The sequence below is a fragment of the Acidovorax sp. K2F genome (assembly GCF_025246485.1).
GTDB classification, from domain to species: Bacteria; Pseudomonadota; Gammaproteobacteria; order Burkholderiales; family Burkholderiaceae_C; genus Acidovorax; species Acidovorax delafieldii.
The window spans coordinates 55,046-110,137 of record NZ_JAOBSQ010000059.1; the positions used below are offsets into that span (position 1 = coordinate 55,046).

The window sequence follows — 55,092 nt, forward strand, 5'->3', positions numbered from 1 at the left end:
TGTGATCCAGCGCGCCAGCGAATCGCCGCCGTGGATGTGGTCGTCGGTGTTGACTTGTACTTGCATGGAGAGGGTCCTTCCTGATGAAGTTGCGAAGTCCCCATCATGGCACCTGCATCCATATCCCCGGTGAATACATGTCAAAGGATGTAGAGAGCCTGGTGACGATGTCGCGGGGGATGGTCCACAGGCTCTTACAGTTTGTCGAGCGCCACGGCGGCCTGCCAGGGCGCATCGGCAGGCAACCCCCGCGCTTCATTCACACGCGCCAGCAGGCGGGTAGCGGCCGGGTCTCCGGGCAGCCGCTCCAGCACCGTTGCCAGCTGTGCCTCGGCGCCGGCCCAGTCGCGTGCATGGAAGGCGTTCAACGCGGCCAGGCTGGCATCGCGCACCGCAGCATCCTCGCATGGCGTGAATACGCGCACGGGCTCGGTCTTGCCCTTGACGATCACATCGTCCAGCGCGCGCAACGCCACCGTGGGCGGCAGCTGCGCTGCGGTGGCGGCCGACAGCAGGATGCCGGTGCCAAACGCCTTGTTGGCGCCCTCCAGCCGCGCGGCCAGGTTCACCGCGTCGCCAATGGCCGTGTACGAAAAGCGCTGGTCCGAGCCCACATTGCCCACCACCACACGCCCCGTGTGCAGCCCGATCCGCATGTGGATGGGCGGCAGTCCGCGCGCGCGCAGATCGGCCACCAGCGCCTGCATGGCCTGCTGCATGGCGATGGCGGCGGCCACGGCGTGTTCGGCATGCCGCGGGTCGTCCAGCGGCGCGCCCCAGAAGGCCATCACCGCGTCGCCAATGAACTTGTCCACGGTGCCGCCCGTGGCGTGCACGATCGGCGTCATGGCGTTGAAGTAGCCGGTGAGCACCTCCACCGTTTGCTCGGCACTGAGCTGCTCGGACAGCGTGGTGAAGTTGGCCAGGTCGGTGAACATGAGCGTGACCTCGCGTGCCTCGCCACCCAGGCGCATCAGCTCGGGCTGCGCAATGAGGCGCGAGACCACGGCAGGCGGCACGTACTGCGCAAACATCGCCCGCGTCTGGCGCGCGCGCTGGCGCACCACGGCATAGCCCACCAGCGCAGCCGCCCCATAAATGGCGACTGCCGCCGCCGCAGGCAACAGCGGCGGCCACCACAGGCGCGGGCCGGCAAACAGCCCCCACGACACGGCTCCCATGGCCACCACCAGCGCCGCCGTCAGCGCCGCCGCGCCCGCCGGGTGCAGCCGCCGGCTCGCCCCCAAAAGCACCGGCAGCAGCAGCACGGTGATCACCAGGGTCCACGCGTCCGACACGCTGCGCAGCCCACCGCCGGTGAGATAGTTGTCCAGCAGCGTGGCCTGCAGCTCCACCCCCGGGAAAAGCCGCTCACCGCCCGCCGTGCCAAACGGCGAGTTGAACAGGTCGGCCTGCGAGTGCGCCAGCTCGGTGGCGGTGCGCGCCGAGCGCCCCACCAGCACGATCTTGCCCTTGAAGAAACCTGCAGGCAGCAAACCCGGCTCCAGCGCCTGGTAGTACGAGCGCGTGTCAAACGTGCCGCGCGGGCCCCGGTAGCCGATCCAGTCGAAATGGTGCAGCGCCGGGGTCTGGCCGCGCGCCTCGGTCACGCGCTGGGCCAGCCGCAGCGCAAAGCCTTCGCGCGCGACGGGGGCGCGGCGCACCACGAAGTCGTCGTCCGGCTCGACCCCGGCATCGCCCGCATCAGCGCCAGCGTCCAGAAACCGCTGCAGCGGCTGGATGTCCATCCACAGCGCGGCATTGGCGCTGTCGATCTTCTCGCGGGTGGAGGCCAGCACCACGGGCAAGCCCTGCCCCACCTGGGCCATCGTGCGGTCCAGAGCGGCGTCTTCGGCCTCGGTGGTGGGGTCGGCAAAAACAATGTCCAGCCCCACGGCCAGGGCGCCGTCTGCGCGCAGCCGCTCCAGCAGGGCCGCATGCACGCTGCGCGGAAATGGCCAGGTCTGTTGCAGCTCCTGAAACGTCGGCTCGTCGATCGCAAGAATCACCACCGGCACGGTCGTGCGGTGGGGGGCCGCCAGCGCTGTCAGCACGTCAAAGGTCTTGAACTCCAGCGCATGCCAGGTGCGGCTGAGCGTGGCGGCCCCCACCAGCAGCAGCGCCAGCACACCCGCCGCAAGCGAGAGCCACCGCTGGCGCTGCCGGGCGTGCGGCACCGCCGCCCGATCAGAAGCGATAGCGCGCATCCAGGACATAGCGGGTCTTTTGCCGGTCGGACTTGGGCGCCCACAGGTTCATGGCCGCAACGCCCACCACCCAGCGTTTGTCCTGCGTTTCCCAGAAGCCCATCAGGTCCACGCCCCAGCCCGGCGCGCGGCGCGTGAGGTTCTCCTTGTCCTCAAACCGCTCCGAGCGGTACACCGCGCGCGCGCTCAGGTACAGGCGCTGCGCGCTGGCCCAGGTGGCGCCCAGCGCCACGGTATGGCGCGGAATGTAGGGAATGCGCCCCACCACCTCGGCACCACCATCGAGCATGCGGCTTTCGCTGTGCTGGTACAGGTACTTGGCGTAGCCCGACCAGCGGCGGCTGAACATGTGGTTGACCGTGCCACCCAAGGTCTGCAGCGTGCCGCGCTCAAAACTCGGCGTGTCCTCCAGCAGATCACTGGTGGACAGGTTGACCAGCTGCGCGTTGCGCATCTCTTCGAGGAACGGCAGGCTGGGCGTGCGCAGGTCCACGCCAATCGTGCCAGGGTTGTTCACCCGCAGATGGTCGGCCCGCAGGCCCACGAAGGTGTTGGCACCCACCTCCATGCCCAGCTGTGCCACTGTGCGTTTCTGGCGCCCTCCAGCCTCCACCAGGCGGTCCTCGACAGGGATGCCTGCGGTCTCCACGCTGGCAAGGGTGGAGACGCTGAGAGGCCGCAGCCAGTCCTGATAGGCCACGCGCAGCGTGGTGCCCGCAGCAGGCTGCCACACCGCGCCCAGGCGCGGCGTGACCACGCGCTCGGTGTCCGCGCGGCGGGCCTGGTCTTCGCTCAGGGCATCCAGCCCCACCAGGTAGCTCTGCGTGAGGCCGTCCACGCGGTGGCGGATTTGCTGCAGCCCCAGGGCTGCGTCCAGGCTCAGCGCCGGGTCCAGGCGTTGCGTGGTGGCCAGGGTCAGGCCGGTGTAACGACGGTCAATGCGGTTGTAGCCTGCCAGGACGAGGTAGTCGCGGTACAGGCCCACGTTTGGAATGTCAGCCACCACGGCAGCCTCGCCCGCCAGCAGGTTGTTCTGGCGCTCGCGCACATGCTCCAGCGTCACGCTCCAGCGGCTGCCGGGGGTGGTGTCCACGGTGTGGCGCAGCTGAATGTCGCTGAAGTCCTTGCGCGGGGCACTGCTCACGCCCATGACGGTCAGGAACGGTGGCTCGATGTAGGCCGTGGGGTAGCGCAGCAATTGCAGGTTGTCCACGCTGCGGCCCAGCTTGATCCAGGTTTGCTCCGTCGGTCCCCACCGGTAGGCCATGCCCAGGGCGCCCTGGGTGACGGTGTCGTCCAGCGAAGTCTCCTGCGCGTTCTGGCCGCGCAGGCGCATGCTGAACTGGTTGGCGTAGGCAAACAGGTTGATGCGCTCGGTGGGCTGCATGCCCACCCCAGCGGTGATGGCATGGGCACGCAGGTCTCCCTCGCCCGCACGCATGGCAGGAAGGCGGTTGACCTGCAGGTCGAACGGATAGGCACTCACATCCGCCGTCTGCGCCTTGAAGAACCAGGACACCGGCACATGGCTGTTGTCCAGGCCATTGAGCGTGACCGCTGGCGCACGCATCCGGTAGAACTCGCGGTCCAGCGTCACACCCACCGATCCGTGGCTGCCGGGCTGCTGCAGCAGCGGCGAATAACGCTGGCTGCCCCCAAACGCCATGGGGTCGGTCAGAAAGCCCTGGAACAGCGCCGAGTTCTTGTTGAATTCGCCCGCATAGCGGTCTGCCATGAACAGGTGGCTGCCGCCCCAGTAGGGGTAGAAGCTCTGCTGCGCCATCTCCAGCGCCCAGTCTTCCATGCCAAAGAACGCCAGCGATGACCCCAGGTTCGCACTGCCCTTCTGGTCGTTGGCCACCTGGTTGAGCGACTTGAGATATGGCATGCGCACTACGGCGGCGCGCGCAGCCTCCACCGCTTCGCCGGGCTGGAACAGATCGGTGTGGATCTGTGCCAGCAGCATGTAGGGCACAGGGTCCTTGTCGTCCAGTACGGTCGCCTGTTGCAAGGTGGTCAGCGCATCCTGATGGCGACCCAGCTGGTAGTAGGCCACGGCGGTCCAGGTCTTGGCGCGGGCATAGCGGGGCTCCATCACGCCTGCCCGCAAGAACGCATCCAGCGCGGCATCCGGCTGCCCTTGTTTGAGGTGCAGCAAGCCCTGGCCGGTGAGCGCAACGTAGTCCGCAGGGTTGTCGCCCAGCGCGGTGGCAAAGGCCTGACCCGCCTCGGTGAACTGGTTCACAAAGGTTTCCAGCGTGCCCAGCTCGCCCCAGGCGCCGGGCGATTGCGGCGACAGCTGCAGCGCACGCCGCAGGTTTTCGCGGGCGGGGCGCGGGTCCTCGCGCTCGGCGTGTGCACTGCCCAGGCCTTGCCAGGCACGTGCATCGCCGGGTGCCAGCGTCTGCGCCTCGGCATAGGCCGCCAGCGTGCCGGGCGCATCGCCCCGGCGCCGGGCCAGCTCGGCGCCCACCAGCGCCAGGTCGGCGTGGGCTGTGCCTTGCGCGAGGGCCAGGGTGGCAGCCGCTTCGTCCACCCTGTCGCTCAGGATCTGCACCCGCGCCAGTTGCGCCACGAGCGCCGGATGGGCGGGCCAGCGCTGGAGCGCCGTGCGCAGCGTCCCGGCCGCTGCTGCCCCTTCCCCCTCCATCAGTTGCACGTCGGACTGCATGAGCCACGCGGGCAGCGGCGCGGCGTCCACCGCAGACACCTGCCGCGCCAGCGACCCGCGTGCGGCCAGCAGGTCGCCCGCCTGCAGGGCCACGGCCGCATCAAACACATCCACCCATGCAGGCGCTGCGGTAGTGCGCGCCTGCGCCAGCGCGGCACGGGCTGCCGCGAGGTCGCGCGCCGCCAGGGCATCCCGCACGGGCGCCAGCGCTGCAGGCACGGGCTCTGCCGACAGGTGGGGCACCGGGTCGGCCCGCAGCGCGTTGACCCACTGGATGCGGTCTCGCGGCTGGCTCAGCACCAGCTTGACCGGGGCCTTGCCCACTTCGGCCAGCGCCGCTTCGTTGGCGCCCACCGACACCGAGCCCTGCGCGTTGGAAAACTCCACCGTGCCCGACAGCACGGTGATCAACGTACGGCCATCGTCCTCCACACTGATGTCCCAGTCGGTGCCACGGATCGCAGCGGTCGCGGCCGGTGTCTCCAGGTTCAGGCGGCTGCCGTCGGCACGTTTGGTCTGCGTCCACGCACGGCCGGCGTTGAGCAGCAAGGTGGTCACGGGCTGTGCCGGGGTGGCCACGCCCTTGACCTGCAGCACCGTGTTCTGGTGCAGGCGCAGCTGGGTGTCGTCCGCGAACAGCAGCGCCATCTTGGCGGCCTGGCGCGTGCGCACAAAGTCGCCCTGGGCCAGGGCCTGGGCCAGTCGGGCAGGGCCCCAGTCGGCTGCGGAGGCGGCACGCTGGTCACCTGTGCCTTGCAGGCTGATGATCTCGGCTGCGGCACCGGCGGGCACGGTGGCCTGTGCCACCAGCGGGCAGGCGGCAGCTGTCGCGGCCACCAGCGCAGCCAGGGCGGACAAACGGAATTTTGGATGGGACATTTTTCTGCTTTCGGGGAAGGCGTGCATCGCGCCACCGGGCGCCCCTCCCTGGCACCGGGTGAGCCGAAATTATGGCGATCAGCCCCCCAGATTTCGCCCGCGTCCCGTCGACATGCGGACACATTTCATGAAGAAAGCCACATTTCGTTGCAGGTTGTGGCGCTTTGCGCGCCCCACCAACCCATGGAGGCGACGCGCCGCTCCGCACGGCCCTTTCCTACAGACGCCACAGGGGGTGCGGTGCTACAACTGCAGGAATCACGCGCACAAGCGCTGCCCGGAGCTTTCCCCCATGCCTGCTGCCCCCCGCCTCAAGATTGGCCTGTCCGCCTGCTTTCAACACGCCGACCCCGCCCGCCCGCTGTTCACAGGCAAGACGCTGCAATACGTCGAGCAGTCCATCGCCCACTGGCTGATGTCGGCCGGTGCCATGGTGGTGATGGTGCCCTGCCCCACGGGCGAGACCGCGCGTGGTGACGTGACGCTGGACCACTACGCCGAATGGCTGGACGGCATCGTGATGCACGGCGGCGCCGACGTGTGGCCGGGCAACTATGGCGAGGAGCCCTTGCGCGAGGAGTGGGTGGGTGACCGCGTGCGCGACCTGTACGACCTGGCCGTGGTCAAAGCCTTTGCCCAGGTCGGCAAGCCCATCTTTGGCGTGTGCAGGGGCCTGCAGCTCATCAACGTGGCCTTTGGCGGCGCGCTGTACCAGGACATCGAGACCCAGCACCCTGGCGCGCAGCAGCACCGTAACGCCACCACCTACGACCAGCACTTCCACGACATCCAGATCCTGCCGGACTCGCACCTGGCCAAGCTGTACCCCAACATGCCACGCGCCCGGGTCAACAGCATCCACCACCAGGGCATCAAGCGGGTGGCTCCGGAATTTGTGGTCGAGGCACTGAGCGAACCCGATGGCGTGCCCGAAGCGATTCGCCTCAAACCCGCGCCAGGGCGTGGTTACATCGCGGCCACTCAATGGCACCCGGAGTTCCACAAGCAGGGTTCAGACACGCTGGATGACACGGCCATCCTGAATGACTTTCTGGCGGCGTGCGAACAGGCCAAGGCCCACCCACGGCCGGTACTGCGCCCCGCGCCTTCGTTGCGGGAACGGGCGGCGCGGCGGCTGCGAAAGGCGCTGTCACGGCAGCGCGACTGACCCTGCGGGTCAGGCTCCTTCCACAGGCAACACAGCGGCCAAGACCTCTTGCAGCTGCGCCCGCAGCCAGCGGTGTGCCGCGTCTTGCTGGTAGCGCACATGCCAGATCAGGTACATGGGCAGACTGGGGCAGGCCACGGGCACCGGCACGCCCGCCAGCGCGGCCAACGCGGTGCGCCCCATCAGCGACGGCGCTGTAGTGAGCAGCGAGGTGCCCCGCACAAACGCGGGCAGCGCGGCAAAGCCCGGCACGCGCACCACCAGGCGGCGGCGCACGCCACGTGCTTCCAGTTGCCGGTCCAGTTCCAGCCCCCGGTGCGCCTCATAAGCCACCGTGGCGTGGTCCGCCGCCAGGTACTCCGCCTCTGAGGCCGGAGCGCTGCGCGCGGCCGGGTCATAGAACACGCGGTATTGGTCTTCAAACAGACGCTTCTGCACGATGTCGGTGCCCTCGGGCGGGCGGGGGCTGATGACCAGTTGGCACGCGTCAGACCGCAGCAGTTCGGCGCTGGGCGCGCCGCTGGGCACGATGCGCAGCGTAACGCCCGGTGCAGCGCTGCGCAGGCGCGCGGCCAGCGCGGGCAGCAGCAAATCGCGCTGGAAGTCATTGGCGGCGATGGTCAGCTCGGTCTGCCAAGCGCGCGGGTCAAAGTAGGCCCCTTGGGCAAACAACTGCATCTGGTGCAGCATGTCGCGCGCGGGCTGGGCCAGGGCCTCGGCGCGTGCGGTGGGCACGATGCCACGCCCGCGCTTCACAAACAGCGGGTCGCCGGTAATGGCGCGCAGCTTGTCGAGCAGGTGGCTCACGGCCGACTGGGTGACGCCCAGGCGATTAGCCGCCGCCGTGATGCTGCCCGTCTCCAGCACGGCCAGCAGCAGCTTCAGCAGGTGTCCGTCCAGCGCTGATCCATCGAAATTGCTCATACATTCGATGATGTTTTGAGGCTTCATCTTTGGCAATGGCGTCGCGACACTGCGGGCTGACTTACATCAAGCCCCGGAGACTTCCATGCCTTCCAAACTGCCCCCGATCCCCGGCACCACGCCGTTCGATGGCGACCAGGCCCGCAAGGGCTATGCGCTGAACAAGATGTGCTTCTCGTTCAACAACGAGGTCAACCGCAAGGCCTTTCTGGCCGACGAAGAGGCGTACATGAAGAAGTACGGCCTGAACGAACAGCAGGCCGCCGCCATCCGCGCCAAGAACGTGCTGCAGCTGATTGCCGCGGGCGGCAACGCCTATTACCTGGCCAAGTTCGCGGGCATCTTCAAGCTGGACATGCAGGACATCGGCGCGCAGCAGACGGGCATGACCAAAGACGAATTCAAGGCCATGCTGGTCGCAGCGGGCAAATAAGGAGACATCACATGGCACAACTCATCGGCGGCCTCGGCACCTCGCACATCCCGGCCATTGGCAACGCCATCCACAAGGGCCTGCAGAACGATCCGTACTGGAAGCCCTTCTTCGACGGCTTTCCACCCATCCGCCAGTGGCTGGGCGAGAAGCAGCCCGACGTGGTGGTGATGTTCTACAACGACCACGGCCTGAACTTCTTTCTCGACAAGATGCCCACCTTTGCCGTGGGCGCAGCGGCCCAGTACAACAATGCCGACGAGGGCTGGGGCATCCCCACGCAGCCGCCCTTCCCGGGCGAGGTGGACCTGTCGTGGCACCTCATCAACACGCTGGTCGACCAGGAATTTGACGTGACCACCTGCCAGGAGATGCTGGTGGACCACGCCTGCACGCTGCCGCTCAAGCTCTTCTGGCCCGAAGGCGATTGCCCGGTGACGGTGGTGCCGGTGTGCATCAACACCGTGCAGTTTCCGCTGCCATCGGCCAAGCGCTGCTACGCGTTGGGCAAGGCCGTGGGGCAGGCGATCCAGAGCTGGGACAACAACAAGAAGGTGGCAGTAATTGCGTCAGGAGGCCTCAGCCACCAGCTCGATGGCGAGCGCGCGGGCTTCATCAACAAGGCGTTTGACCTGCAGTTCATCGAGAGCCTGACCACCAACCCCGAATGGGCCACGCAGTTCAGCGTGCACGAGCTGGTGGAAAAGACCGGCACCCAGGGCGTGGAACTGCTGATGTGGCTGGCCATGCGCGGGGCGCTGTCCACCGCCAGCGCGGGGGTGCGGCGGGTGCACAGCAACTATCACATCCCCATTTCGAACACGGCCACGGCGGTGATGGCCCTCGAAACGGTGTAATCCAGCAATTTTCAGGTGATTTTGGCTGCAAGCGCATGATTTTCAAGCGCTTGCAGCTATTAAATCAGGAGCATATTACCGCTATCGCTTGACCCCAGGCTGGCGTCAGACAATCAAAATACTGTAAATTCATACAGTGAATTTACAGTCCAAACTCGCCATCCTGGCCGACGCCGCCAAGTACGACGCCTCGTGTGCATCGAGCGGCGCTGCGCCGCGCAACTCCGTGGGCGGGCACGGCATGGGGTCCACCGAGGGCATGGGCATCTGCCACAGCTATGCGCCGGACGGGCGCTGCATCTCGCTGCTCAAGATTCTGCTCACCAACTTCTGCCAGTACGACTGCCTGTACTGCGTGAACCGTGTCACCAGCAACGTGCCCCGGGCGCGCTTCACGGTCGATGAGGTGGTGCGGCTCACGCTGGACTTTTATCGTCGCAATTGCATCGAGGGACTGTTCCTGTCCAGCGGCATCATCCAGAGCCCCGACTACACCATGGAACAGGTGGTGGAGGTGGCGCGCGTGCTGCGCGAAGAGCACGACTTTCGCGGCTACATCCACTTGAAAACCATTCCCGACGCATCGCCCGAGCTGATGCAGCGCGCAGGCCGCTATGCGGACCGCCTGTCCATCAACATCGAGCTGCCCACGGCCGAAGGCCTCACGGCCCTGGCGCCAGAAAAAGACAGCGCCGCCATCGATCGCTCCATGGCCCGCATGGCGGTGCACATTGGAGAATCCCGCGCCGCGCGCAAGGAGCAGGCTGCACTGCCCATCGTGTCCATGCCGCAGTCGCGCACCACACGCCGCGCCAGCGTGCCGCACTTTGCGCCCGGCGGGCAGAGCACGCAGATGATCGTGGGGGCGGATACGACCAACGACCGCACCATCCTCGCCACCAGCGCGCGGCTGTACGGTGTGCACCGGCTGCGGCGCGTGTACTACTCGGCCTTCAGCCCCATCCCCGACGCCGCCCGCGCCCTGCCGCTGGCCGCGCCACCCACGGTGCGTGAGCATCGGCTGTACCAGGCCGACTGGCTGATGCGCTTTTATGGCTTCACCCACGACGAGATCGTGCCGACATCTCAGCAGGGCATGCTGGCGCTGGACATGGACCCCAAGCTGGCCTGGGCCCTGGCGCACCGCGAGCGCTTTCCGGTCAACCTCAACACTGCCCCGCGCGAACTGCTGCTGCGCGTGCCCGGGTTTGGTGTGCAGACGGTGGATCGCCTGCTGGCCGCGCGCCGCGTGCGCCGCCTGCGGCATGCGGACCTGGCGCGGCTGCATGTGCCGCTCAGGAAAGTGCTGCCCTTTGTGGAGGCGGCCGACTACCGCCCCGGCCGTGCGCTGGACGCTGCCGACCTCGCCGCGCAGTTGACGCCGCCGCCGGTGCAGCGCAGCCTGTTCTGAGCTGGAGAGGCCCGCATGCAGCGCCACACCATCACGCTGGACCACGCCACCGACTGGCCCGGTTTTCGCCAAGCGGCACGCGCCCTGGTGCAAGCCAACGTGCCTCCGCAGGCTGTGGACTGGCGCTGCCTGGCGGATGCCGCTGAAGACCTGTTCGCGCCCGAGCCTGCTGCCAGCCACACCTTGCCCAGCCCTGCCCCCGATGCGCCGCCGCTGCGCGTACCGCCCGACTTTGTGCACCTGTGCGAGCAGCTCATCCTGCACCGCGACCCGGGCCGCTTAGCGCTGATGTACCGCCTGCTGTGGCGCATGGCGCAGGGCGGCCATGAAGCCGACAGCGCGCGGCACGACCCGCTGGACGCCGACCGCATGTTGGCCCACCACATGGTCCGCAGCGTGCGGCGGGACATCCACAAGATGCACGCCTTTGTGCGCTTCCGGCCTGTGGTGGAACCCGATGGCCAGACCCTGCACATGGCCTGGTTCGAGCCCGACCACTACATCACCGTGGCCAACGCGGGCTTCTTCATCCGCCGCTTCACGCAGATGCGCTGGGCCATCCTCACGCCCGACGCCAGCGTGCGCTGGGACGGCGAGCAGCTGCACACCGGCCCCGGCGCGCAGCGCAGCGACGCGCCGCCGCCCGATGCGGGCGAGGCGCTTTGGCTCACCTACTACCGCCACATCTTCAACCCCGCGCGGCTCAAGCTCAACATGATGAAAAAGGAGATGCCTACGCGCTACTGGCACAACCTGCCCGAGGCCGCGCTCATCACCGAGCTGGCGCAGACAGCACACGAGCGCAGCGCCAAGATGGTGGAGGCCGAGGCCACCGTGCCGCGTAGGCGCATCGCGGGGACAACAACACCCCGTGCGCGGCCCGCTGGTGGTGCCCCACTCAGTCCAGCGCCGCCTCACGCATCACCCGGAACTGAGGGGCTGACACCGGCGACGTCCAGCGCCATGGCAGCACCTGCGGCCGCCACAGGGCGCGCAACACCGTGAGGCGCAGCACACGCTGTGCGCCGGGCCAGGCAGCACGCGCTGCGCGGTCCCACAGCACCTCGGCCTGTGCGGCAATGTGCAGCAAACCGCCCTCTTCATAGTCCACCACCAGCAAGCCTGCCAGCGGGTGCAGCGCAAGGTTGCCCAGGGTGTTGAAGAACTGGTTGCCAGGGTAGTCCGGCAGGCTCAGCACCACGCCGGCCTCCGTGTGCGCCACCTGCACAAAGCCCGGCTCGCCGCCCCGGTGCGATACATCCACGCCTTCGCTGTGCCCGGCACCAGGGCGTGGCGCCGAGGCACTGGCAATGAACAGGGTGTCGGCACGCTGCACACGCGCGATGGCGTCGGCGTCCAATCCGGCCCCCAGCCACTGCACCGGGCCCGGAGCGACCAGCGCAGCACGCAGGCCAGGCTGCCGCGCCTGGATGTATTTGGGGCAGTTGCCAAAGCTCTGCACCACCTGCACGCCCAGGCCGGTATCGCCAAACGCTGCTACCCGCCCGTTCATGCGGTTGCGCCGCCGCGTGTGCGGCTCCAGCCCCAGCACGCCCACGGCCGCGCCTGGCGCCAGGTGTGCGAGCACCGGGTCCTTGGAATCCGGCGCGGTCGCGATCTGCATGCGCTGCGCATCGGGGGTGTGCACAAACCCGGGCGGTCCGGCAAGCATCGTGGCCCACGGCTGGCCTTGCTCATCCAACGTCCCCAGCAGCAAGGTGGGCAGCTTTTCAAACAGCTCGCGGTGCTGGTCGGGCATGTGGTCGCGCAACACCATGGCACCCACGGCCGCCATGCGCTCGCGCACGCCCACGCGCGCCTGCAAGGCCTGCTCACCGGGGTGGAATGCCTCGGGCGGCACCGGCACCCCAACCGATGCAGCGGGCACGGTGGCTGTCATGCCGCCACCTGCTCGGCAGCGGGCAGTTGGTCGGCCAGCACCGGATAGCCCGGCAAGGCCTGCATGCGCGCCACCCAGGCCGCAATGCGCGGGTAGGCATCCAGCGGCAGCCCTGCCAGGTGGGCCTGCGAGGTGTAGCTGACCATGGCCACATCGGCCAGGCTGGGCGCTGAGCCCCCGAGCAACCAGGCCCGCCCCTGCAGTTCGTCCTCCATGAAGGCGAGCAGGCGCTTGCCGGTGGCCTGCGCCACCTCGTTCACGGCACGGCCCGTCAACGTCGCAAAGCGCGGCCCCCCAATGCCCGGCGCCAGAAAGCCCGCCGCCAGGCTGAACCAGCGCTGCAGCTGCGCCTGCCCCACGGCGTCTTGTGGCAGCCAGGCACTGCCGGGGGCGTAGCGCTGCACCAGATACACCAGGATGCCATTGCTGTCGCTCAGCACCTGGCCCGCGTCCACCAGCACGGGCACCTGGCCCAGCGGGTTGAGTGCCAGAAACTCCGCGCGCTGGTGTTCGCCGCGCAGCAGATTTACATCAATCAGTTCATAGGGCAAGCCGAGCAGGGACAGCATCAGCTCCACGCGATGGCAATGGCCCGAGATGGGCATGCGGTACAGCTGGAGCGGGGTGGAGGGGAACATGGTGAAGCCTCGTCGGGTGTGAGTGAAAAGATGGCTCGACGATATCTATTGCAAGCTGCGATGTGAATAACCAATCACCGCTTTTCATAATTGCGATATCCGCAATAATGGGTTGCATGGACTATCTCGACACCCTGCGCTGTTTTGTGGCCGTAGCGGACGCTGGCGGCTTTGCCGTGGCGGGCCGGCGGCTGGGCTGCTCCGCCACGGCTGTCACGCGCGCCATTGCGGCGCTGGAGGCGCGGCTGGGTGTGCTGCTGTTCCAGCGCAGCACGCGCATGGTGCGCTTGACCGAGGCGGGCGAGCGCTTCTTGCACGACTGCCGTCCCCTCCTGAACGACCTGCACGAGGCCGAGCAGGCCGCCAGCGGTGCACAGGCCGAGGCCCAGGGGCTGCTGTCCATCACGGCACCGCAGATGTTCGGCATCCAGCATGTGGCGCCCATCGTGCAGGGCTTTTTGCAGGCCCAGCCGCGCGTGCAGGTGCGCACGCTGTTCGTCAACCGCCTGGTGCACTTGCTCGATGAAGGCATGGACGTGGCCATCCGCATCGCGCACCTGCCTGACTCCGGCCTCACTGCCGTGCAGGTGGGTGCGCTGCGCCGCCTGGTGGTGGCGTCTCCCGCCTACCTGGCGCAACACGGCAAGCCACGCCACCCGGCCGACCTGAGCAGCCACCGGGCCATCGGCTTCGCCTTTGATGCACGCACGCCAGCGCCCTGGAAGTTTCGCGATGGCGCCACCGGCCAGCCGCAATTCACATGGATCAGCAACAGCAACGAGGTGGACATTGCCGCCGCAGAGGCAGGCATCGGCCTGACCCGCTGCCTCGCCTACCAGGCCGCAGCCAGCCTGCGCGCAGGGCGCTTGCGCATCGTGCTGGCCGACCACGAACTGCCACCCGTGCCCGTGCACATCGTGTACCCCGCAGGCCGACGGGCCCCGGCGAAAGTGCGCGCCTTTGTGGAATGGGCACGCGAGCGCTTGACCAAGGAGCCGGTGCTGAACGGGCGCGGTCTGGGGCGCGGTAACGCCTTGTTGCCAATGACTTCGTAACCTGTCATCGCAACGCCTCCGAGCGCCGTTGCATAGCTAAGTCCGACGCTGTGTCGGGCGGTTATCCGATCTGAAAGGATTTCTCATGAACAAGCTCCTCGCTGCCCTGCTCGCCGGTTTCTTTGTGACCGCATCGTTTGCCCAAGCCCCTGCGGCCCCCGCAACGCCAGCAACCCCCGCGAAGGCCGCGGCGCCTGCGACCCCTGCCACATCGGCCATGCCTGCCACCCCAGCGACTCCAGCCACGCCCGCCACACCAGCGGTCAAAGCCGAAGCCAAGCCCGCAGTAACGCCGACCGCCACCGCGTCGGCCCCTGCAGAAAAGAAGGCAGACAAGAAGGCGAAGGCCAAGAAGACCAAGGCAACGGCAGAGAAAAAAGCCGACGCTGCCAAGCCTGAAGCGGCCAAGTAATTCACAACGCTTCACCCAACAAAAAAGCCCGCAATGCGGGCTTTTTTGTGCCTGGATATCCGCTACCGGACGCCAGCGCAGATGGCTGGTTCACCAAGGTCTGAGGGCGTCACCAGCCCCAGGCTGGCGAGCAACCATCAATGGTGGTGGCCGTGCGCACCATGCACATGGCGGTGCGCAACTTCTTCGGGGCTGGCAGCGCGCACTTCAGTGACCTTGCAGCTGAAGGTCAACGCCTGCCCTGCCAGCGGGTGGTTGCCGTCCAGGTGCACTTCGGGGCCCTTGATCTTGACCACGTTGAACACGGCGGGCTGGCCGTCGTTGCCCACGCCTTGCAGCTGGCCGCCGACCTTCACGCCGGGTGGGAACTCGCTTTTGGGAATGGTGCGCACCAGGCTTTCATCGCGCGCGCCGAAGGCGTCTTCCACCGCCAGCTGCAGCGTGGTGCTGAAGCCCACGGCCTGGCCATCGAGTGCGGCCTCGACCTTGGGGAAGATGTTTTCGTAGCCACCGTGCAGGTACGACAGGTGCCCCGCATCCAGCGGCTTGCCCTGGGGGGTGGTGACCTTGTAGGTGATGGTGACGGCGGAGTCTTTGGTGATGGTGGTAGCCATGGTGGTGCTTGCGCTTTCAGGCGGTGAAGAGTCGGCGCGGGGCTGGCAGGGGTATGCCACCAGCCGCCGCACAGGTCAGAACGAAACCCCGGATTGTCCACGAGGCGCCGGACGGCTGCCGCAGCGCCCCGTGAAAGCTTGTCAGGGCCTGGTGAACAAACCTATGCGCCCGCCGGGGCCTCGGCCGGGCGCTCTTCCTCCGTCTGGCCCGGGTAGCGCGCAAAACGCCGCGCTTCGGTGCCGTGCACCGGGTCCTGGTCGGGCCAGGGCCAGCCGCCGAACTGGGTACGGCGGTAGTCGTTCATGGCCTGCATGATCTCGGCCTGTGTGTTCATCACAAACGGGCCGTACTGCGCCACGGGCTCGGCGATGGGCTGGCCTTGCAGCAGCAGGCATTCCAGCGGCGTGGCGCCGGTGTTGGTCAGCTGCCAGTCCTGCCCGGCCACCAGCTCCAGCGCGGCGTGCTGGCCCACGTCCTGCGGGCCCACGCGCAGGCTGTCGCCCACAAAAAAGTACAGCATGCGGCGCGTGCCCTGACCGCGCGCGGCGGGCAGCGTCCACTGCGCGCCGGGGTCCATGCGCAGCGTCCAGATCGCCACATCGCCCTCGGGCTGCGAAGCCCAGGACTCGGGTGGCGGCGCCAGCGGCGCGGGCGCGCCGGGCAGGGCGCCCGCCACCACCGTCACCGTGGTGGCGCGACCTGCATCGTCGTGGTGGACCAGGCGCGGAATGCGCTCGTTCCACAGCATGGTGAAGTGCGGCTCCACCATCTTGTTCTTCGCGGGCAGGTTCAGCCAGATCTGGAACAGCTCCAGCGGGTTGGGCTCGGTGGCGTTGAGCAAGGGGAACATCTCCGAATGCACGATGCCCTTGCCCGCCGTGACCCACTGCACATCGCCCCCGCCAAAGCGCGCGGCGGCGCCCAGCGAGTCGGAATGGTCGATGAGGCCCTTGCGCACGAGGGTGACGGTTTCAAAGCCCCGGTGCGGGTGGCCCGGAAAGCCGGGCACGGTGTCGCCGTGGTACATGCTCCAGCCATCCTTGCGGCTGAAGTCGCTGCCGATCTGGCGGCCCTCCAGCGACACGGCCGGCGCAAACGCGCCGTTGCCTGCGGGGTAGGCGTCGTCATGATGGGCGCAGAACAGGAACGGGTCCATCGTGGGCCACAGCGGACCCAGCGCCTGGGCCTGCACGACGGGCAGGCTGGCGGCAGACGAAGACACGGTGGGGGAGGACGACATCAAGGACTCCTTGGGTTTGCGCCACCGGCTATCGGGCAGCACGCCTGCCAAAGATAAGGCCAGCGGCCGCTTTCAGAAGTGCGCTGGGTGGAACAGTGCGGTGCGGCATACAGGACAGTGCCGCACAGCGTGCGCACACAGCTTCGCCACCATTTCAAGCCAAAATGACGGCATGCGCTAGTGGAATATGCCTGAACCGCTATTAATTAGATAGCACTCTATCTCCTCACACGGCACCCGCGTGGGAAGGCGCGGCGGCGGACGGAGGCGGTGCCGGGCGCAACACGAACCCCCCCAGCACGGCGGCCACCAGCGAGCACAAGGCCGACACCCAGAACGCCAGCTGGTAGCCCGCATTGAGCGCCTGCTGCACGCTGGCCCCGGCCTGGCGCAGGTGGTCGGTGCGCGCATCGGCCAGGCTGGCCAGGATGGCGAGGCCCAGCGCGCCGCCCATCATGAACGCGGTGTTCACCACCCCCGAGGCCAGCCCCGAGTCTTCGGGCTTCACATCGCCCATGGCGGCCAGCAGCAGCGGGTTGAGCGCAATGCCGGCGCCCACGCCCAGCAGCAGCATGCCGGGCAGCACGTGGACCACAAACCGCCCCTCGGTGGGCGCCAGCGCAAACAGGGCCAGACCCACCGCCGCCAGCAGCAGCCCCCAGCCCAGCGTGCGGCAAATGCCAAAACGCATCACCACCCAGGCCGACAGCCCCAGCGAGCAGCCCGCCATGATGAGGTTGGACGGCAGGAACGCCAGGCCCACCTGCATGGCGTCGTAGCCCAGCACCAGCTGCATGTACAGCGCCGACAGAAAGAACCACGCAAACATCGACGCCGCCCACAGCACGCCCACCACGTTGGAGATGGCCAGGTTGCGCAGCCGCAGCAGCGGCAGGGGCACCAGCGGCGCAGCCACATGCGACTCGATGAACAAAAACGCCGCCAGCAGCGCCGCCGCAGCCCCCATCAGCCCCAGCGACTGCAGCGAGGTCCACCCCGCCGCGTTGCCGTTGACGATGGCGTACACCGCCAGCATCAGCGACGCGGTGATGGTGAAGGCGCCCGCCACGTCCAGCCGCTGCCCGTGGGCCTGCCCCTTGCCGCCCGGCAGCAGCGCCAGGCAGGCCAGATAGATGGCCACGCCCACGGGGATGTTGACCAGAAAGATCCAGTGCCAGCTCAACGCGCTGGTGAGCACCCCGCCCAACAGCACCCCAATGCTGCCGCCCCCGGCACACACAAAGCCGTAGACGCCCATGGCGCGCGCACGCTCGCCGGGCTCGGTGAACAGATTCATGATGAGCGACAAAGCCACGGCCGACACCACCGCGCCGCCCACGCCCTGCACCGCGCGCGCCGCCACCAGCAGCCCCTGCGTATTGGCCAGCCCGCAGGCCAGCGATGCGATGGTGAACAGCGTGATGCCCGCAAGGAACAGCCGCCGGTGGCCGTACAGATCGCCCAGGCGCCCACCCAGCAGCAGGCAGCCGCCAAAGGTGAGCATGTAGGCGTTGACCACCCACACCAGCGAGGTTTCGGTAAAGCCCAGGTCGGCCTTGATGCTGGGCAGCGCGACATTCACGATGGTGGTGTCGAGCACGATCATCAGCTCGCCCAGGCACAGCAGGATGAGTGCGGGCCAGCGTGCGCGGCCTTCGATGCGGAGGGTCATGGGACAGCGGAAATCAGAAGAGATGGACAGCGCAGTGTGTCACGCGCGTTGCGCTTGCGACTGGCGGAGTGCGATGCCAGTGCGCCTGTGGAGCTGGCTCCGCCAGTCCAACGGGTGCGTCCCCCTCCAGGGGGAAGCCGCGCAGCGGCTCAGGGGGTTCTCGTGTACTTGGCTTGCATGAACTGCTTCCAGCTGCCGTCCGGCTGCTGGCCGAATGAGGTGAGCGTGCGCTCGTTGGTGGTGACCATGGTGATCACGTCCCGGTAGCGCATGGTGGCGCCATCGTTCTTGAAGCTGGGGCCTTCGGTCTCCAGCGTCAGCACCTTCTGGTCCGCATCGAGCGTGCCACGGTACACCCACAGGTGGGTCATCATCGAGCCCACCCAGGTGCCGACGAACGCCTGCTGGTCCGGGTCGTAGCCCAGCGTCATCAGCATGCGGGCGTCGCCGCCCCCGCCGGGCATGGAGCCCGCCCCTTCGCACAGCACCCACAGGCTGCCCAGCGCGCGCACTTGCTCGGTGCCCCGGCTTTGCGCGGGGGGCTGGTCCGGGCCCATGTCGGCCAGGGATTCGCAGGTCCAGTCGCCCAGCAGCTGCTGCAGCCAGCGGTGCATGGCTTGGGGTTCGGGATTCATCATCGGAGTCTCCTGATGCCGTGGTGCGGGCGCTGCTCAGTCGCGGTCGGGCGCACCGAGCGGAAAGTAATGGCGGTAGGGGCGCCCGCCTTCCACCGCGCGTGCAAACGAGGGGCGTGCCAGCAGCCCGGCACGGTAGGCGCGCAGCTGCGGGTAGGTGGCCGCGATGGGGTGCGTCCAGTCGGCATAGAACAGCGAGGGCGCCGCAGCGCAGTCGGCCAGCGAGAATGGCTCGCCCGCCGCCCAGGTGCGCCCTGCCCACATGCCCTCCAGCCAGGCGTAGGCTTTCTCCAGCTTCTCCGCAGCCCAGGCCACGCCTTCTGCCTTGCGCTCGGCGTTGCCGGTCAGCGCGGCATTCACCGCGTGCTGCACCGGGGCCATCACGTGCAGGTCAAAGAAGCGGTCCATGAACCGCACGTCCAGTGCCGCCCGGGGGTCGGCGGGAATCAGCGGCACAGGCCCCGGGTGCGCGAGCTGCAGGTGCTCGATCACGATGCTGCTTTCCACCACCGTGTGGTCACCGTCCACCAGCACCGGAAACTTCGCCAGCGGCCAGTGGCGCAACCAGTCGGCGGAATGGCTAACGGGCTCTGCGGGGTCAAGATTGAGCAGTTCGAACGGTGTCCCGTTCTCGTACAGCGCGATGAGCACCTTCTGGGTGTAGGACGAAAAATGGTGGCCATAGAGAGCGAGCATGCGGGTTCCTGTGGGGGAGTCGGTGGGGGTGATGCTGGTTGCACTCATTCGGGGGCCACCACCATCCAGGGCACGCCAAAGCGGTCGGCCACCATGCCAAAAGCCTGCGAGAAAAAGGTCTTGGTGAGCGGCATCTGCACCTTGCCGCCATCGGCCAGCGCGTCGAAATAACGTTTGGCATCGGCCGCATTGGCGGGGCTCAGCGCCAGCGAGATGCCCTGGAAGCTGGCGTGGCCCGAGCCCATGCCGTCCGACGCCATGATCTGCGTGTCGCCCACGGTGAACGAGGCGTGCATGACCATCTCGGGCGTGGGGCCCGGGCCGCTGCCATCGGCGCAGCCCTCGCCGGCGGCGGGCTCGGGGTTGTCCTTGTAGCGCATGAGCATGGTGACTTGGGCGCCCAAAGCGTGGCGGTAAAACTCCAGCGCTTCATCGCAGCGGCCTTCGAACATCAGGTAGGGCTCGACTTTCATGGGGGTCTCCTGGGGAACATGGACGGGGCAGAAAGGGTTTCGGCGCGCAATTGTGAACACCGTCCACAAACAATAACAAAGATAATGGACAGTGTCCACATCCCAACGATCCATGACCGTAAGCACCCGCAACAAAGCGGCCCCCTCCAGCGCACCCGCCGCACGCGCCACCTACCGCCACGGGGATCTGCACCGTGCGCTGCTGGACGCGGGCATCGAACTGGCGCGCCAGGGCGGGCCGGATGCGGTGGTGCTGCGCGAGGCCACACGCCGCGCGGGTGTGGCGCCCAATGCGGCCTACCGCCATTTCGCGAACCGCGACGACCTGCTGGGCGCCGTGCGCGCCGCTGCCGTGGCCGCCGCCGCGCGGTCCATGGAGGCCGAGCTGGCCCTTGTGCCCACCACCGGCACGCCCACCGAGCAGGCCCACGCCAAGGTGCGCGCCGTGGGCGCCGGCTACCTGCGGTTTGCGCACACCGAGACGGGGCTCTTTCGCACCGCCTTCGGTGGCCGCTTCACGGTGCAACAAACCCCCGACCCCGCCATGGGCGGTGCCACGGGACTCAACCCCTTCCAGCACCTGAGCGCCGCACTGGACGACCTGGTGGCCGCGGGCGCCCTGCCGCCCGGGCGCCGCCCCGGCGCCGAATACCTAGCCTGGTCCACCGTGCATGGCATGGCGCTGCTGGCCATCGACGGGCCGCTGCGCGGCACGCCCCAACAGATGCTGGACCTGCTGGGCCAGCGGTTGCTGGACATGGTGGAACGGGGGCTTTGAGCGCGCGGCCTCACCCGGCCACGCGCGCGCCCTGCATTGCCCTGGCTGGCGGGCCGGAGTGACCCGCCTTTCGTGCCATAGCACGGATTCACATTCGCTGATTTGTAACAAGAACGAATTCCCTGTGGCGGCGCAGGTTGTCGAACTTGGCCTACACGGCCGTGGCGCTTTGTGACCGACAATTCACAAATTGATACGCACGGTTACAAACCACTGCGCGCATAACCCATCCTTTGGCTGGCGCCCGTTTGCCAGCCGGTCAGACGGCACCTCGGCCGTGAATGACACCCACCCGGACTTTCCATGGCTTTTCACCAAAGAACCGTCACCCAAAAGCTGGCGTTTGCCTTTTCTGTATTGATCGCGATATTGATCGCCGTTGCCCTCCTGTCGCTGCGCAGCCTGGGCGACGCGCGCGAAGACTTCCAGCGCTTTGTGGGCAATGAATTCCACCGGGGCGGCCTGGCGCGCGACATTCAGGCGGCGGCCAATGCACGGGCCATTGCGGCCCGCAACCTGATCCTGCTGACCAGCGCCGCAGACCTGCAGGCAGAGACCGTTGCCGTGACGGCCGCGCACGAGCGCGTGCAGACCAAGATGGCAGAACTGCGCCAGGCCGTGGCCAACGCCGCACAGGTGCCCGCAAGGGAACGCGAGCTGTTCGAGCAACTGCAGACCATCGAGCGCAGCTACGGGCCCGTGGCGCTGGCCATCGTGGGCCTGGCGCGGGACGGCAAGAAGGACGAGGCGATCACCAAGATGAACGCCGAATGCCAGCCACTGCTCAAGCAGCTGATCAGCACCACGTCCGTATACACGCAGGCCGTGGCGGCCTCCGCAGACCAGGAAATCAGCCACGCGGCCGAAAAGTTCGGCAACAAGCGCCTCCTGCTCATCCTGGCCACCGTGGTGTCGATCCTGGCGGCCACGGCGCTGGCTGCGCTCATCAACCGCAGCCTCATGCGGTCTCTGGGCGCTGACCCGGTGCACCTCAGCGCGGCAGCAAGGCGCGTTGCGTCGGGCGACCTGGGCACCGTGTCCGGCAGCGCCACGGCGCCCGCCGACAGTGTGCTCGCGTCGCTGGGGGACATGCAGGCCGCGCTGGCCAGTATCGTGGGGCGCGTGCGCGCATCGGCCACGACCATTGAGGCGGGCTCCCAGGAGATTGCGACGGGCAATGCAGACCTGTCGCACCGCACCGAGCAGCAGTCCGGCAACCTGCAGCAAAGCGCAGCCTCCATGGAAGAAATGACCGCCACGGTGCAACAGAACGCCGACACCGCGCAACAAGCGGCCCAGCTTGCATCGGCCGCGCGCGAGGCCGCAGAGCACGGCGGCGCGGTGGTGGCGCGGGTGGTCAGCACCATGGATGACATTACCACCAGCTCACGCCGCATTGGCGACATCATCGGCGTGATCGACAGCATTGCGTTCCAGACCAACATCCTGGCGCTGAATGCGGCCGTGGAGGCCGCCCGGGCCGGAGAGCAAGGCAGGGGCTTTGCCGTGGTGGCGAGCGAAGTGCGCACGCTGGCCCAGCGCAGCGCGCAAGCGGCCAAGGAAATCAAGTCGCTCATCGAGGCCAGCGTGGAGAAGGTGGAGACAGGGTCTGCACTGGCGCACACGGCAGGCTCCGCAATGACCGAGATCGTGGGCGAGGTGAACCGCGTGGCCGACCTGATCGGTGCAATCAGCGCCGCCACGCGCGAACAGAGCGCAGGCATCGGGCAGATCGGCAACGCAGTGGCCGAGCTCGACCAGTCCACCCAGCAAAACGCAGCGCTGGTGGAACAGATGGCGGCCGCCGCCCACACGCTGAACCAGCAGGCCCATGGCCTGGTGGAATCCGTGGCGGTGTTCCGCGTGGAAGAGCCCGTGCGCACCGTGGCAGATGTGCAGCGCCCGCCGCAACAGCGGCCAGGCTCCGTGACGATTCAGCCCCTGGGCGTTCGGGCTCCGTTCCCCAAGGCGCTGACGGCCGTTTAGTCAGGGCTCTGCTACTGCGCGCCGTACAGCCGCGCCGTGGCCTGCACCCGCGCCACCAGCGCGCGGCGCAATGCCATGGGCCGCAACACTTCCACCTCCGGCGACAACCGCATCAGCTGCCCGCAGGCATGCTCCACCGACTCGATGGGGATGGTCACGGGCGTGCGGCCGTCCTTGCGGCGGGACGGAGGAGCGGCGGCCACCGCTCGGGCCACGGCGCTGCTGAGCGCGCGCAGACCGCGCAACCCTTCGGGCGTGGCCAGCAGTGCGGCCTCGCCCGTGTACAGGCCTGACTCAAAACGCCGGATCGACGCGGCCCAGTAGCCCGGCAGGTCAAAGCGTGCGGGACGCCTGGCTGGTTGGTCCAGCGCTGTGGCCGCGAGGATGTTCGACACCCGGTAGGTGCGGGGCCCGCGCGTGTCGGCTCCCGTGGGCAAGGCCACCAGGTACCACACGCCCGCTTTCAGCACCAAGCCCAGCGGGCTCACCGTACGCTCTGCCGTGCGCGCCCAGCCCTCATAGCGCAGGGTGATCTGGTGGCCGCTCCATACGGCGGCTGCCACCGGGGGCAAATGCGGCGTGGGGTCGCTCTCGCGGTACCAGTCCACGGGGTCCAGGTGCAGGCGCGTGCTCACGCGCTGCGCGTCGTCGCGCCAGGCGGCGGGCAGTGCGGCCAGCAGCTTCAGGCGCGCCCCCGCCACATCGCCGCCCAGGCCCAGGTCCTGCGCAGGGCCGGGCAGGCCGCTCAAGAAAACGGCCTGCGCCTCCGACGGCGTGAGGCCTGTGAGCGTGGTCTTCCAGCCCGGCAGCAGCGCAAAGCCACCGTGGCGCCCCCGCTCGGCATAGATGGGCACACCCGCAGCGCTGAGCTGGTCCACATCGCGGTACAGCGTGCGCACCGACACCTCCAGCGCCTCGGCCAGCGCCTGCGCGCTCATGCGACCGCGCGTTTCCAGCAGCATCTGGAGGGACAACAAACGGCTGGCGCGCATGGGTTTTGGCAGGGGTGTGCAAAAAGACAGAACACCAAAGATAGCGCAAATACCTGCCATGGGTTGGCAGGTATCAGTGCGCACACTGCAGGCCTGTCTTTGCCTTGTTGCCCCCCATACCTTTTCAGGAGCCCTCATGCCCACCACCGATCCCCACGCCATCGTTGAACTGCGCCAGTACACCCTACACCCCCAACAGCGCGAGGTGCTCATCGACCTGTTCGACCGGGAGTTTGTGGAAACCCAGGAGGCGCTCGGCATGCGCGTGCTGGGCCAGTTCCGCGACCTGGACCGGCCGGACCGGTTCGTCTGGCTGCGCAGCTTTGCCGACATGCAGGCGCGCCACCGCGCGCTGGAGGGCTTCTATGGCGGCCCCGTGTGGGCGGCACACCGCAACGCCGCCAATGCGACCATGATCGATTCGGACAACGTGCACCTGCTCTGCCCCGCCTGGCCCGGCGCCACGGCGGCCCTGCCACACCATGCAAGGCCGCAGCCTGGCGCGCAGGGTGCCACCGCTGGCGTCCTGCAGGTCACCGTGTTGCCGTTGCGGGAACCCGCCACACCACCACTGCTGGACTTCTGCCGCCACCGCGTGACGCCCACCCTGCAGCGCGGTGGCGCGCGCGAGATCGCCTGGTTCTGCACCGAGCCCAGCCCCAACACTTTCGCCCGCCTGCCGGTGCGCGAAGGCGAACCCGTGCTGGTGGGCCTGGCCCTGTTTGGCGACGAGGCTGCGCTGACATCGTTTACCGACAGCGGGGCCTGGGCGCGTGACGTGGCGCCCGGTCTTGCGCCCTGGCTGGCGGCAGAGCCCGAGGTGCTCCGCCTGCAGCCCACCGCGCGCTCGGCGTTGCATGCGTGACTCACCGCAAACCTCTTCCCCTGACGCACCTACCACCACGGAGCCCCACCATGTCCACCCCAGCCCGCCTCACTCCCATCCCGTCGCCCACCGTGGCGCCCAGCGCTGCGCGCGACTTCGATTTCCTCATGGGCCCCTGGCGCATTCGCAACACGCGGCTGGTGCGCAGGCTCGCGGGCTGCCACGACTGGGAGGTGTTTGACGCCACGGGCACCGCACGTCCATTGCCCGGTGGCATCGGCAACTTCGACGACTTCACGCCGCTGGCATGGAAGCCCGGCTACGTGGGCATGGCACTGCGTGTGTTCAACCCTGTCACGCAGCGCTGGAGCATCTACTGGCTGGACAACCTCACGGGCGGCCTGGACCCGGCCAACGGCCTGCTGCTGCCGCCCGTGGTGGGCGGCTTCCAGGGCGGTGTGGGCCTGTTTGAAGGCGAGGAGCTGTTCGAAGGCCGCCCGGTGCGCGTGCGCTTCGAGTGGTCGCAGATGCACACCGGCGCCCCGCACTGGCAGCAGGCGTTTTCGGACGATGGCGGCGCGACCTGGGAGGTGAACTGGGTGATGGAGTTTGCACGGCCTACGTGAGCGTGGTCAGCCCCCAGCACCAGGCCCAAAAATGGGAGACCCAACAGCCCCTGCCGCCTGATGGCAGGGTGCTGCCAGCTACCCCAGGAGGAGCAGGGACTCACGCCGCCTGAAGCGCGGCTTCCTGCAACGGGAAGTCTGTGGACGCCGCCACCGCACGCCACTGCGCCGTCTCTTTTGCCACGAAGGCATGTTTGTCGGCAATGGTCTGCAGCGTGTCCGTGCCCAGCGGCAGGCGCAGCGGCGGCGTGGGGCTGGCCACCAGCTGCATCACGGCCTGGGCCAGGCGCACCGGGTCGCCGGGCTGGTTCAGGTTGATGCGGCGGGCGGCCTCGCGCACGGCACCGGCGCTCTCGGCGTAGTCGTCCAGCACCCGGGGCGACACGGCCAGCGAGGCGCTGTCCAGAAACTCGGTGCGGAAGTACCCCGGCTCCACCACCGTGGCGTGGATGCCCAGCGGCGCCAGCTCGGCATGCAGCGCCTCGGTGATGCCCTCGACCGCGAACTTGGTGGAGCAGTACAGGCCAAACCCGGCGGCCGACTGCACACCGCCCAGCGACGAGATGTTGACCACATGCCCGGCGCGGCGCGTGCGCATGGCGGGCAGCACGGCGCGGGTCACATGCAGCAGGCCGAACACGTTGGTGTCGTACAGGCGCCGCACCTCGTCGGCGGTGGCCTCTTCCACCGCACCCAGCAGGCCATAGCCTGCGTTGTTGACCAGCACGTCGATGCGGCCGAAGCGGTCGAGCGCCGCGCCTACGGCATGGCGGGCCTGGGCCTCATCGGTCACGTCCAGCGCCAGGGGCAACAGGGCATCGTGTGCGCCCAAGCGCTTTTCAACCGATGCGGCATCGCGTGATGTGGCGATGACGGCATCGCCCTGGGCCAGCGCGGCCTCGGCAATGCGCGCGCCGATGCCGCGCGAGGCGCCGGTGATCAGCCAGACGCGGGAATACGAGGAATGGGTGGTGGTGACTGTGGTGGGAGTCATGACAGGTCCTTGAGGTGGTGTTGAGCAATGGGCGGTGCCCATGGCGGTGGACTTTAGGCAAGCCATTGCCATGCGACTAGCCCATAATCTCTGGATTCATTCGCAAGCAATGCTTGCCAATCCACCACGCAGCCGCCCCGCACAATGCCTGTCCACCATGGCCATCAATGAACTGCGCGCCATCGCCAACTTCGTCAAGGCCGCCGAGCTGGGCAGCCTGCGCCAGGCGGCGGCCGCGCAGGGCATCACGCCACAGGCGTCCAGCCAGCTGCTGGTGCAGCTCGAATCGCACCTGGGCGTGCGACTGTTCCACCGCACCACGCGCAGCCTGAGCCTGACCGAAGAAGGGCGCCAGTTCCTGGCCTCGGCACAGCCGGGCCTGGCCACGCTGCAGCACGCGGTGCAGGGCGCGCGGCGCGGGCGTGAGGCAATGGCAGGGCCGCTGCGCATCGTGGCGCCGCGCTCCATCCTGCTGGAGGTGATCTGGCCGGTGCTTGACGAGTTCTGCCGCCGCCACCCGCTGGTGGAGCCCGATGTGCAGCTCGACGACCGCATCGGCAACTGGGTGGAAGACCGCGTGGATGTCGGCTTCCGCTCGGGCTACCCGCCCGAGGGTGGCGTGGTGGCGCGGCGGCTGCTCACGCTGCAGCTCATCGTGTGCGCCGCGCCTGCCTACATCGCACGCCACGGTGCGCCGGCCAGCATCGACGACCTGGCGCAGCACCGCTGCAGCGGCTTTCGCCATGCGTCCACCGGCAAGCCCATGCCCTGGGAGTTCCAGGTGGGCGATGACATCTTGGCGCGCACCATCCACCCCACCTTCTGCACCAACGACATCGAGGTGGAGGCCCGTGCGGTGCTGGGCGGCCACGCGGTGGGCCAGCTGGTGGGCGTGACGGCCGCGCCGCTGGTGCGCAGCGGCCAGCTGGTGCCGCTGCTGCCCCAGCATGTGGCGCAGCACCTGGCGCTCTACGTGTACTACGGCAGCCGCACGGCGCTGCCAGCGCGCGTGCGGGCCTTCATCGACCTGGCGGTGGAGATGGTCGCCAACAACCCTGCTTACCTGCTCACGCCCAAAGAGCTGGCGACCCACGGCCCTGCAGTGCAGAAAAAGCCCCGGGCGCGAAAGCCCACGCAGTGAGCGCCGTGCTGACCTCCCTCAAGCCGCAAACCCGCCGTCGATCAACAAGCTCGCCCCCGTCACCATGCCCGATTCCGGGCCGGCCAGATACGCCACCATGCCCGCGATCTCATCGGGGTGGGCATGGCGGCTCAGGGCCATCAGGCCGTGCATGTCGCCCGCCATGGGGCCGTCGGCGGGGTTCATGTCGGTGTTCACGGGGCCGGGCTGCACGTTGTTCACGGTGATGCCACGCGGGCCCAGGTCGCGCGCCAGGCCCTTGGTCAGGCCCACGATGGCGGCCTTGCTCATGCCGTACACGCTAAATCCGGCCCACGGCACGCGGTCGGAGTTGGTGCTGCCGATGGTGATCACGCGGCCATAGGCACCGCCTTGTCCCATGTGGCGCACGGCGGCCTGGGTGGCTACGAACACGGCGCGCACGTTGACGTTGAGCGTGTGGTCAAAGTCGGCCAGCGCAAAGCTGCCGATTTCACCCGCGATGGCGACGCCCGCGTTGTTCACGAGGATATCCAGGCGGCCGAGCTCGCGCGCGGCGCGGTCCACCGCCTGCGTGAGGGCAACGGCATCGGCGCTGTCGGCCTGCAGGGCCAGGGCCTTGCCACCGCTCGCCGCAATGTCCGCCACCAGCGCCTGCGCGGGCGCTGCGGAGCTGCTGTAGGTGAAGGCCACGGCCGCCCCGTCGCGCGCCAGACGCCGCACGATGGCCGCGCCAATGCCGCGCGCGCCGCCGGTGACAAGCGCGACCTTGCCCGCCAGCGGGCGACCAGGCGATGAAGGGGCGGAGACCGGGGATGTTTCAGACACAGAAGACATGGTGTTGTTTCTCCAACAAGATGTATGCAGAAAATGGTTCGCAACCGAACCGGGAAGACCTGCAGTGTCAGAAAAACACTCATGCTCCGGTAGCCATGAATGGGCTGTATATCTTTCAACCCTTGGTTGAAAATACACCGCATGCAACCCCTCAGCCACCTCGAATCGTTTGTGCAGTCCGCCCAGTCGGGCAGCTTTTCGGCCGCCGCACGGCTCATGGGCCTGACGCCCGCCGCCGTGAGCAAGAACGTGGCACGGCTGGAGGCCAGTCTGGGCGTGCGGCTGTTCCAGCGCAGCACGCGCAGCCTCACGCTGACCGAGGGCGGGCAGCGCCTGCTGGCGCAAGTGGGCCCGCCACTCACCGCCCTGGCCGATGCGGTGGACCACGCGGCCGAGGCCGAGCAGCAGCCTGCGGGCACGCTCAAGGTCAGCATGGGCCAGGCCTTTGGCCGCGCGTACCTGGTGCCGCTGCTCACCGAGTTCCTGCGGCGCTACCCGGCCATCCAGCCCGACTGGCGCTTTGAGAACCGGCAGGTGGACTTGATCGGCGAGGGCTTTGACGCCGGCATTGGCGGCGGCCTGAACCTGAACCCCGACATGGTGGCGCGCACGCTGGGTCCCATCCACCTGGTGGTTGTGGCCGCGCCTGCGCTATTGCAGGGCCGCAAGCGGGCACCATGCCACCCGGCGGACCTGGCGCAGTGGGATGGCATTGCACGGCGCAACATCCGCACCGGGCGCATCAACCTCACCACGCTACGCAACAAGGCGGGCGATGCCGCCCCCGTGGAGCTGCGCCCGCGCGTCGTGTTCGACGACCCCGAGGCCATGTGCCAGGCCGCGCTGATGGGCCTGGGCCTGGCCGTGCTGCCCATGCCGTTTGCGCAGCCCTGGCTGGCGCGGGGCGACCTGGTGCGGGTGCTGCCAGGCTGGTGGGCCGATGCAGGGCCGACCTCGCTGTACTACCCCAGCAAGAAGCTGCTGCCCGCCCGCACCCGGGTGTTTGTGGACTTTGTGCTGGAGCAGTTCAGCACGCGCGGATTTGCGCAAAGGGTGCGTGGAGACTGACAGACACAGCGGTGGTGCCAGGCCGCGGCAGCGCGGTGGCAATAATGGGCCTTTGCAACCGCTCTGGACCACCGTCATGCCCCAACACATCGGCATCGTGGGCTGCTCCGCCGAAGGTGCCGCCCTGTGTTACCGTACCCTGTGCGCCGAAGGTGCCGCATTGCTGGGCCGCCCGCATGCGCACCCCGAAGTGACGCTGCACACGCCGTCGCTGGCCGACTATGTGGACTGCCTGGACCGGCATGACCTGCAAGGCGTGGCCGACCTGATGCTGGCCTCCGCCCACAAGCTGGCGCGTGCAGGCGCAGATTTTCTGATCTGCCCCGACAACACCATCCACCAGGCGATGGACCGGGTGCTGCCCCACTCGCCGCTGCCCTGGCTGCACATTGCCGAAGTGGTGGCGGCCGAGGCAGCAGCGCGCGGCCACCGGCGCCTGGCGCTCACCGGCACGCGCTGGCTGGTGGACAGCAGCGTGTACCCCGACGCGCTGCAGGCCCGGGGCCTGCAATGGGTGCGCCCCACCGAGGCCGAGCGCAGCGAGATCAACCGCATCATCATGGACGAGCTGGTGCCCGGCGTCATTCGCCCCGAGGGCGTGGCCATGTTCCAGCAGATCATCGCCCGCATGCAGCGCGAGGACGGCTGCGATGCCGTGGTGCTGGGCTGCACCGAGATCCCGCTGATCCTGAGCGACGCCAACTCCCCGCTGCCCACGCTGGACTCCACCCGCCTGCTGGCCCGTGCCGCGCTGCGGCGGGCCGTGCAAGCGGACTGAACGCAACTACTTGAGCCGCTGCGCCACCACCGCATCCAGCGAGGCCATGAAGGTCTCCACGGCCCGCGTGTAGGCGCTCTCCAGGCCCAGCTGCGCGTTGATCTCGCCGTGGGTCAGCTCCTGCGGCAGCACCTCGGCACGGCCCCCCAGGTCGCGCACGCGGCGGGCCATGCCCTGGGCCTGCAGGCAGGGGTGATCGGGGCGCTCGATGGAACAGACCAACTGGAACGGCGGCACCGGCCCCGATAGCGCGTGGTACGGCGACACTGCGGCCCAGAACAACGGGTTGGCGCCCATCACCTCGTCATAAAACGGGTAGTGCGGCGCGGTCATCACCACGGGCACATTGAGCGCCGCGCTGTCCAGCGACACGGTGCCCAGCCAGGGCCAGGCCCCCTCGCGCTGGGCCAGGGTGGGTGATGCATTGATGAGCGACACCAGGTGCGCGCCCGCTGAGTGCCCCATCAGGATGAACCGCGATGCATCGGCGCCCCAGCTGGCGGCGCGGCTTTGCGCGGCGGCCAGCGCCATGGCCACGTCCTGCGCCTCCTGCAGCACGTTCACGGTGGGGTACAGGCGGTAGTTCACCGAGATGAACACAAAGCCCTTGGGCACCCAGCGCGCCACCTTCTCCTGCACCACGCGGGACATGGCCTTGTCGCCCGTGCGCCAGGCGCCGCCATGCACCATGAAGATCACCGGCGCGCGCGTACCGCTGGCCACCGCAGCACTGCTGGCGGCGCCGCCAGCAGCGGGCAGGTAGACATCCATGCGCTGCAGCGGGTCCGCACCATAGGGCACATCGGCCACGCGCTGCACACCGACGGGCAAGGCCGCAGCGGTGTCGCGCACCTGCGCGAAAGGCCCCAGCCCCCGCAGCTGGGCGTGGGCGGGTGGGGTCAACACGGCGGCCAGCGCGCACAGCGCTGCGCCCAGGCCTGTGCGCAGGGAGGCGAACGCGGAGAGTGGGGTGGAAGGACGGGACATGCGGGATCTCCTGGCTCAATGAAGTAGAGATGAAAAATCAGGGCCGCGCAGGGCAGGTCATCGGGGCGCCGCTGGCGTCAAAGCAGCTGGCGCTGCGGGTGCGGCCGGTGTCTGCGGTGTACGAGCTGCTGGTCTGCACGCTGTTGCCGGTGGCTGCGCTGGTGGCCGTGGTGGTGCGGCCCTGGGTCACGCTGCCGTCGGCGCTGCGCGTGGCGGCGCCCGTGCTCTGCAGCGTGCCCCGGTCGCCCCGGGCGGCCAAGGTGCTGCTGTGGCTGGCCGTGCCATCGGCATTCCTTGCGCTCTGGCCCTGGCGCACCGCCGTGGCGCCGCTGGGGCCCACCACGGCAGCGCCGCTGCGCACACTGCCGTGGCCCTGGCCGTCGGTGGACACGCTGCGGCCGCGCAGCACGCCCCCACCGCCCGGCGCTGCGCGGACCACGCCGGTGCGGGCGGTGGTGCTGCCGTCGGCATTGTGCTCCACCGTGTGGCGGCTGCGTGCGTTGGCATCGTTGGCTACCAGAAGCAACAGTGCCGCCACGGCCAAGGCGGCCAGCAGCATGGCGCGGTAAGTGGCAACGGGGGCGGTCGGTGTCGGGACGGAAGGGAACATGGCGGTCGGCTCCTTGCAACAGAACAGGGGGTGCGGAGCAGCGGGGTGCTGCTCTGGCCTGAACTATGGCCGCCAGGTATGAGCCAGTTGTGGCGCCCGATGCACGATGTATGACAAAGCATGACAAACCACCGGCACGTGTCACGCGTTGTCATGCACCGGAGCACCTGCCCGCGCTGGCACCCGGTGTTTTCGGCCCTACCATTGGCACGCAGCCTTGGCTGCACCCACCCGCTGCCACACCCACACACCGCCCCATGACGGAAGCCCTGGCCAAGATCCTGGTCGCCGATGACGAACCCGACCTGCGTGCGCTGCTGCAGCGCTACCTGAGCGACCAGGGCTACAGCGTACGCACGGTCGATGGCGCGGGCCCGCTCGATGTGCTGCTGCAGCGCGAGCGCTTTGATGTGCTGGTGCTCGACGTGATGATGCCGGGCGAGGATGGCCTGTCGATCTGCCGCCGCCTGCGCGCGCAGGGCGAGACCATTCCCATCCTGATGCTCACGGCCAGGGGCGACCCCGTGGACCGCATCGTGGGCCTGGAGATGGGCGCCGACGACTACCTGCCCAAACCCTTCAACCCGCGCGAGCTGCTGGCCCGCATCCAGGCCATGGTGCGCCGCCAACGCCTGCTGGGTGCACACACCGGGCCGCGCCAGACGGGCGGGCGCATCGCGTTTGGCGCATTCACGCTGTGGCTGGACGAGCGCCGGCTGGAGCGCAACGGTGGCGAGGACGGCCAAGGTGCGCAAGACGTGCCCCTGACCACGGGCGAATTCGCGCTGCTGCAGGCGCTGGCACAGCAACCGCACCGGCCCCTGGGCCGTGACCGGCTCATCGCACTGGCCTATGGCCCCGACCACACGGCCACCGACCGCAGCATCGATGTGCAGGTGATGCGCCTGCGCAAACTCATCGAGGCCGACCCTGCCCAGCCGCGCCACATCCGCACCGTGTGGGGCGTGGGCTATGTGTTCGTGCCCGATGGCGCAGCACCGGGCGGCGGAGGCAAGGCATGACACCCTCCGCCACACACCAGGCCGCCGGGGGCTGGTGGCCGCGCAGCCTGCTCGGGCGCAACCTGCTGCTGATGGCGGTGCTCATCGTGCTGGGTCAGCTGGTGGCGGCCGTGCTGGTGCGGCAGATGATCTTTCAGCCCCGCGTGGCACAGGTGGCCGATGGCGTGGCGCGCAATGTGGGCGCGCTGCGCGCAGGGCTGCAGGCGCTGCCCCCGGCACAGCGGGCCGCATTTGTCGAGGCCTTCAACCAGCAGGCCGTGCGGTCGGCCCCGCCGGTGGCGGCGGAGAACGCTGCGCGGCGTGCGCTGCTGTCGCCCATGGAGCGGCAGTTTGTGCAGGCGGTGTCGCGCCGCCTGGGGGCGGACGATGCGGCAACGAACACTTCGCAACCCGTATGGCGCCGCGACAGCACGGGCGTGCTGGCCCTGCGTGTGGTGCACCAAGGGCCGGAAGGAGCGGAGACTTATTGGCTGAACCTGCCCAGCGTGTTCCCCACGCGCGAGTTCACCGGCGCCTGGCTGGCCGCCACGCTGGCCAGCATGCTGCTGGCGCTGCTGGGGGCCTGGTGGCTGCAGCGGCACATCAACCGCCCACTGGCGCAGGTGGTGGCGGCGGCCCGGCAGCTGGCGCAGGGCCGGCCCCCTGCGCCGCTGCCCGAAGACGGACCCGAAGAAATCGCCACCGTGGGCCGCAGCTTCAACCACATGGCGCACAGCCTGGCCGCTGCCGAGCAGGAACGCGCGCTGATGCTGGCCGGTGTGTCGCACGACCTGCGCACCCCGCTGACCAAGCTGCGCCTGGGCGTGGAGATTGCCGGTGCACAGGTGGATGCCCCCCTGGCCGCGAGCATGGCGCGCAGCATTGACGAGATGGACGGCATCGTGGGCCAGTTCCTGCAATTCGCGCGCAGCGGCGAGGCCGAGGCGCCCACCCCCGCATCGCTCAACGACCTGGCCCAGGCCGTGGCCGAGGCGCAGGCCGACCATGGGCGCACCGTGCGGCTCGCGCTGGGCACGCTGCCCGACGTGCCGGTGCGCCCCCAGGCCCTGCGCCGCGCGCTGGACAACCTGGTGGAAAACGCCTGGCGCCACGGCACGCCGCCGGTGCTGCTGCGCACGGGGGCGGATGCCGACGGCGTGTGGCTGGAGGTGCAGGACCAGGGCCCGGGCATCGCCCCGGCAGAGCTGGACCGCATCCGCCAGCCCTTTGCGCGCGGCGATGGCGCGGCACGCTCGGGCGCGCCGGGCGCGGGGCTGGGCCTGGCCATCGTGGAACGCGTGGTGCGCAGCCACGGCGGGCGGCTGGAGCTGTTCAGCACGCCGGGCGCGGGGCTGCGCGCGCGGCTGGTACTGCCACGGGGCGGGCAGGCCTGAGAGGCCGATGCCACCCGACGTGCCCTGCGCACGCCCTGGGCATGCTGCGCACTGAAAATTCAGCCAAAAGTGCCGCAAGTGCTAGTGCGATATGCGGTGAAAGCTCCTAAATCAATAGCAATCTACCGAACCCGCCATGCCCTCAGGCCACCGGCATCTTCAGCTTGCGGTACAGCGTCTGGCGGCTGATGCCCAGCTGGCGCGCCGCCTGCGACATGTTGCCGCGCGCGGCCTGCAGAGCCTGGTCGATGGCGGCCTGCGACAGCTGCTGCAGGCTCAGGCTGGCAGGCAGGCCGTCCACGCCCGGGCCCACTGCGGCATCGCTGCGCGGCCCGGGGGGCACCGCCGTGAGGGCCTGCACCAGGTCGTCGGGCATGTGCTCCCAGCCCAGGGTGTCTTCGCCCTCGGCCAGCATGGCGCAAGCCGTGCGCAGCACGTTGGCCAGCTGGCGCAGGTTGCCGGGCCAGGGGTAGGCGGCCAGGCGGGCCAGCAGGTCGGGCGCCACCTGCACCTCAAAACCCAGGCCCTGCTCGGTGGCCAGGTCGGCCAGCAGGCGCTGCAGCAGCGCCACAAAGTCGCTGCGCTCGCGCAGTGCGGGCAGCTGCACGGTGAGGCCGTTGATGCGGTAGTACAGATCTTGCCGAAAGCGCCCTTGCTCCGCCGCCTGCATGAGCTGGTTGTGCGTGGCGCAGACCAGTGCAAAGTCCACCGGCACTGCCTTGCTGGCGCCCACGGGCGTCACGCTGCGCTCTTGCAGCACACGCAGCAGGCGGGTCTGCAGGGCCAGCGGCATGTCGCCGATTTCGTCGAGGAACAGCGTGCCGCCATGGGCCTCCCGCAGGCGGCCCAGGTGGCCCTCCTTGCGCGCGCCGGTGAAGGCACCGGCCACATGGCCGAAGAGTTCGGATTCGATCAGGTGCTCGGGGATGGCTGCGCAGTTGATGGCCACAAACGGCGCATCGCGGCGCGGGCCGCTGGCGTGCAGCGCGCGCGCAAACACCTCCTTGCCCACGCCCGACTCGCCCTGCACCAGCACCGCAATCGGTTTGCCCACCACGCGGCGGGCCTTGTCGGCGGCGGCGCGCCAGCGCGCGTCGCCGGTGTCCAGCTGGGCCAGGGCGTCTTGCTGGGACACTGCGGCAGCCGCAGCGGTGGGCCGTGTGGGGGTGGCGACCCAGGCGGCGTCCATCTGCACCTGGGCAAACAGCAAGGCGCCTTGCAGTGTGCGCAAAGCCTGCTGCTGCTGGGGGCGGCGCTTGTGGTGCGAGAGCAGGTCATCGAGCCGCACGTCCAGCACCCGCTCCAGCAAGGTGGCGCCCACGTCCCCCGCATGCAGGCCCAGCTGCGCCAGCGCCACGCGGTTGGCACCCACGATCCAGCCGTCGGCCGACACGGCCACGATGCCCTCGGCCACGCTGCCAATGCCCTCGGGCGCGCTGTGCAGGTGCAGCCGGATGTTGCGTTTGCAGGTGGCCGCCAGCAGGCGGTTTTCGATCATGCGGGCGGCCGTGCTCACCAGGCCCAGCGTGTGGGCGTGGCCGTGGCGGTAGTCGCCCGAGATGTCGAGGATGCCCAGCAACTCGCCCGTGGCCGACAGGATGGGCGAAGCCGCGCAGGTGAGAAAGTTGTTGCGCTCCAGAAAATGCTCGCCGCCGTGCACCTCCACCGCGCAGGCCTCGGCCAGCGCCGTGCCGATGGCATTGGTGCCCCGGTGGGCCTCGTGCCAGGAGGCACCGCTGGTCAGCGCCACGCGCTCGGCCTTGTCCACAAAGTACGGATCGCCCAGCGTGTGCATGAGCATGCCGCGCCGGTCGGCCAGCACCACCACGCTCTGGCTGTGGCGCACTTGCTCGAACAGGTATTCCATCACCGGCCGCGAATGCGCGAGCAGCTCGGGGTTGCTGGCCAGCACCTGGCGCAGCGTGCCGCTGCTGGGGTGGTCGATGGCCTGCGGCCGCCCGGTGGGCAGCAGGCCGGCCGCCATGCTGCGCGACCAGGAGCGCGCCAGGCGCTCGTCCACCAGGCCGCTGGGGCACTGGCCAGAGTCCAGCAGGTGCTGGCGGGCCTGTCGCAGGGCGACGGGGGAAGTGTTGGGGCGCACGCTTTGTCTCCGTGCAGGCTCAGGGCGGCCCGCTTGTGGTGTGTGGGCCAGTATGGCGGGCTCCACGGCGCGGGGCAAGGGTGTGGGCGCAAGCGGTGTGCCAACTGTTCCATTTCGTGACAGGTGTCGCGGCCCGGCACATCACGATGCGGGCGGCTGCAACAGGTGTCCGCCCTGGGCGGCCGAAAAAATCCAATGAAATCAACACTTCGTGCGCCATGGCCTGCTGGCATGTGTTTTGAGTAAGGGGTTGGCATCGGACAGGCTCCACCGAGTCCGCCCGATGCACACAACCATCGCAGGAGACAACACCATGACCGTTTACGCAGCCCCCGGCGTCGCTGGCGCCAAGATCACTTACAAGCCCCGTTACGACAACTTCATCGGCGGCAAATTCGTGCCGCCCGTCAAGGGCCAGTACTTTGATGTCATCACGCCCGTGAGCGGCAAGGTCTACACCCAGGCCGCGCGCTCCACGGCCGAAGACATCGAACTGGCACTGGACGCAGCCCACGCCGCAGCCGACGCCTGGGGCAAGACCGATGCCGCCACGCGCGCCAACATCCTGCTCAAGATCGCCAACCGCATCGAAGAAAACCTGGAGCGCCTGGCCTACGCCGAAACCGTGGACAACGGCAAGGCCATCCGCGAGACGCTGAACGCCGACATCCCGCTCACCGTGGACCACTTCCGCTACTTTGCGGGCTGCGTGCGTGCGCAAGAAGGTGCCTTGAGCAACATCGACGAGAACACGGTGGCGTACCACATCCAGGAACCGCTGGGTGTGGTGGGCCAGATCATTCCGTGGAACTTCCCCATCCTGATGGCCGCCTGGAAGCTGGCCCCCGCGCTGGGTGCGGGCAACTGCGTGGTGCTCAAGCCTGCAGAGTCCACGCCCATCTCCATCCTCATCCTGGTCGAGCTGATTGCCGACCTGCTGCCGCCCGGCGTGCTCAACATCGTCAACGGCTACGGCCGCGAGGCGGGCATGCCGCTCGCACAAAGCAAGCGCATCGCCAAGATCGCTTTCACCGGTTCCACCAGCACCGGCCGCGTGATTGCGCAGGCCGCTGCCAACAACCTGATCCCCGCCACGCTGGAGCTGGGCGGCAAGAGCCCCAACATCTTCTTTGCCGATGTGATGGACAAGGACGATGCGTTTCTGGACAAGGCGATTGAAGGCCTGGTGCTGTTTGCGTTCAACCAGGGCGAGGTCTGCACCTGCCCGAGCCGCGCGCTGATCCAGGAAAGCATCTACGACCAATTCATGGAGCGTGTCTTGAAGCGCGTAGCCGCCATCAAGCACCAGAACCCGCTGGACACCGACAGCATGATGGGCGCGCAGGCCAGCAAAGAGCAGCTGACCAAGATCCTGAGCTACCTAGACCTGGGCAAGCAGGAGGGCGCCGAAGTGCTGGCCGGTGGCGGCCAGGCCCACCTGGGCGGTGACCTGGAAGGCGGCTACTACGTGCAGCCCACGCTGTTCAAGGGCCACAACAAGATGCGCATCTTCCAGGAAGAAATCTTCGGCCCCGTGCTGGCCGTGACCACCTTCAAGGACGAAGCCGAAGCCCTGGCGATTGCCAACGACACGCTGTACGGCCTGGGCGCCGGTGTGTGGAGCCGCAACGGCAACGTGGCCTACCGCATGGGCCGCGCCATCAAGGCCGGGCGGGTGTGGACCAACTGCTACCACGCGTACCCTGCGCACGCAGCGTTTGGCGGCTACAAGGAGTCGGGCATTGGGCGTGAGACGCACAAGATGATGCTGGACCACTATCAACAGACCAAGAATTTGCTCGTCAGCTACAGCGAAAACAAGCTCGGTTTCTTCTGAGGGGTGGCGGTCCACAAACCGTCCCTGGCGTCGTTGCTCCGTCTTGCCGTAGCGTTGCTACTGTCTGCGACGGAGACGCCTAGCCAGAAACGGCCTGTGAACCGCAGGACACGCTGCTGGCGGCGCGTTGTTCCAACGCGCCGCTTTTTGCTTCTTTTGCATCGCACGCTGGAGACAACCATGGTCGAAAAAGTCATCGCCACCCCTGCCGCGCTGGAGTTGGTGGCCTTTCTGCAAGCAAAGCATGGCCCTGCGCTCATGTTCCACCAGAGTGGCGGCTGCTGCGACAACAGCGCAGCCAACTGCTATCTGCCTGGTGAGATCACGATGGGTGCGGGAGACGTGTACCTGGGCGACATCGGTGGCTGCCCGTTCTACATCGGGCGCGCGCAGTACGAGACCTGGAAGCACACGCAGCTCATCATCGATGTGATCGAAGGCACGGGCGGCACGTTTTCGCTGGAGGGGCCGGAGGGCAAGGCCTTTCACACGCGCTCGCGGGTGTTCACCGACGCGGAACTGGCCGAACTGGGCATTGCGCGCGGGCCTGCGGTGTGAACCCCGGGGGCTGTACGGCCCTCCATGACGCCCCTTCATGCCCGCTCCAGCGCATTTCGGGTCATTCAGGCCGGTAGCGCTAGTGCAATATGCCGCTGTAGCTATTGAATTCGTAGCGCACCTGCGCCCATGCGCAGGCCGCCATCGTCGCCCAGGCGGAACACCGACACCACGTGCACCAGGTCTTCGGCCTGGTTCTTGAGGCTGCTGGCGGCGGCGGCCATCTCTTCGACCAGTGCAGCGTTCTGCTGGGTCACCTGGTCCATCTGCGTCACGGCCTCGCCCACCTGGGCCACGCCCAGGGACTGTTCGTGGCTGGCGGCGCTGATCTCGCCCACGATGTCGGTCACGCGGCGGATGGCGCCCACCACCTCGCTCATCGTGGCGCCGGCGCGGTCCACCAGGGCGCTGCCCTGGGCCACGCGCTCCACACTGGCGCTGATGAGCGTCTTGATCTCGCGCGCGGCCTCGGCACTGCGCCCGGCCAGGCTGCGCACCTCGCTGGCCACCACCGCAAAGCCCCGGCCTTGCTCGCCCGCGCGGGCTGCCTCCACCGCGGCGTTCAGCGCCAGGATGTTGGTCTGGAACGCGATGGAGTCGATCACGCCGATGATGTCCGAGATCTTCTGCGACGAGGCGTTGATGCCGTGCATGGTGTCCACCACCTGCGCCACCACTTCACCGCCCTGCACGGCCACGGTGCTGGCATTGGCGGCCAGCTGGCTGGCCTGCTGGGCACTGTCGGCGTTCTGGCGCACGGTGGCGTTGAGCTGCTCCATGGACGCGGCGGTTTCTTCCAGCGCGCTGGCCTGGCTTTCGGTGCGGGCCGACAGGTCGGTGTTGCCCTGGGCAATCTGCACGCTGGCGGTGGCCACGCTTTCTGACCCGCTGCGCACGTTGCGCACCACCTGTGTGAGTTGTGTGCGCATCTGCTGCAACGCCTCCAGCAACTGACCCACCTCGTTGGTGCCATGGGCAATGGGTGCGCCGCTCAGGTCCCCCTGTGCCACGGCGCGTGACAGCGCCACGGCCTGCGACAGCGGCCCGGTCATGGAGCGCACGAACACCAGCGCCATCGCACTGGTGGCCGACAGCGTGATGACCAGGGCTAGCGCCACCCACAGCAGATTGCGCTGCAGCCCCGCCACGCGCGCCTGCAGCGCCTGGTCCAAGCTGGTCATGGACAGGTTGTTGAGCGCGTTCAACGCCTCGATGGTGCGGGTGAACGCGTCAAAGTAATCCTTGGACGGCAGCTGCAGCTCCGTGGCGTTGAGGATGTCGCGCTCCACCATCTGCAGCGACTGCTGGATCTGCCCTTGCACGGCCTGCACGCTGCTGCCCAGCGCGCGCTGCAGCTCGGCATTGCCCTGCAGGGCGCGGCCCAGCCCCCGGAAGGTGTCGCCCTGCAGTTCGGCCACGCGCTGCTGCAGCACCAACAGTTGGCCCTTGCCCTGGGGCGTGAGCTCGCGCTTGCCCAAGGCGCTGGCGCCCTGGGCGCGCAGCATGCCCAGCTTTTCCCCCAGCATGGGGGCTTGGGCCAGCGACGCCTGCACCAGCGCGTGGGTGTCGGCCTCGGGGTCGATCTGCAGGCCATAGGCATGCACCAGCGACTCATTGAGCTGCAGCAGCGTTGCGATGAGCTGGGTGTGCTGCGCGGTGCTTTGCGCCTGTTCGATGCTGCGCGCGGCCACGGCCTGCTCCAGGGTGCGCCAGGTCTGCTGCGCCTGGGTCCAGGCCGCCATCTGCGCGGCGGGCACCTTGGCGGCGGCAAAGCGGGCGCTCACGTCGTCCAGCGCGGTGTTGACCGCATCGCGCGCGGCGGGGCGGCGCGCGGCCAGCGACTCGTCGCCCCCCAGCATGCCCACCGACAGGCCCCGGTGCACCTGCATGCGCTGCACCAGCAGCGTGAGCGCCTGGGCGGGGGCCACGCCCTGCGCCTCCAGGCGCGCGTGGTCGATGGCGTGGAGGGAGTCGCGCACCACCAGATAGGTGGGCAAGGCGCTCATCAAGAGCCCGATGGTCCCCAGGATGAGGAATTTTTCGAGCAGGTTCAACCGGTGAAGCAATGACATGGCAATGGACGCAGGCCACACGGCGTGCGCTTTAGAGTAGGCCCCAGGGGCGGGTGTCGGCACCGCCGACTGGAGGGCGGCCTCTGTGAAACTGAGGACGATCGCATGGGGAAATCGTCCACCGGCACCGAGGGCCAAACGGAATGGTTCTCAATGTAGGGACGCGTTTGCAGTAGGGTTTTGACTCAGGTCAAGTGACGCAGCGCTTCGCCCACGCGGCCGCATCGCGAGCGCTGGGCTGCGTTCGGAGGCGGGTGGAGGCGGCGGCGGCCGGGGCGCTGGAGAATAATGAACACCTCCCCATCCTTTGGAGCCCTGGCATGCACTCAACCACCCTGCGCTTCCTGGCGTCCCAGACCACGCTGCCCCAGGCAGGCCGCATCCCCGGCGGCACGGTGCTGCGCTGGGTGGACGAAGCCGGGTTCGCCTGCGCCAGCGCCTGGGCCAAGGGCGCCTGCATCACCGAGTTTTTGGGCGGCGCCCACTTTGTGCGCGCCATCCGCCCGGGGGACCTGGTGGAGGTGCACGCGCGCCTCGCCTACACCACCGACAACAGCATGTGCCTGGCCGTGGAAGTGCGCAGCGGCGCCGTGCACGGCGCACCGCTGGAGGACGTGGTGCACTGCGTGGCCGTGTACACCGCCGTGGATGCCAGCGACCAGCCACGCACGGTGGACAAGTGGAGCCCCGAGACCCCCGGCGACATTGCGCTGGCCCAGCGCGTGAAGGCGCACATCGACGCAGCGCGCGCGGCGCAATGAGCGGCGCTGCACAGGCCGCACCCGCGACCAGCCCGCTGCGGGCGCGCGACCTGCTCGCGGCGCTGGTGGTGGTGATCCTCTGGGGCGTGAACTTTGTGGCGATGAAGTGGGGGCTGCGCAGCTTCAGCCCGTTCCAGCTGGGTGCCGCGCGCTACCTGTGCGCGGCCCTGCCGCTGGTGCTGCTGGTACGACCGCCGCGCATGCACTGGCGCTGGGTGCTGCTGTTCGGGTTGTTCCAGGGCGTGGGGCAGTTCGGCTTTTTGTTCATGGGGCTCAAGGTGGGCATGACGGCCGGGCTGGCCAGCGTGCTGCTGCAGACCCAGGTGTTCTTCACGGCGCTGCTGGGCTTTGCGCTGTTGCGCGAGCGGCCGGGGCTGCCGCTGCGCGTGGGCATGGGGCTGGCCGCGCTGGGGCTGGTGTGTTTTGCGATGAACTATGTGGGCCCGGGCTCCGGCGTGGGGGTGGCGACGGCCACCACACTGGCGGGCCTGCTGCTCACGCTGTGTGGCGCGGCCATGTGGGCGTCGTCCAACATCGTGGCGCGGCTGGCGCAGCAGCACAGCCCGGGGTTTGATCCGTTGGCCTTTGTGATCTGGAGCAGCCTGGTGCCGGTGCTGCCGTTCATGGCGCTGTCCGCCCTGTTCGACCCTGACGCCGCGCGCTGGCTGCAGTGGCAGACGCTGGCCAGCGTGCCGCTGCTGTCATGGGCCGCCGTGGCCTACCTGGGCTGGGCCGCCACCATCGTGGGCTACGCGCTGTGGACAAACCTGCTGCAGCGCTACCCCGCCAACCGCGTGGCGCCGTTCAGCCTGGCGGTGCCAGTGGTGGGCCTCACCGCAGGCTGGCTGCTGCTGGACGAGGGCGTGGCGCCCTGGCAGTGGGCGGGCATTGCGCTGGTGGTGGCGGCGCTGGCCTGTGTGGTGCTGGGGCCCAGGCTGCAAGCCAAAATGGCCGGTAGCGCTGGTTGAATATGCTGCAAAAGCTATCAATTGGATAGCATTCAGCCACCGCACCGGCTACAGCAACCTGCGCCGCGCAAAGCGCACCACGGTCACCCCGGCACGTGCCTGGCGCACCGAGGGCATGACCAGCACGCAGTCGTCGTACGGAGTGACCACCGGCACGCCGTCGTTGTCGCCAATCACCGTGCCCGCCTTCTCGAACACTTCCAGGCCCGTGTACGGCGCCACGAAGCGGAAGGCGCTGCTGGTGGCGACCACGGGGCCGGTCACCTCCAGCGCCCACTGGCGCGGTGCGTCGGGCAGGCGCCAGCCGGGCAGCTGCTGCGCCAGCGCGTCGGCGCTCAGGGCGCCGGACTGTTCGATGAAGCGCACACACTGGTCGTGCGCCACGGCGCGGCTGGCCGGGTCGCCATGGAAGCCACATTCGATGAGCAGCGAGCGGGTGCCGTTGTCGTCCAGGTCGCCAAACCGGCCGTAGTCACGCATGCGCACGCCGTCCTTGTGGCCGGCGTCCACCACGATGTGTTCGGGCGAGCGCATGGCACGCGCCAGCGCCAGGTTGCGCGGCTGGATGCCGGTGAGCAGCAGCGGCGCCGAGGGCTCGTGCATGGAATGGATGTCGAGCAGCCAGTCGGCCTGCGCCACCCACGGGCGCAGCGCGGCGGCGCGGCGGCGCTCGTTGGTGTCGGCCGCGTCGATGCGCTCGTCCAGCCACTGGCGGTTGAGGTCTTCGTCGGTGAAGCGCGAGGCGTCGTGGTTGCCGGGGTCAAACCGGTCGAAGGCGTCGAGGTTGCAGAAAGCAAGCGTGAGCGTGCCCTGCTGCGGGCGCACACCGGCGTCGAGCAGGCCTTTGAGCGCCCAGGCGCCGCACAGCTCGTTGCCATGCACCAGGGCGCTGATCATCACGTGGCGGCCGGGCCGGCCCGAGTCGAAGTGCCACACGCCTTCGGTGCCGGTGTTGCCGGCGCGCCAGGCGCTGATGTCGGGGGCGGGCAGCGCAAACACCAGGGGTTGCACGGACATGGGGGAGAGAGTGCTGCTGCTCATTCTTCGATCTTGGCGAATTCAACGATCTTCTTGTACTTGGCCACTTCGGTGGTCAGGAACTGGTCGATGTTCACGGTGGGCGAGGCCACGGTGGACCCGCTGGCTTCCATCTTCTTGCGGAAGTCCGGCGATTGCAGGCTGTCGGCCAGTGCCTTCTTGAGCTTGTCGGTCACCGGCTTGGGCAGGTTGGCAGGCGCCATGAGCGCAAACCACACGCTGATGTCCACGTTCTTGTACTGCGGCGACTCGGCCAGCGCGGGGATGTCGGGTGTGGTGGCAGAGCGCTTGGCCTCGGTGGTGCCCAGTGCAATCACCTTGCCGCTCTTGATGTGCGGCAGGCCGCTGGAGAGCACGAACACGCCGTACTCCAGGTTGTTGCCCATGAGGTCGCTGGTGAGCGGCGCCACGCCCCGGTAGGGAATGTGGGTCATGAACAGCTTGCCTTGCTCCTTCACGGCCTCGCCCGCCAGGTGCAGCGCCGTGCCCACGCCCGAGCTGCCGTAGCTGAACTTGCCGGGGTTCTTGGACACCTTCTGCGTGAACTCCGCCATGTTCTTGACGCCCGCGCCGGTGGAGGCCACCAGCACCAGCGGCTGGGAGGCAATGAGGCCGATGGCGGTGAAGTCCTTGATGTCGTACTTGACCTTCTTGGTCACGAGCTTGTTGATGGCGATCTCGTTGTTGGCGCCCACCAGCAGGGTGTAGCCGTCGGGTGCGGCGTTGGCCACCTTCTGCGCGCCGATCGCGCCACCGGCACCGCCCAGGTTCTCGATCACCACCGGCACGCCAAGCTTGTTGCCCAGCTCGGTGGCCACCGTGCGCGCGGTCAGGTCGGTGCTGCCGCCGGGCGGATAGCCCACCACGATGGTGATGGGCTTGCTGGGGTAGGCGTCTTGGGCGATGGCAGGGGCAGCGAGGACGGCCAGGCCGCACAGCAGTGCAGCACGGCGCAGGGGGTGGACGGTGGTCATGGTGGAACTCCTTGGCAAAGGCGTGGGGCTGAATGGGGCGGGTGAGGTATGGATTGGATTGTGAAAAACCAGCCCCTGGCTGTTGGTGCCAAAACGGCACCAGGTCGTGCTGATTCACGATGCCTGCCACGGGGAAACCCGCAGGTCTCTCACCGTGGACGCGCGCTCATCAGCGCTGCGCCAGGGCCTTCCACAGCGCCTCGGCCAGCGGCCCCAGGCGGCGCTTGGGGCGGTACAGGCGCACGTCAAAACGCACCTCCATGCGGGCGTCACCCGCCAGCGCGAGGCGCTGGGCCTTGCAGTCGGCAAACACCATGGACCAGGGCAGCCACGCAACGCCCAGGCCTTTTTGCACGTATTCGTAGTGGGCGTCGGCCGAGTCGCACTCCACCACGCGCTGCAGCCGGGGCGCATGGGGGTTGTGCGCCAGGTGGTCTTCCACCAGCCGCCCCAGGGCCAGCTGGGGCGCGTAGGCCAGGTAGGGCACCAGCGTGGCGTCGGGCCCGAACCGGTGCAACGCCTGCCCCTGCGCCGTGGCGCGCGAGACGGGCACCAGCCGGTCGGAGGCCACCGTCAGGTGCGTGAACTGCCGCGCATCGAGACGGATGGCCAGGGCCGGGTGGTGGTACACGAGCGAGAAGTCCGCCTCGTTGCGCTCCAGCATGCCCACGGTGTCGGCCAGCGCCCGGGTGCGAATGCACAGCTCGCCGCCCTGCAAAATGGGCTGCAGGCGCACCAGCCAGTCGGCCACCACGGTGCGCGCCAAGGTGCGGCCCGTGGCCAGGGTCACGGTGCGGGCCTGCCGCCCGGCCAGGCTTTGGAGCTCTTCATGCGACTGGGTGAGGCTGCGGGCCAGGTGGCCGGCGGTCTCCAGAAAACTCTGCCCGGCGGGCGTGAGGGTGACCGGGCCACCGCTGCCGCGCTCTACCAGCGGCGTGCCAGCCCAGGCCTCCAGCGCGCGGATGCGCCGGCCAAACGCGGGGTGGGTCACATGCCGCAACTCCGCCGCGCGGGTGAAGCTGCGCTCCTGCGCCAGCACGATGAAGTCTTCCAGCCATTTCAACTGCATCATCGGCTCCTGGAGGGGCGGCTGTCAGGCGGGTGGCAATTTATAGCGCGAGGGTCACGCCAGCACCGTCAGGGGGCTGCGCACGACCGTCGGGGGTGATGGGGAACTCAGCCCCGGGCAACTTCCAGCACGCCCCGGGTGCGCGTGGCTTCTGCACGCGCCGCCGCAGCAAAGTCCTCGCCTTTGGACGCGTAAAGAATGGCCCGCGACGAGTTCACGATGATCGGCCCGTAGTTGCGCAGCCCGGCGCGCACGGTCGCGGCAGCGTCACCGCCCTGGGCGCCCACACCAGGGATCAGCAGGGGCAGCGTGGGCGCGATGGCGCGCACGCGCTCGATCTCCTGCGGGTAGGTGGCGCCCACCACCAGGCCGAGCTGGCCGTTCTTGTTCCAGGGGCCTTGCGCCAGACGCGCCACATGCTCGTACATGAGCGGCTGGCCCTCGACGCTGGCCAGGCGCTGGGTCTGCAGGTCGTCGCCGCCGGGGTTGGACGTGCGGCAGAGCAAAAACGCGCCCTTGCCGTGGTAGGCCAGATAGGGCTCGATGGAATCGAAGCCCATGAAGGGCGACAGCGTGACGGCATCGGCACCGTAGCGCTCGAAGGCCTCCTTGGCGTACTGCTCGGCCGTGGAGCCGATGTCGCCGCGCTTGGCGTCCAGGATCACCGGCACCTGCGGTGCGTTGGCTCGCATGTGCTGCATCAGGCGTTCGAGCTGGTCCTCGGCACCATGCGCGGCAAAGTAGGCGATCTGCGGCTTGAAGGCACACACCAGGTCGGCGGTGGCGTCCACGATGGCCGCGCAAAAGTCATAGATCTTGCGGGGGTCGCCCTGCATCGCGGCGGGAAACCGCGTGGGTTCAGGGTCCAGGCCCACGCACAGCAGGGAGTTGTTCTGTGCCGTGGCGTCGCGCAGCATGTCGGTGAAGTTCATGGGGCGTGATTTTAGGTGGGTGGGCACGGGATGCCCCCGCCGGGGACCGTGATCGTCGAGGAGAGGCTCTGCGAAGCGGAGGTTTCGGGCACCCCGGGGTGTGCCACCGGGCAACAAAAAAGGCCGTCGAGACGGCCTTTTTTCGGTAGCACAGGGAGCAACAAGTCCCTGGTGAGAACGAACGATCAGCGGGGCACAGCCAGCAGGCGTTGCACGTCGCGGTCGTTGGGCAGCGCGTAGTCGTAGCCACGCACGATGCGGCTGTCTTCGGTGCGCACCAGCTTCAGGCTCACGTAGGTGTAGTTGGCGGCCGCCGAGTAGGTACCCACCAGCACCAGCGAGGCATTGTGGTTGCGGGCAATGTCCTTGATCTCACGCGACAGCAGCAGCTCGCCCTGGCCTTCGCGCACGAACACGTCACCGCGCAGCTTGATTTCCTTCACGTTGAAGCCGCTGGCAGCCATGCTGGTGGCGTACTGCTCGGACAACGTGCGGCCCAGCGGGGCGGCGCGGCTGAGGTCGTTGACATTGACCACGGTGGCCACGAGCACAGGCCCGCCGCCCAGCGAGTTCATGTCGAAACCGGTGGTCAGCTTGGTCACCGCGTCGCGGCTGCTCTGGATGAACTGGCTGCTGGCGGCTTCCTGGTAGGTGGGCTCGACGCGCACCGGCGCAGCGTTGTTGGCGCAACCGGCCAGCACCACGCCGGCCAGCACCGTCAGAAGAAGTGCGGGGGTTTTCATTGCGAGACAACCTTCATGTTGACGTTCTTGTACGAGGGGCGCGTGAACAATGGGGTGTCAGCGTTTTCCAGGTAGTACACGTCGGTCTTGCGGGCCAGGTACTGGCCGCCGCGCGTGACGGTGGTGGTCAGAATCAGCTCGGTGTTGGTCGGGCCACCGGAGTTGATGCTGTTGGCATAGTCGGCGGCGATCGACAGACCCAGGCCTGCGGCCAGCTGGGCGTCGATGTGCTCATGGCGCAGGCCGTAGGCGGCAAACAGGCCTGCAGCCAGCATGGTGAACTGACCAGGGATGAAATGCGGGCGGTCGCTGTTGTGGCGCACGACCTGGATACCGTAGGAGACTTCCAGGGCCTGGCCCAGGTTCTGCTGCACCACGGCGCCGTTCTGGACCAGTTTGGTGATCAGGAACTCGCGGAAGGCAGTTTCAAACTGCGTGGCATTGGCGGGCAATGACACATGCAGGGGGGTGTTGGGGGCCACGCCGGCCTTGTCCAGGGTGCCCAGCGTCTGATTGACCACATCGCGCGAGACCAAGTCCCAATGTCCGGCGGAGCGAACCTTGGGCTGCGAGGTGTACTCGAAATTTTCCGCGACGGGAATAGGCGCCCTCTGTGCGCACCCCACCAAAGTTGCCACAGCGCCAGCCAGCACGGCCAAGCTGATTGCCTTTGAAAACGACATGATTCCCTCCTACGGACTGAATTTGCGAGGATCCGAACAGATGCGACCCGCACGATTGAAAAATAATTCTGGGCGGTATCCTCAACAAAAACAAGAAAAAATTACGCTAACTACGCTCCGGCGTACACAGTTCGTTGTTTTTGGTCACAGTTGTGTGCCGATGCAAGGCGTGTAAGCAGGCAGGGCCACCTTTGCGATGGCCCGCCTTGCATTTGCTTACACGGAAGCGGCTGCGCGCTGCTCCAGGATGTCGAAAGCGGGCAGCTTTTTGCCTTCCAGCACTTCCAGGAAAGCGCCGCCACCGGTGGAGATGTAACCCACCTGTTTGTCGATGCCGTACTTGGCAATGGCGGCCAGCGTGTCGCCACCGCCCGCGATGCTGAAGGCCGAGGATTCGGCAATCGCCTTGGCGAGTTGCTTGGTACCGTTCTCAAAAGCGGCAAACTCGAACACGCCCACGGGGCCATTCCAGACGATGGTGCCAGCAGACTTGAGCTGGGCCGCGAGGCGGGCAGCCGTCTCGGGGCCAATGTCCAGGATCATGTCGTCGGACGCCACGTCCGTGGCGGCCTTCACCGTCGCGGGGGCATCCGCAGCAAAGGTCTTGGCCACGACCACGTCGGTGGGAATCGGCACCTCGGCGCCACGCGCCTTCATGGCAGCCATCACGGACTTGGCGGCGTCCAGCAGATCGGGCTCAGCCAGGCTCTTGCCGATGGGCAGGCCGGCCGCCAGCATGAAGGTATTGGCAATGCCGCCGCCCACGATGAGCTGGTCCACCTTGTCGGCCAGGCTTTGCAGGATGGTGAGCTTGGTGGACACCTTGGAGCCCGCCACGATGGCTGCCAGCGGGCGCTGGGGATGCGCCAGGGCCTTGGTCAGGGCATCAATCTCGGCCGACAGCAGCGGGCCGGCGCAGGCAATGGGGGCGTACTGCGCGATGCCGTAGGTGGTGCCTTCGGCGCGGTGGGCGGTGCCAAACGCGTCGTTCACGAAGATGTCGCACAGCGCGGCCATCTTGCGTGCCAGCTCCTCTTTGTTTTTCTTCTCGCCCACGTTCAGGCGGCAATTTTCCAGAAGCACGATCTGGCCGGGGGCCACTTGCACACCGTCCACCCAGTTGGCGACCAGCGGCACATCACGGCCCAGCAGTTCGGCCATGCGCTGGGCCACGGGGGCCAGGGAGTCCTCGGGTTTGAATTCGCCTTCAGTCGGGCGGCCCAGGTGGCTGGTGACCATGACAGCGGCACCGGCGTCCAGCGCCATGCGGATCGCGGGAATGGAGGCACGGATACGGGTGTCTTCAGTGATGTTGCCGGCATCGTCTTGCGGCACGTTCAGGTCGGCGCGGATGAAGACGCGCTGGTTGCGGGCCTTGCCCTGGGCGCACAGATCGGAAAAGCGAAGGATGTTCATGGAGGGAGGTTTCCTGGAGGGGCCGGTGGATCAGGGGCGCCATTTTAGGCGGCCCTGCTGACGCGGCCGGCCGCCGCCAGCACCTACCAGCCCCAGCCGATGTGCAGTGGCAAATACACCGCCATGCCCACCAGAATGGTGCCCAGAATGCCCCGGCGCCAGAAGTAATACCCGCTGGCGAACAGCACGGCCGGCAGGCGTGCGTCCATGAAGGTGTCGATCAGCTCGCCCTGCACCATGAGGATCTCGGGTGCAATGACGGCGGTGAGCGCGGCCAGCGGGGCATATTTGAGGCCCCGCTTGAGCCAGTCGGGCAGGGGCAGCTCACGCTCCGGGATCATGAAGAAGGAGCGCGACACCACCGTGATCACCGCCAGGCCCACCGTGGCCAGCAAGGGATATATCCAGGACCAGCTCATGGGTGGCGTTCCTCGCGCAGCGGCACCACATCGCCCGCCTCGACATGCTCACGCTCCTCGGGCGGCATGACACTGTCAGCGGGCACCAGCAGCAACTCGGGTTGGCGACGGCGGCGGTCCACGGCCTCCATCAGCAGTCCCGCGGCCACGGCGGCCGCCAGCGCCACCAGGATGTTGAGCTTGAGCGGCAAGGCAAACGCAGCAATCGCTGCAGTGGCCGCAACACCCGTAGCGAGCCAGGTGGCCCGGTCGAACAGCAGGGACAGCAGCACGCCCAGCAAGGCCAGCACCCCCGCAAAACCCAGCCCCCAGGACAAGGGCACCGCGTTGGCCAGCAGGATGCCGGCGATGGACGGCACCTGCCAAGCCAGCCAGTTGGTGGAGGCCGCGCCCCAGAAATACGGCACCTGCTCTGGGGCCGGCCGGGGTTCCGGAAAGCGCTTCATGAACGCCACATAGATCACGTCCCCGCTGAAATACCCCACGGCCAGGCGCTGGCGAAGCGGCAGGTGCGCAAAGTAGCTGCGCCACATGCTGCTGAAAATCACAAACCGCAGGTTGACGCAGGCGGCCGTGAGCCACACCACCCACAGCGGCGCGCCCACGGACAGCAGCGGAATGACGGCGAGCTGGGCGCTGCCGGCATACACCAGCAGCGACATGAACACGGCCATGCCGACCGACATGCCACTTTTGACCATGGCCACCCCGGTGACCAGCCCCCAGGCTGCAATGCCCAGCGAGGTACCGGCCATGTCGATGGCGGCCATTCGGAAGGAGGGGTGGCGCAGTGTCCGGCCCAGCACAGCAGAGACGCTCATCCAGGGTTTGCGCCCAGCACCATGCCCGGCTGCAGGTCAAAGCCGCGCAAGAAATCAGCCGCCGCCAGCCGCTTGCCACCCGCCCGCTGCAACGTGGTCAGGCGCAAGTCCGTGCCGCTACCGCATGCGACAGTCACTCCGGTGCCATCTGCAGCCAAAATCTGCCCGGGGCGCTGGTCGGATACACCCTGAATGCTATCAATTTCATAGCTCCAGATTTTGATCGTCTCGCCCTTGCACTCAGTACTCGCCCCGGGGAAAGGATCGAACGCGCGAATGCGCTGGCCAATGACTGCGGCAGGCAGTGTCCAGTCGATCGTGCTCTCGGCCTTTTCGATCTTGTGGGCGTAGGTGATGCCGTCTGCCGGTTGCGGCACAGCAGTGAGGCCACCGCAGGCGGCCAGCTCCAGCGCCTCGACGATCATGCGACCGCCCAGCGCGGCCAGGCGGTCGTGCAGGGTGGCCGTGGTGTCGCTCGGGGCGATGGGCAGGCGCTCGGTCAGCAGCATGTCGCCCGTGTCCAGCCCTGCATCCATCTGCATGATGGTGACGCCGGTTTCGGCATCGCCCGCCTCGATGGCGCGGTGGATGGGGGCGGCGCCGCGCCAGCGCGGCAGCAGGCTCGCGTGGATGTTCAGGCAGCCCAGGCGCGGTAGATCCAGGGTCCACTGCGGCAGGATCAGCCCGTAGGCGGCCACGACCATCACATCGGCCTGGGCTGCGAGCAGGGCTTCGCGCGCTGCAGCGGCATCCTCGGGGTATTTGCCATCCAGGCGCAGGCTGCGGGGCTGTGCGACAGCAATGCCGTGCTCCAGTGCGCATTGCTTCACAGGCGAAGCCTGCAGCTTCATGCCACGGCCAGCGGGGCGATCCGGTTGCGTCAGGACCAGTGGAACGGTGAAGCCTGCAGACAACAGCCGCTCGAGGGCCACACGGGCGAATTCGGGGGTACCAGCAAAAATGACTCTCATGAAAGCAGATAGCGGCTCAGGTGGGCGCGGGACTCAGTGGCCCAGCGGGACCACCCATCCAGTCAATCGCGCGCGTTGTCAAAATTCGGCAGTTCGTCGGTGAACAACACCTGGCGCACCACCCCTTGGCGATCCAGGTGCACATGGGCCTGTCGCAGGTCCGAGTTCTGCCGGAAGCGGTAGGTCCAAACATCACCATCAAAGCGCGCCACCTGCTCGACACGCAAGGGCATTCCGAAGGTGTTTTGCAGGTCGGCACGGGTCCAGGTGCCCACGGGCAGGTTCTCGAATCGCTGCTGCGTGAGCACCTGCTCGTTGCGCACCAGCCGGCCACTGGCATCAAAGTCGAGGTTGTAGACGGCAAACCCGGCGGGTAATTCCGAGTAGAGCAGCCGCTCGCCAGCGGGCAGCGCTATCGTGGCGGTTGGCGGGCCCAGGCGAGCGATCACTTCGGCCCGCAACGCGCCTGGCCGTTCACGGGCCGGCAGCACACAGCCCGCCAACTGGCAAGCCAGCGCCACCAGCGCCAGCACTCTGACGCCCCAGCGGACGCAGAGCGCTGCGCGCATCACCCGCGCGCCTCCCGCTGCTGCTTGACCATCTTGGTCTTGATGCGGTTGCGCTTGAGGGGAGAGAGGTATTCCACAAACACCTTGCCCATCAGGTGGTCCATCTCGTGCTGGATGCAAACCGCCAGCAGTCCGTCGGCCTCGATGACGCGGGACTGGCCCTGAGCGTCCAGCGCGCGCACATGCACCGCGTCAAAACGCTCCACGCCGTCATATATGCCTGGCACCGACAGGCAGCCTTCTTCGTTCAGGTGCTTTTCGGCGCTGGTCCAGACCAGCTCGGGGTTGATCAGCACCAGGGGCCGGTCGCGCTCCTCCGACACGTCGATGACCACCAGCCGCTCATGCACATCCACCTGGGTGGCCGCCAGGCCAATGCCGTGCGCGTCGTACATCGTGGCCAGCATGTCGGCCACCAGCGTGCGAATGCGGTCGTCCACCGCCTGGACGGGGCGGGCGACCTTGTGAAGCCGGGGGTCCGGGTAACAGAGAATGGGAAGGATTGCCATGGCTGCAGGTAAGAGATGTCGCTATTTTCGCCACTTTTGCGGCCTACTGCCGCCTTGCGAGCCAATAATCGTTGCCGAATCAAGGGCTTGAGCAGAGAATCTAAGAAGCTTTGTAACGTATTTGCTCGGCCGCACGCCTGCTTTGTGCGCCGAGGTGCCAGTGAGGGGGCGTTTCCCAATGCATGAGAAAAGGAACAACATGACGGCATTCACCAGCGTGCGGCGGACCGCCCTGGGCGCGCTCACCATCATTGCTGGCGCCCTGCTGGTCATGCCGGCCCAGGCGCAGAATTACCCCATCTCCAGCGGCCAGCGCGCCACAGCGCAGCAGGTGTCCGAGCGGGGTGTACCGCTGGAGGAGCTGGCGCCCAACGCCCCAGACACCTACACCGTCAAGCGGGGCGACACGCTCTGGGGCATTTCGGGCATGTACCTCAAGCGCCCCTGGCGCTGGCCGGAGCTCTGGGGCATGAACCTCAAAACCATCCCCAACCCGCACCTGATCTTCCCGGGCCAGACGCTGTACCTTATCAAGGAAGGCGGCTATGCCCGACTGAGCACCAGCCGCTCCAGCGAACCCGAGACCGTGCGCATCTCGCCCCGCACCCGCAGCGATAGTTTGGCTGACTCCGCTTTGCCCACACTCAAGCAGCACCTCATCGAGCCCTTCCTGGTCGAGCCGCTCGTGGTGGACGAGCAAGTGCTGCTGAGCGCCCCACGCGTGATCGCGACGACGGAAGAGCGCGTGCTGATGGCGGCGGGCGACCGTGTCTATGTGCGTGGGGACGCCGCGTCGCCCATGCTGGCAGAAGCGGGCGAACCCCGTTACTACCGTGTTTTCCGCAATGCCGTGGCGCTCAAGGACCCCGTGACGGCCGAAGTGCTGGGATACGAAGCCCAGTACCTGGGCAAAGCGGAACTGGTGCGTGGTGAGTCGTTCGAAGAAATTCCGAACGGCAAGGGTGGATACACGGCGGAATACATCCCCGCCACCGTGGATCTGTCGGCCACCAAAGAAGAGGTCCGCGCTGGTGACCGCCTGCTGCCTGCGCCAGCGCGTCCGTTCCTGAGCTACACCCCCCGAGCCCCCGAGATGGAAGTGGATGCCCGCGTGGTGTCCATTTATGGCAGTTCGGCCGTGGCCTATGCAGCCCAAAATCAGGTGGTAGCCATCAATATGGGTTCGCAGGACGGACTGGAGCCTGGCCATGTGCTCAGCCTGCTCACCAAGGGCGACCGCATCAAGGACATGACCGACAGCAACAGGGCGATGGTCAAGCTGCCCAGTGAAATCAACGGCACTGCCATGGTGTTCCGCACCTTCGAGCGCGTGTCCTATGTGCTGCTGCTGGAAATCCGCAACGGTGTGCGCGTCGGCGACCGCTTGGTCAACCCCAAGTAACGCAGAGGGCCGGTAGTACGTATCGCCGCGCGGGGTTCCTGCGCTGCGGTAGTCACGTTGCCGCGCCGTACTGGTATCCATGGACCACGACGAACTCGGCGCCTGGCTGCGGCTGACCTTGACGCCAAGCATTGGCAACGGGGCCGCGCGGCGCCTGCTGGCACGCTTTGGCTTGCCGCAATCCATCTTTCAGCAGACCGAAGCCGCCCTGCAACTCTGTGTGCCCGCCGCGCAGGCCAAGGCGTTGCGCGAGATTCCGCAGGGGTGGGAAGCCCTGTGGCAGACCACCGCCCAATGGCTTGCCAGTGCTGTGCCACAAGGCCCCGCGCGCGCCATCGTGAGCCTGGGCGACCTGCGCTATCCGCAGGCCTTGCTGGACACGGAAGACCCACCGCTGCTGCTCTACCTCATGGGCCCGGCATCACTGCTGGAGCACCAGCCTTTTCCCAGTGATCGGTGTCTCGCTGTGGTCGGGAGCCGCAATCCCACCGCTCAGGGCGCAGAGAACGCTCGCCTGTTTGCCCGGGCGCTGCACAGCGCAGGCTTGACCATCGTGTCGGGGCTTGCGCTGGGGGTAGACGCTGCCGCCCATGAAGGCGCGCTGGACTTGGCGACGCCCCCTTGCGCGAGGGCCGCCACCATCGCCGTGGTAGGCACCGGGCTCGACCGCGTGTATCCGCGCAAGAACCTGGACCTGGCCCATCGCATTGCCATACACGGACTGATCGTCAGCGAGTACCCCCTGGGTACTCCACCGCTGCCCGGCAACTTTCCCAAACGCAACCGCATCATTTCGGGCCTCTCGCAGGGCACGCTGGTGGTGGAAGCCGCACTGGCATCGGGCTCGCTGATCACAGCCCGCATGGCGGCCGAGCAGGGACGTGAAGTATTTGCCATTCCAGGTTCCATTCATGCACCGCAGTCACGCGGCTGCCATGCGCTGATCCGTCAAGGCGCCAAGCTGGTGGAGTCTGCCCAGGATGTACTGGAAGAACTCAAGATCCCCGCCACCACCATGTCCGGCCTGCCCCACGAAGGCGCGAACGCCGCTGGAGTCGCTGTATCGGACGGCACCGAAGACCCCGTGCTCGCCGCCTTGGGCTACGACCCCATGGGGCTGGATGCTCTGGTGGCCCGCACGGGCATGGGCGCATCCGCCTTGCAGGTGGCCCTGCTGGAACTGGAACTCGACGGCAGCATCGCGCGGCTGCCGGGGGGGTTGTTTCAACGGGTCGGCAGGGGCTAGCTGATCGCTCCGTGATCGCCCGGGGCCAGAGTGGCGCAAGGGATGCCAGCACGCATCCCGGATAAGCGCCTGTTGACGATCTCACGGGAGATCTCACACAGGCACTGAGCAACGCCTGCG

General features: G+C 67.9%; 53 protein-coding genes (1 of these 53 running past the window's edge). 22 read left to right on the plus strand and 31 right to left on the minus strand.

Annotation, left to right across the window (positions count from 1 at the left end; genetic code table 11):
* The 3 genes from N4G42_RS23050 to N4G42_RS23060 all read right to left on the minus strand — a co-directional run.
* Positions 1 to 66: the 5' end (the start) of an HPF/RaiA family ribosome-associated protein gene (locus N4G42_RS23050; RefSeq protein ID WP_056742968.1), read on the minus strand. Its footprint begins 291 nt before the window's first position; the window shows 66 of its 357 coding nt (coding positions 1-66); it begins with the start codon at positions 64 to 66; its stop codon lies beyond the left edge, outside the window.
* 128 nt (positions 67 to 194) lie between these two features.
* Positions 195 to 2,216 carry an adenylate/guanylate cyclase domain-containing protein gene (locus N4G42_RS23055; RefSeq protein ID WP_260668855.1) on the minus strand — a complete coding sequence of 674 codons (2,022 nt, stop codon included), beginning with the start codon at positions 2,214 to 2,216 and terminating at the stop codon, positions 195 to 197.
* On the minus strand, positions 2,188 to 5,757 hold the full coding sequence (locus N4G42_RS23060; RefSeq protein WP_260668856.1) for a TonB-dependent receptor domain-containing protein: 3,570 nt from the start codon (positions 5,755 to 5,757) through the stop codon (positions 2,188 to 2,190). Before N4G42_RS23060 ends, N4G42_RS23055 begins: the two co-directional genes overlap by 29 nt.
* Positions 5,758 to 6,049: 292 nt before the next feature.
* Between N4G42_RS23060 and N4G42_RS23065 the strand changes: the two genes are divergently transcribed.
* A complete protein-coding gene (locus N4G42_RS23065) occupies positions 6,050 to 6,925 on the plus strand; it encodes a gamma-glutamyl-gamma-aminobutyrate hydrolase family protein (RefSeq protein WP_260668857.1) in 876 nt (291 codons plus the stop codon).
* 9 nt (positions 6,926 to 6,934) lie between these two features.
* On the opposite strand, the gene N4G42_RS23070 is transcribed toward N4G42_RS23065, so the two are convergent.
* Complete coding sequence (locus N4G42_RS23070) at positions 6,935 to 7,858, minus strand: LysR family transcriptional regulator (RefSeq protein WP_260668941.1); 924 nt, start codon at positions 7,856 to 7,858, stop codon at positions 6,935 to 6,937.
* Positions 7,859 to 7,934: 76 nt separating this feature from the next.
* Here N4G42_RS23070 and N4G42_RS23075 point away from each other — a divergent pair, with 76 nt between their 5' ends.
* From N4G42_RS23075 to N4G42_RS23090, 4 genes are all read left to right on the plus strand, one after another.
* Positions 7,935 to 8,282 (plus strand): protocatechuate 4,5-dioxygenase subunit alpha, encoded by a 348-nt coding sequence (locus N4G42_RS23075; protein ID WP_260668858.1) that lies wholly within the window; start codon positions 7,935 to 7,937, stop codon positions 8,280 to 8,282.
* An 11-nt stretch (positions 8,283 to 8,293) separates the two neighbouring features.
* Positions 8,294 to 9,139 carry a class III extradiol dioxygenase family protein gene (locus tag N4G42_RS23080; RefSeq protein WP_260668859.1) on the plus strand — a complete coding sequence of 282 codons (846 nt, stop codon included), beginning with the start codon at positions 8,294 to 8,296 and terminating at the stop codon, positions 9,137 to 9,139.
* Between the two features lie 136 nt (positions 9,140 to 9,275).
* Positions 9,276 to 10,550 (plus strand): putative DNA modification/repair radical SAM protein, encoded by a 1,275-nt coding sequence (locus N4G42_RS23085; RefSeq protein ID WP_260668860.1) that lies wholly within the window; start codon positions 9,276 to 9,278, stop codon positions 10,548 to 10,550.
* 15 nt (positions 10,551 to 10,565) lie between these two features.
* Positions 10,566 to 11,555 (plus strand): TIGR03915 family putative DNA repair protein, encoded by a 990-nt coding sequence (locus N4G42_RS23090; protein WP_260668861.1) that lies wholly within the window; start codon positions 10,566 to 10,568, stop codon positions 11,553 to 11,555.
* Here N4G42_RS23090 and N4G42_RS23095 read toward each other — a convergent pair.
* Both N4G42_RS23095 and N4G42_RS23100 read right to left on the minus strand, forming a co-directional pair.
* Positions 11,449 to 12,450, minus strand: a complete 1,002-nt coding sequence (locus tag N4G42_RS23095) for a pyridoxamine 5'-phosphate oxidase family protein (protein WP_260668862.1) — start codon at positions 12,448 to 12,450, stop codon at positions 11,449 to 11,451. The genes N4G42_RS23090 and N4G42_RS23095 overlap by 107 nt on opposite strands.
* Complete coding sequence (locus N4G42_RS23100; protein ID WP_121421529.1) at positions 12,447 to 13,088, minus strand: glutathione S-transferase family protein; 642 nt, start codon at positions 13,086 to 13,088, stop codon at positions 12,447 to 12,449. The genes N4G42_RS23095 and N4G42_RS23100 overlap by 4 nt, the downstream gene beginning before the upstream one ends.
* Positions 13,089 to 13,204: 116 nt before the next feature.
* Between N4G42_RS23100 and N4G42_RS23105 the strand changes: the two genes are divergently transcribed.
* Together N4G42_RS23105 and N4G42_RS23110 are read left to right on the plus strand one after the other, a co-directional pair.
* The gene (locus N4G42_RS23105; protein WP_260668863.1) at positions 13,205 to 14,143 is read left to right on the plus strand and encodes a LysR family transcriptional regulator; all 939 of its coding nucleotides are present in this window, start codon (positions 13,205 to 13,207) and stop codon (positions 14,141 to 14,143) included.
* Positions 14,144 to 14,228: 85 nt separating this feature from the next.
* Positions 14,229 to 14,555, plus strand: a complete 327-nt coding sequence (locus tag N4G42_RS23110) for a hypothetical protein (protein ID WP_260668864.1) — start codon at positions 14,229 to 14,231, stop codon at positions 14,553 to 14,555.
* 137 nt (positions 14,556 to 14,692) lie between these two features.
* Here the strand turns inward: N4G42_RS23110 and N4G42_RS23115 are convergent, their stop codons facing one another.
* The 6 genes from N4G42_RS23115 to N4G42_RS23140 all read right to left on the minus strand — a co-directional run bounded on the left by N4G42_RS23115 (position 14,693) and on the right by N4G42_RS23140 (position 19,886).
* Complete coding sequence (locus tag N4G42_RS23115) at positions 14,693 to 15,169, minus strand: peptidylprolyl isomerase (RefSeq protein WP_056067938.1); 477 nt, start codon at positions 15,167 to 15,169, stop codon at positions 14,693 to 14,695.
* Positions 15,170 to 15,330: 161 nt separating this feature from the next.
* Complete coding sequence (locus tag N4G42_RS23120; protein WP_260668865.1) at positions 15,331 to 16,410, minus strand: pirin family protein; 1,080 nt, start codon at positions 16,408 to 16,410, stop codon at positions 15,331 to 15,333.
* 226 nt (positions 16,411 to 16,636) lie between these two features.
* Positions 16,637 to 18,082, minus strand: a complete 1,446-nt coding sequence (locus N4G42_RS23125; protein WP_260668866.1) for an MFS transporter — start codon at positions 18,080 to 18,082, stop codon at positions 16,637 to 16,639.
* A gap of 149 nt (positions 18,083 to 18,231) precedes the next feature.
* Positions 18,232 to 18,720, minus strand: coding sequence for a DUF1579 domain-containing protein (locus tag N4G42_RS23130; RefSeq protein WP_260668867.1), 489 nt, complete (start codon positions 18,718 to 18,720; stop codon positions 18,232 to 18,234).
* Between the two features lie 33 nt (positions 18,721 to 18,753).
* Positions 18,754 to 19,413 carry a glutathione S-transferase family protein gene (locus N4G42_RS23135; protein ID WP_260668868.1) on the minus strand — a complete coding sequence of 220 codons (660 nt, stop codon included), beginning with the start codon at positions 19,411 to 19,413 and terminating at the stop codon, positions 18,754 to 18,756.
* Between the two features lie 44 nt (positions 19,414 to 19,457).
* A complete protein-coding gene (locus N4G42_RS23140; protein WP_099731825.1) occupies positions 19,458 to 19,886 on the minus strand; it encodes a VOC family protein in 429 nt (142 codons plus the stop codon).
* 112 nt (positions 19,887 to 19,998) lie between these two features.
* Between N4G42_RS23140 and N4G42_RS23145 the strand changes: the two genes are divergently transcribed.
* Positions 19,999 to 20,664, plus strand: a complete 666-nt coding sequence (locus N4G42_RS23145) for a TetR/AcrR family transcriptional regulator (protein ID WP_056742934.1) — start codon at positions 19,999 to 20,001, stop codon at positions 20,662 to 20,664.
* Positions 20,665 to 20,967: 303 nt separating this feature from the next.
* Positions 20,968 to 22,650, plus strand: coding sequence for a methyl-accepting chemotaxis protein (locus tag N4G42_RS25600; RefSeq protein WP_313771927.1), 1,683 nt, complete (start codon positions 20,968 to 20,970; stop codon positions 22,648 to 22,650).
* A gap of 11 nt (positions 22,651 to 22,661) precedes the next feature.
* On the opposite strand, the gene N4G42_RS23160 is transcribed toward N4G42_RS25600, so the two are convergent.
* Positions 22,662 to 23,642 (minus strand): helix-turn-helix transcriptional regulator, encoded by a 981-nt coding sequence (locus tag N4G42_RS23160; protein ID WP_260668869.1) that lies wholly within the window; start codon positions 23,640 to 23,642, stop codon positions 22,662 to 22,664.
* Between the two features lie 136 nt (positions 23,643 to 23,778).
* On the opposite strand from N4G42_RS23160, the gene N4G42_RS23165 reads away from it, so the two are divergent.
* Entirely contained in the window at positions 23,779 to 24,507 is a 729-nt protein-coding gene (locus N4G42_RS23165) for an NIPSNAP family protein (RefSeq protein WP_260668870.1), read from the plus strand.
* A 50-nt stretch (positions 24,508 to 24,557) separates the two neighbouring features.
* Positions 24,558 to 25,094 (plus strand): hypothetical protein, encoded by a 537-nt coding sequence (locus N4G42_RS23170; protein ID WP_260668871.1) that lies wholly within the window; start codon positions 24,558 to 24,560, stop codon positions 25,092 to 25,094.
* A gap of 100 nt (positions 25,095 to 25,194) precedes the next feature.
* On the opposite strand, the gene N4G42_RS23175 is transcribed toward N4G42_RS23170, so the two are convergent.
* Positions 25,195 to 26,088: an oxidoreductase gene (locus tag N4G42_RS23175; RefSeq protein WP_260668872.1), complete on the minus strand. Its 894-nt coding sequence runs from the start codon at positions 26,086 to 26,088 to the stop codon at positions 25,195 to 25,197.
* A gap of 157 nt (positions 26,089 to 26,245) precedes the next feature.
* Between N4G42_RS23175 and N4G42_RS23180 the strand changes: the two genes are divergently transcribed.
* On the plus strand, positions 26,246 to 27,229 hold the full coding sequence (locus N4G42_RS23180) for a LysR family transcriptional regulator (protein ID WP_260668942.1): 984 nt from the start codon (positions 26,246 to 26,248) through the stop codon (positions 27,227 to 27,229).
* 18 nt (positions 27,230 to 27,247) lie between these two features.
* On the opposite strand, the gene N4G42_RS23185 is transcribed toward N4G42_RS23180, so the two are convergent.
* The gene (locus N4G42_RS23185; protein ID WP_110960826.1) at positions 27,248 to 28,045 is read right to left on the minus strand and encodes an SDR family oxidoreductase; all 798 of its coding nucleotides are present in this window, start codon (positions 28,043 to 28,045) and stop codon (positions 27,248 to 27,250) included.
* Positions 28,046 to 28,186: 141 nt separating this feature from the next.
* Here N4G42_RS23185 and N4G42_RS23190 point away from each other — a divergent pair, with 141 nt between their 5' ends.
* Together N4G42_RS23190 and N4G42_RS23195 are read left to right on the plus strand one after the other, a co-directional pair.
* The gene (locus tag N4G42_RS23190; RefSeq protein ID WP_260668873.1) at positions 28,187 to 29,113 is read left to right on the plus strand and encodes a LysR family transcriptional regulator; all 927 of its coding nucleotides are present in this window, start codon (positions 28,187 to 28,189) and stop codon (positions 29,111 to 29,113) included.
* A gap of 76 nt (positions 29,114 to 29,189) precedes the next feature.
* Positions 29,190 to 29,891, plus strand: coding sequence for an aspartate/glutamate racemase family protein (locus N4G42_RS23195; RefSeq protein ID WP_121941315.1), 702 nt, complete (start codon positions 29,190 to 29,192; stop codon positions 29,889 to 29,891).
* Positions 29,892 to 29,897: 6 nt separating this feature from the next.
* On the opposite strand, the gene N4G42_RS23200 is transcribed toward N4G42_RS23195, so the two are convergent.
* Both N4G42_RS23200 and N4G42_RS23205 read right to left on the minus strand, forming a co-directional pair.
* A complete protein-coding gene (locus N4G42_RS23200; protein ID WP_260668874.1) occupies positions 29,898 to 30,878 on the minus strand; it encodes an alpha/beta hydrolase in 981 nt (326 codons plus the stop codon).
* Between the two features lie 37 nt (positions 30,879 to 30,915).
* The gene (locus tag N4G42_RS23205; protein WP_260668875.1) at positions 30,916 to 31,488 is read right to left on the minus strand and encodes a hypothetical protein; all 573 of its coding nucleotides are present in this window, start codon (positions 31,486 to 31,488) and stop codon (positions 30,916 to 30,918) included.
* A 257-nt stretch (positions 31,489 to 31,745) separates the two neighbouring features.
* On the opposite strand from N4G42_RS23205, the gene ompR reads away from it, so the two are divergent.
* On the plus strand, positions 31,746 to 32,510 hold the full coding sequence (gene ompR, locus N4G42_RS23210) for a two-component system response regulator OmpR (RefSeq protein ID WP_056068120.1): 765 nt from the start codon (positions 31,746 to 31,748) through the stop codon (positions 32,508 to 32,510).
* A complete protein-coding gene (locus tag N4G42_RS23215) occupies positions 32,507 to 33,883 on the plus strand; it encodes an ATP-binding protein (protein WP_260668876.1) in 1,377 nt (458 codons plus the stop codon). The genes ompR and N4G42_RS23215 overlap by 4 nt, the downstream gene beginning before the upstream one ends.
* A gap of 142 nt (positions 33,884 to 34,025) precedes the next feature.
* Here N4G42_RS23215 and N4G42_RS23220 read toward each other — a convergent pair whose 3' ends face one another.
* Entirely contained in the window at positions 34,026 to 35,984 is a 1,959-nt protein-coding gene (locus tag N4G42_RS23220) for a sigma-54-dependent Fis family transcriptional regulator (RefSeq protein ID WP_260668877.1), read from the minus strand.
* A gap of 313 nt (positions 35,985 to 36,297) precedes the next feature.
* On the opposite strand from N4G42_RS23220, the gene N4G42_RS23225 reads away from it, so the two are divergent.
* Both N4G42_RS23225 and N4G42_RS23230 read left to right on the plus strand, forming a co-directional pair.
* Positions 36,298 to 37,821, plus strand: coding sequence for an aldehyde dehydrogenase family protein (locus tag N4G42_RS23225; RefSeq protein WP_260668878.1), 1,524 nt, complete (start codon positions 36,298 to 36,300; stop codon positions 37,819 to 37,821).
* 180 nt (positions 37,822 to 38,001) lie between these two features.
* On the plus strand, positions 38,002 to 38,379 hold the full coding sequence (locus tag N4G42_RS23230; protein ID WP_110960818.1) for a DUF779 domain-containing protein: 378 nt from the start codon (positions 38,002 to 38,004) through the stop codon (positions 38,377 to 38,379).
* Positions 38,380 to 38,480: 101 nt separating this feature from the next.
* Here N4G42_RS23230 and N4G42_RS23235 read toward each other — a convergent pair whose 3' ends face one another.
* Positions 38,481 to 40,451 (minus strand): methyl-accepting chemotaxis protein, encoded by a 1,971-nt coding sequence (locus N4G42_RS23235; protein ID WP_260668879.1) that lies wholly within the window; start codon positions 40,449 to 40,451, stop codon positions 38,481 to 38,483.
* 320 nt (positions 40,452 to 40,771) lie between these two features.
* Between N4G42_RS23235 and N4G42_RS23240 the strand changes: the two genes are divergently transcribed.
* Together N4G42_RS23240 and N4G42_RS23245 are read left to right on the plus strand one after the other, a co-directional pair.
* Positions 40,772 to 41,212: an acyl-CoA thioesterase gene (locus tag N4G42_RS23240; RefSeq protein ID WP_260668880.1), complete on the plus strand. Its 441-nt coding sequence runs from the start codon at positions 40,772 to 40,774 to the stop codon at positions 41,210 to 41,212.
* A complete protein-coding gene (locus N4G42_RS23245) occupies positions 41,209 to 42,180 on the plus strand; it encodes an EamA family transporter (RefSeq protein ID WP_260668881.1) in 972 nt (323 codons plus the stop codon). The genes N4G42_RS23240 and N4G42_RS23245 overlap by 4 nt, the downstream gene beginning before the upstream one ends.
* A gap of 48 nt (positions 42,181 to 42,228) precedes the next feature.
* On the opposite strand, the gene N4G42_RS23250 is transcribed toward N4G42_RS23245, so the two are convergent.
* From N4G42_RS23250 to def, 12 genes are all read right to left on the minus strand, one after another.
* Positions 42,229 to 43,197: a succinylglutamate desuccinylase/aspartoacylase family protein gene (locus N4G42_RS23250; RefSeq protein WP_260668882.1), complete on the minus strand. Its 969-nt coding sequence runs from the start codon at positions 43,195 to 43,197 to the stop codon at positions 42,229 to 42,231.
* 20 nt (positions 43,198 to 43,217) lie between these two features.
* Positions 43,218 to 44,192, minus strand: coding sequence for a tripartite tricarboxylate transporter substrate binding protein (locus N4G42_RS23255; protein WP_260668883.1), 975 nt, complete (start codon positions 44,190 to 44,192; stop codon positions 43,218 to 43,220).
* A 169-nt stretch (positions 44,193 to 44,361) separates the two neighbouring features.
* The gene (locus N4G42_RS23260) at positions 44,362 to 45,261 is read right to left on the minus strand and encodes a LysR family transcriptional regulator (RefSeq protein WP_056067892.1); all 900 of its coding nucleotides are present in this window, start codon (positions 45,259 to 45,261) and stop codon (positions 44,362 to 44,364) included.
* Positions 45,262 to 45,368: 107 nt separating this feature from the next.
* The gene (pyrF, locus tag N4G42_RS23265; RefSeq protein ID WP_260668884.1) at positions 45,369 to 46,193 is read right to left on the minus strand and encodes an orotidine-5'-phosphate decarboxylase; all 825 of its coding nucleotides are present in this window, start codon (positions 46,191 to 46,193) and stop codon (positions 45,369 to 45,371) included.
* A gap of 185 nt (positions 46,194 to 46,378) precedes the next feature.
* Complete coding sequence (locus N4G42_RS23270) at positions 46,379 to 46,936, minus strand: FlgO family outer membrane protein (protein ID WP_056742900.1); 558 nt, start codon at positions 46,934 to 46,936, stop codon at positions 46,379 to 46,381.
* Positions 46,933 to 47,619, minus strand: a complete 687-nt coding sequence (locus N4G42_RS23275; RefSeq protein WP_060985874.1) for a hypothetical protein — start codon at positions 47,617 to 47,619, stop codon at positions 46,933 to 46,935. The genes N4G42_RS23270 and N4G42_RS23275 overlap by 4 nt, the downstream gene beginning before the upstream one ends.
* A 216-nt stretch (positions 47,620 to 47,835) precedes the next feature.
* Entirely contained in the window at positions 47,836 to 49,035 is a 1,200-nt protein-coding gene (locus N4G42_RS23280; RefSeq protein ID WP_260668885.1) for a phosphoglycerate kinase, read from the minus strand.
* Between the two features lie 83 nt (positions 49,036 to 49,118).
* On the minus strand, positions 49,119 to 49,454 hold the full coding sequence (locus N4G42_RS23285) for an AzlD domain-containing protein (RefSeq protein WP_260668886.1): 336 nt from the start codon (positions 49,452 to 49,454) through the stop codon (positions 49,119 to 49,121).
* The gene (locus N4G42_RS23290) at positions 49,451 to 50,275 is read right to left on the minus strand and encodes an AzlC family ABC transporter permease (protein WP_260668887.1); all 825 of its coding nucleotides are present in this window, start codon (positions 50,273 to 50,275) and stop codon (positions 49,451 to 49,453) included. Before N4G42_RS23290 ends, N4G42_RS23285 begins: the two co-directional genes overlap by 4 nt.
* On the minus strand, positions 50,272 to 51,246 hold the full coding sequence (gene fmt, locus N4G42_RS23295) for a methionyl-tRNA formyltransferase (RefSeq protein ID WP_260668888.1): 975 nt from the start codon (positions 51,244 to 51,246) through the stop codon (positions 50,272 to 50,274). The genes N4G42_RS23290 and fmt overlap by 4 nt, the downstream gene beginning before the upstream one ends.
* A 62-nt stretch (positions 51,247 to 51,308) precedes the next feature.
* Positions 51,309 to 51,815 carry a hypothetical protein gene (locus tag N4G42_RS23300; protein ID WP_260668889.1) on the minus strand — a complete coding sequence of 169 codons (507 nt, stop codon included), beginning with the start codon at positions 51,813 to 51,815 and terminating at the stop codon, positions 51,309 to 51,311.
* Positions 51,815 to 52,324 (minus strand): peptide deformylase, encoded by a 510-nt coding sequence (gene def / locus N4G42_RS23305; protein WP_260668890.1) that lies wholly within the window; start codon positions 52,322 to 52,324, stop codon positions 51,815 to 51,817. Before def ends, N4G42_RS23300 begins: the two co-directional genes overlap by 1 nt.
* 199 nt (positions 52,325 to 52,523) lie before the next feature.
* Here def and N4G42_RS23310 point away from each other — a divergent pair, with 199 nt between their 5' ends.
* Both N4G42_RS23310 and dprA read left to right on the plus strand, forming a co-directional pair.
* Positions 52,524 to 53,726 carry a LysM peptidoglycan-binding domain-containing protein gene (locus tag N4G42_RS23310; RefSeq protein ID WP_156379587.1) on the plus strand — a complete coding sequence of 401 codons (1,203 nt, stop codon included), beginning with the start codon at positions 52,524 to 52,526 and terminating at the stop codon, positions 53,724 to 53,726.
* Positions 53,727 to 53,805: 79 nt separating this feature from the next.
* Positions 53,806 to 54,972: a DNA-processing protein DprA gene (gene dprA / locus N4G42_RS23315; RefSeq protein WP_260668891.1), complete on the plus strand. Its 1,167-nt coding sequence runs from the start codon at positions 53,806 to 53,808 to the stop codon at positions 54,970 to 54,972.
* The last annotated feature ends 120 nt before the right edge of the window (positions 54,973 to 55,092 follow it).

Excerpts from the sequence above, each read along its gene's own strand:
- N4G42_RS23055 (WP_260668855.1), bottom strand. The coding sequence starts at position 2,216 with ATGTCCTGGATGCGCGCTATCGCTTCTGATCGGGCGGCGGTGCCGCAC.
- N4G42_RS23060 (WP_260668856.1), bottom strand. The coding sequence starts at position 5,757 with ATGTCCCATCCAAAATTCCGTTTGTCCGCCCTGGCTGCGCTGGTGGCC.
- N4G42_RS23065 (WP_260668857.1), top strand. The coding sequence starts at position 6,050 with ATGCCTGCTGCCCCCCGCCTCAAGATTGGCCTGTCCGCCTGCTTTCAA.
- N4G42_RS23075 (WP_260668858.1), top strand. The coding sequence starts at position 7,935 with ATGCCTTCCAAACTGCCCCCGATCCCCGGCACCACGCCGTTCGATGGC.
- N4G42_RS23080 (WP_260668859.1), top strand. The coding sequence starts at position 8,294 with ATGGCACAACTCATCGGCGGCCTCGGCACCTCGCACATCCCGGCCATT.
- N4G42_RS23090 (WP_260668861.1), top strand. The coding sequence starts at position 10,566 with ATGCAGCGCCACACCATCACGCTGGACCACGCCACCGACTGGCCCGGT.
- N4G42_RS23095 (WP_260668862.1), bottom strand. The coding sequence starts at position 12,450 with ATGACAGCCACCGTGCCCGCTGCATCGGTTGGGGTGCCGGTGCCGCCC.
- N4G42_RS23100 (WP_121421529.1), bottom strand. The coding sequence starts at position 13,088 with ATGTTCCCCTCCACCCCGCTCCAGCTGTACCGCATGCCCATCTCGGGC.
- N4G42_RS23105 (WP_260668863.1), top strand. The coding sequence starts at position 13,205 with ATGGACTATCTCGACACCCTGCGCTGTTTTGTGGCCGTAGCGGACGCT.
- N4G42_RS23110 (WP_260668864.1), top strand. The coding sequence starts at position 14,229 with ATGAACAAGCTCCTCGCTGCCCTGCTCGCCGGTTTCTTTGTGACCGCA.
- N4G42_RS23115 (WP_056067938.1), bottom strand. The coding sequence starts at position 15,169 with ATGGCTACCACCATCACCAAAGACTCCGCCGTCACCATCACCTACAAG.
- N4G42_RS23120 (WP_260668865.1), bottom strand. The coding sequence starts at position 16,410 with ATGTCGTCCTCCCCCACCGTGTCTTCGTCTGCCGCCAGCCTGCCCGTC.
- N4G42_RS23125 (WP_260668866.1), bottom strand. The coding sequence starts at position 18,082 with ATGACCCTCCGCATCGAAGGCCGCGCACGCTGGCCCGCACTCATCCTG.
- N4G42_RS23130 (WP_260668867.1), bottom strand. The coding sequence starts at position 18,720 with ATGATGAATCCCGAACCCCAAGCCATGCACCGCTGGCTGCAGCAGCTG.
- N4G42_RS23135 (WP_260668868.1), bottom strand. The coding sequence starts at position 19,413 with ATGCTCGCTCTCTATGGCCACCATTTTTCGTCCTACACCCAGAAGGTG.
- N4G42_RS23140 (WP_099731825.1), bottom strand. The coding sequence starts at position 19,886 with ATGAAAGTCGAGCCCTACCTGATGTTCGAAGGCCGCTGCGATGAAGCG.
- N4G42_RS23145 (WP_056742934.1), top strand. The coding sequence starts at position 19,999 with ATGACCGTAAGCACCCGCAACAAAGCGGCCCCCTCCAGCGCACCCGCC.
- N4G42_RS25600 (WP_313771927.1), top strand. The coding sequence starts at position 20,968 with ATGGCTTTTCACCAAAGAACCGTCACCCAAAAGCTGGCGTTTGCCTTT.
- N4G42_RS23160 (WP_260668869.1), bottom strand. The coding sequence starts at position 23,642 with ATGCGCGCCAGCCGTTTGTTGTCCCTCCAGATGCTGCTGGAAACGCGC.
- N4G42_RS23165 (WP_260668870.1), top strand. The coding sequence starts at position 23,779 with ATGCCCACCACCGATCCCCACGCCATCGTTGAACTGCGCCAGTACACC.
- N4G42_RS23170 (WP_260668871.1), top strand. The coding sequence starts at position 24,558 with ATGTCCACCCCAGCCCGCCTCACTCCCATCCCGTCGCCCACCGTGGCG.
- N4G42_RS23175 (WP_260668872.1), bottom strand. The coding sequence starts at position 26,088 with ATGACTCCCACCACAGTCACCACCACCCATTCCTCGTATTCCCGCGTC.
- N4G42_RS23180 (WP_260668942.1), top strand. The coding sequence starts at position 26,246 with ATGGCCATCAATGAACTGCGCGCCATCGCCAACTTCGTCAAGGCCGCC.
- N4G42_RS23185 (WP_110960826.1), bottom strand. The coding sequence starts at position 28,045 with ATGTCTTCTGTGTCTGAAACATCCCCGGTCTCCGCCCCTTCATCGCCT.
- N4G42_RS23190 (WP_260668873.1), top strand. The coding sequence starts at position 28,187 with ATGCAACCCCTCAGCCACCTCGAATCGTTTGTGCAGTCCGCCCAGTCG.
- N4G42_RS23195 (WP_121941315.1), top strand. The coding sequence starts at position 29,190 with ATGCCCCAACACATCGGCATCGTGGGCTGCTCCGCCGAAGGTGCCGCC.
- N4G42_RS23200 (WP_260668874.1), bottom strand. The coding sequence starts at position 30,878 with ATGTCCCGTCCTTCCACCCCACTCTCCGCGTTCGCCTCCCTGCGCACA.
- N4G42_RS23205 (WP_260668875.1), bottom strand. The coding sequence starts at position 31,488 with ATGTTCCCTTCCGTCCCGACACCGACCGCCCCCGTTGCCACTTACCGC.
- ompR (WP_056068120.1), top strand. The coding sequence starts at position 31,746 with ATGACGGAAGCCCTGGCCAAGATCCTGGTCGCCGATGACGAACCCGAC.
- N4G42_RS23215 (WP_260668876.1), top strand. The coding sequence starts at position 32,507 with ATGACACCCTCCGCCACACACCAGGCCGCCGGGGGCTGGTGGCCGCGC.
- N4G42_RS23225 (WP_260668878.1), top strand. The coding sequence starts at position 36,298 with ATGACCGTTTACGCAGCCCCCGGCGTCGCTGGCGCCAAGATCACTTAC.
- N4G42_RS23230 (WP_110960818.1), top strand. The coding sequence starts at position 38,002 with ATGGTCGAAAAAGTCATCGCCACCCCTGCCGCGCTGGAGTTGGTGGCC.
- N4G42_RS23235 (WP_260668879.1), bottom strand. The coding sequence starts at position 40,451 with ATGTCATTGCTTCACCGGTTGAACCTGCTCGAAAAATTCCTCATCCTG.
- N4G42_RS23240 (WP_260668880.1), top strand. The coding sequence starts at position 40,772 with ATGCACTCAACCACCCTGCGCTTCCTGGCGTCCCAGACCACGCTGCCC.
- N4G42_RS23245 (WP_260668881.1), top strand. The coding sequence starts at position 41,209 with ATGAGCGGCGCTGCACAGGCCGCACCCGCGACCAGCCCGCTGCGGGCG.
- N4G42_RS23250 (WP_260668882.1), bottom strand. The coding sequence starts at position 43,197 with ATGTCCGTGCAACCCCTGGTGTTTGCGCTGCCCGCCCCCGACATCAGC.
- N4G42_RS23255 (WP_260668883.1), bottom strand. The coding sequence starts at position 44,192 with ATGACCACCGTCCACCCCCTGCGCCGTGCTGCACTGCTGTGCGGCCTG.
- N4G42_RS23260 (WP_056067892.1), bottom strand. The coding sequence starts at position 45,261 with ATGCAGTTGAAATGGCTGGAAGACTTCATCGTGCTGGCGCAGGAGCGC.
- pyrF (WP_260668884.1), bottom strand. The coding sequence starts at position 46,193 with ATGAACTTCACCGACATGCTGCGCGACGCCACGGCACAGAACAACTCC.
- N4G42_RS23270 (WP_056742900.1), bottom strand. The coding sequence starts at position 46,936 with ATGAAAACCCCCGCACTTCTTCTGACGGTGCTGGCCGGCGTGGTGCTG.
- N4G42_RS23275 (WP_060985874.1), bottom strand. The coding sequence starts at position 47,619 with ATGTCGTTTTCAAAGGCAATCAGCTTGGCCGTGCTGGCTGGCGCTGTG.
- N4G42_RS23280 (WP_260668885.1), bottom strand. The coding sequence starts at position 49,035 with ATGAACATCCTTCGCTTTTCCGATCTGTGCGCCCAGGGCAAGGCCCGC.
- N4G42_RS23285 (WP_260668886.1), bottom strand. The coding sequence starts at position 49,454 with ATGAGCTGGTCCTGGATATATCCCTTGCTGGCCACGGTGGGCCTGGCG.
- N4G42_RS23290 (WP_260668887.1), bottom strand. The coding sequence starts at position 50,275 with ATGAGCGTCTCTGCTGTGCTGGGCCGGACACTGCGCCACCCCTCCTTC.
- fmt (WP_260668888.1), bottom strand. The coding sequence starts at position 51,246 with ATGAGAGTCATTTTTGCTGGTACCCCCGAATTCGCCCGTGTGGCCCTC.
- N4G42_RS23300 (WP_260668889.1), bottom strand. The coding sequence starts at position 51,815 with ATGCGCGCAGCGCTCTGCGTCCGCTGGGGCGTCAGAGTGCTGGCGCTG.
- def (WP_260668890.1), bottom strand. The coding sequence starts at position 52,324 with ATGGCAATCCTTCCCATTCTCTGTTACCCGGACCCCCGGCTTCACAAG.
- N4G42_RS23310 (WP_156379587.1), top strand. The coding sequence starts at position 52,524 with ATGACGGCATTCACCAGCGTGCGGCGGACCGCCCTGGGCGCGCTCACC.
- dprA (WP_260668891.1), top strand. The coding sequence starts at position 53,806 with ATGGACCACGACGAACTCGGCGCCTGGCTGCGGCTGACCTTGACGCCA.